This window comes from Micrococcus sp. 63XJN7_6_ISO-PGPR-S23-444, assembly GCF_058072765.1.
The window spans coordinates 1-54,356 of sequence record NZ_JBYRDX010000002.1; the positions used below are offsets into that span (position 1 = coordinate 1).

A 54,356-nucleotide genomic window follows, 5' to 3' on the forward strand; every position below is an offset into this window, starting at 1 on the left:
ATGAACCACACGCCGGACATCACCTCCATCGACGCGGCCACGCGCCCGGCCCTCTCGCCCAGGCGCCTGCGGCTGCTCGAGCTCAGCGAGGAGATCGAGCAGAACCCCGGCGAGGTCGCCTTCTCCACCCGCATCTGGGCCCAGCTGAGCCTGCCCTACCGCGACCCCGGAGCCACGGTCCCCCACTGGAGCCGACGCAACGGAGACACCACCCTGACGCTCTCCCCCGGCCCGGCTGGCTTCCCCTTCGGCGTCCTGGCCCGCTCCCTGCTCACCTGGATGTCCACCGAGGCCGTGCGCACCCGCTCCCGCCACCTGGACCCCGGCCCCTCCCTGCGCGCGTTCCTCTCCAGCGTCGGCACCTACCCCTCCGGGGCGAATCAGCGCCGTGTGATGGACCAGCTCCACCGGCTCAGCACGACCTCGATCATCATCGAGACCAGCCGCGAGACGCCCGGCCGGCGCACCCTCAGCGGCCAGAACATGCACGTGGCCCACCGCTACGAGCTCACGTACCAGCGTGGGGCAGACCATGCGCGCATCGAGCTCAGCGAGCCCTACTTCGAGGAGGTCATGCGCTCCCCCGTCCCGGTTCTCTCCTCCGCCCTGGCAGCTCTGGGCGGCTCGCCCATGCGCATGGACCTCTACGTCTGGCTCTCCTACAGGATGTCCACGCTCCAGCGCACCACCACCGTCTCCTGGCGCCAGCTGGAGACCCAGTTCGGCGCCCAGTACGCTCAGCCGCGCCAGTTCAAGGCCGCCTTCTTGAAGAACCTCGAGCCCGTGAAGCTGATCTACCCCCAGGCGAAGGTGGCCGTGGTGGACTCCGGCCTGCGCCTGCACCCCTCCGCCACCCACGTCCCGCAGGCAGCCCACCAGCGCCCCCGGCACCTGCGCGTGGGCTGATGCACCACGAAGGGGGGCGGCCCTACCGGGCCGCCCCCCTTCTCATGCCGGCTCAGCTCTTCGGCAGCCAGGCGTCGTACACCGAGGCGACCATGGCGCTCCGGGAGGGGGCGCCTAGACGGGCCACCTGCTCATCCAGCCAACCCCGCTGCTCCTGATCCAGGCGCAGCTGCACCTGCACGCCCCCCTGGCCGCGCGCGGCACCGCGACGCCCACGCGGCATCCCCCCGTCCCCACGCGGCTTGTGCCCGCAGGCCGCCAAGAGCTGATCGTCGCTGAGCTCGTCGAACGCGTCGATCAGCAGGTCCGTGTAGGTCCGATGCCGCTTGGCGGCCGCGGTCCGCAACCGATCCAGGACCGGGACGGGGAGGTAGACGGCCGTGTTGCGCACGACCAGCTCTTCCTCTTCGGGGACGTCCACACGGTCCAGCTCGACCACCTGCGCGCCTTCCTGCGGGACCGCGCGCCTCACGTCTGGCATCAGTTCCGGTGCGGTCTCCCGCGTGGCGACAGGCACCGTTTCCGGTGTGGTGTCCTGCGTGGATTCCGGTGTGGCATCTGGCGTGGTTTCTGGCATGGCGTATGGCACAGAGTCGACCTTCTCCGCCGGCTTCTTCTTGCCCCGGCCACGCGCGTTGAACACAGCGCCGAGTCCGTCTGCTCGATTGGGGGTCTCCATCTCAGGCGTCCTCCTCCTCGTCCTGACCCAGGGCGCTCAGGCGTCCCAGAATCTCCTGGGCCAGTGCGGCGTAGTCCCCTGCCAGGCCATCCATGGTCGACGCATGGAAGGTCGAGGCTTCACCGGCCTTGATGCGCGCGAAGCGCTCTCGGTGAGCGCGGGCCACATCGCTCTCGAGCTCGTGCACCAGGCGTCCGCTCTTGCGCAGGTCCTGGGCGGCGCCGGCGGCGTGCCGAATACGGGCGGTGAAGACGGCCTCGTCGAAGGCCAGCCCCTGGAGCATCTGCTCGAGCGCCTGGCGGGCCTCTCGCTCGATCTTCACGGCGCGCGCCTCCACATCGAACAGCGCCAGGCCCAACAGCTGCACGTCGGGGTTCGTGGTCTCGTGAACGGCCTGGAAGCGCTCGGCCGTCACAGCGACGCCGTCGAGGGAGCGGAGATCCGTCTTGGAGACGATGACCACGCCCTCGGCGACGCTGAAGGCGGCCTCGACCAAGGCGCGGTCTCCCGGGGGCGTGTCGATGACGACCAGGTCCCACTCCTCCATGACCTGGCTCAGGCTCCGGTGCAGAAGAGCCCCGAGGGGCGGGGCGTCGTAGCCGCGTGCCACCAGCAGGCTGATGATGTCAGCCAAACGAGGGCCGCCGCGAACGACGCCCAGGCCCGGGCGCATGGGATCCGTGGAGATCGGCAGCGGCGCCCCATCTTCGAGGGCTCGACGCAGCTCGATTCCGTCCGACTTCTCTAGACCGAGGTCGGGGGAGAGGTTGCCCTGGGGATCCAGGTCGATGGTGAGGGTGCGGATGCCGGCGGCCGCGGCCAGACCGGAGAGGTTGGCGACCAGCGACGTCTTGCCGGTACCGCCCTTGCCGTTGGCGACCGCCAGGACGCCTGGGATGGCGTATGAGCGCGCAGGGGTGGACATGAGGACCTCCTAGGTTCCCTGTGATCTGACTCCTTCAGTCTACTGCATCTCTCGGGAAATACCGAGAGGTTTCCCGAAGTGTTATGGCGTGCAACTGGTATAGCGGACGGTTGGGGACTGGCGCGCATACGGCGGTGTTATGGCATGAACGGCACTCCTGATGTGGTGCCGGTATGGCATGAGGTCACCGCTCGACGATCGCGCCCAGGGCCTCGATCATGGCGCTGTAGGCCTCCCGGTTGAGGCAGTAGGTCAGGCGTCGGCCCCGGCGCGCTTCGGAGGTGTCGCTGGAGGTCAGCAGGCCGGCTTCCTCGAGGGTGCGCAGGTTCAGGGAGAGGGTTGCGCGGGGGATGTCCAGGGACCTGGCGAGGTCGTGGGCGCCGAGGCCGGGGGAGCGGGCGATCAACACGAGGATGCGCATGCGCAGCGTGGAGTTGAACGCGACGACGGCCGTGTCGAGGGGGGATGCGGGGGCGCTCATGCAGAAATGTCTACCGTACAGAGGGACATGAGGGGGCGGTCCGGGCTTTATGCCTGGTGAAGGACCAAGCCACCTGCCAGTACGGCTGGCAGGTTTGGTACGCTCCCCGTGCAGTCCCCTCAGCAGCGAGAAAGGCAGGCCAAGGTGGCTCTGAGAAAGCGGTCGCCCAAGGTGACCCCCACCGAGAACCCGCGCGTCAGCGAGGCCGGCTCCAGCGCGGCGGCTCCCGTGGGCCGTCCTGCGCCGACGCCGGTGGCCAAGCGCCGCGTGGGCGGTGTGGCTGTCGCCGTCGCCCTGGCTGCCCTGGGCGGCCTCGGCGCGTTCGTGGGGACCCAGGCCAACGAGGCCAAGCCCTACCTGGTGGTGAACGCTCCCGTGGAGCGAGGGCAGAAGATCGAGTCCTCCATGCTCTCGTCCGTGCGCGTGGCTGGCGACCCCAGCGCGCTGGTCCCCGCGACCGAGGCCCAGCAGATCCAGGGGCAGGTGGCCACGACCGACCTCCAGCCGGGCAGCACCATCACGCGCACGTCCACGGCAACGTCCTTGGGTGTGGAGGCCGGCGAATCGCTGGTGGGCCTGGCTCTGGAGGTCGGGCGCCTGCCTGCCCGGGAGATGGCCGCAGGAGATCACGTCCAGGTCCTCTTCACCCCGGGCAACCAGAACACCAAGGCCGGTGACGAGAACCAGAATCACGACCCCGTCGCGGCCGTGATCGAGGCCAGCCACCATGACCAGAACAGCGGGAAGACCACCGTGGATCTGCGCGTGAAGCAGGCCGACGCCCAGAAGGTCGCCACCTGGGGTGCCGCCGGCACCGCCAGCGTGATCATGCAGGGAGCGCAGAAGTGAGCATCCTGACCCTTGCGGCCTTCGGCGTCAGCCCGGGGGTGAGCACCACGGCCGTGGCCATGACGTTGCAGTGGCCGCGCCCTGTGCTGCTCGTGGAGGCCGACGTCAGCAAGCCCTCATCCGTGCTCGCCGGGTGGTTGCAGGGCAGCATGCCGGCCGACAGCGGCCTGATGGGCATCGCCCACAACTCCATGCGACAGGCCCTGACGGAGCAGGACATCTGGGACTACGCCGTCGACCTGGGAACGGGCCAGGACGCTGGCCAGCCTTCCCGCTGGCTCCTGCCCGCCATGTCCGAGCCGCTGGCCGCGCGATCCATGCGGGGCCTCTGGCCGGAGTTGATGATGGCTCTGCGCGCCGTCTCCGGCCAGGACATCGACGTGATCGTCGACGCTGGCCGCTCCGAGAATGCCCACGGCCGGGAGGCGCTCTGGCGCGACAGCGACCACCTGAGCGTCGTGGTGCGCAGCGACCTGGTCTCCGTGGCCGCGGCGCGTGCCTATCTGCCGGCCGTGCTGGAGGCCCGCGCCACCGCGGGGGCAGTGGACACGTCCTCCCTGCTCGTGGTCGAAGATCGAGCCCAGGAGTTCCCCTCCAAGGACATCTCCAAGGTGCTGGGCCTGCCGGTGCGTGGACGCCTTCCCCAGAGCCCGGAAGCCGGCGCTCACTTCGGCGGGGGCGCCCAGGCGACGTCCTGGAGGCTGCGTTCCTACACGCGGGCCATCGGTGCCGCCAACGCCTCCCTCGCGGACGCGCTGATGGCCCGCCGCCAGCTCATCGAGGCGGATATGCCCACCGAGACCGGAGGAGAGCAGCGATGAAGGATCTGACCCCCGACATGTCCCTGGACCTGCTCAACCTCCCGTTCCTGACCGAGAGCACCCCGGCCAAGCCGGCCCGGCCGTCCCTGATCCCCGCCTCCGCCGGCGCTCACCTGGCTCGCCCGCTGGGCACTACCCCGTCTCCCACCGATTCCGCTGAGCTGCCCGGGCTGTCCCGGCCGCTGACTGCTGTGCCCGAGCCGGCACCGCAGGCCGAGCAGAGCGCCCCGGCCCGGCCGAGCAACACCACGGAGCTGACGGGCTTCTGGTCGATCGTCGACGTGCTGCGCGCCAAGGCCGTGGACTGGCACGCCGAGGAGACCGCCGACCGCATCGACCTGCCCGAGAGCGAGCTGCACGCCATGGGCTGGCGGCACATCGACCGCGCGATCATCGAGCAGATGCGTGAGAACGTGCAGACCGGCGGCCGCGACGCCGCATGGACTGCCGAAGAGCAGGCGGCACTGCGCCAGGCCACCTTCGATGCGATGTTCCGTCTGGGCCGATTCCAGGCACTCGTGGACGAGCCCGGGGTGGAGAACATCCACATGATCGGTTCCGATCACGTCTGGGTGGAGAAGGCCGGCGGCAGCATGGAGCGCCGCCCGCCCGTCTTCGAGACCGATGAGCAGATGATGGCCGAGCTCCAGTTCCTCGCCGCGAACGCGGGGGAGGAGTCCCGCCCCTTCTCTGCGGCCCACCCCGACCTGGACATGGACCTGATGGGCTCGGTCCGTCTGGCCGCCACCGCCCGCCCGGTCTCCACGCGGCCCACCGCCGTATTCCGCATCCATCGGCTGGTGAACATCACCCTGGAGCAGCTGGTCGACAACGGCACCCTGAGCCCCCTGGCCGCCGAGTTCCTCACGGCGCTCGTGCAGGCCGGCAAGACGATCGTCATCAGCGGCTTCGGCGGCGACGGCAAGACGACCCTGATGCGCGCCCTGGCGGAGAAGATCGGCCCGCTGGAGCAGATCGTGACCATCGAGAAGGAGCGCGAGCTGCACCTGGACCGGCTCGACTCTCGCCTGGTCCCGCCGATCGAGCTTCAGGCTCGCCCCGGATCGGGCGAGCGCGCCGCCGACGGCAGCACCATCGGCGAGTACACGTTGACCATGGCCATGGAGAAGGCCCTGCGTCTGAACTCCGCACGCATCCTGGTCGGCGAGGTCCGCGGTTCGGAGATCGGCGCGATGATCTCCGCGATGCAGACCGGCGCGGGAACTTACTGCACCGTCCACGCCTACTCCGGCGAGGAGGCCGTGCGCCGTCTGGTCGGCCTGGGCATGAACGAGTTTTCCGAGACCTACATGGCTCGCCAGCTGGGCTACCACATCGACGTCGTCGTGCAGATGCGCAAGGTGCCTCAGCCCGATGGCTCGGTGAAGCGCAAGATCATCTCGATCTCCGAGGTGCTGCCCGGCGACACCGACAAGGGCATTTCGGTGGCCGACCTGTTCCGCATGGGTCCCGGCGACGAGAACGCCGTGCCCGTGGCCCCTCCCGTGGACAACCGCCTGCGCAACGATCTCGAACGCACCGGCTTCGACCTGCTGCGCCTGGCCGGAGGTGCCCGATGAGCTCGCTCCTGCTCCCTCTGAGCTTTGCCCTGGGCATCCTCGGCCTGGGCATGGCTGCCGTGAACTGGCTCTGGCCCGCCCCTCCCAAGGCCCCTGCACCCGATCCGCGCTGGCTCACCGCCCTCAAGGGACTCGGCCGCCGCATGGACCGCAACACGTGGATCATGGTGGGCATCGCCGCCGCCGTGGGCTTCTTCATTGCGCTGTTCACCGGCCTGCTCGTCTACCTCGTCGCCCTGCCCGGCGCCGTCATCCTCCTGCGCTTGGCCTTCGGCTCCGGCGGGGGATCGGCCCAGATCGAGAAGCTGGCGCAGATGGAGATGTGGACGCGCTCGCTCTCCGGCCTGATCGTCGCAGGAACCTCCCTGGAGACCGCACTGGCCGCTTCCATGCCCAACGCCGGCGACCTGATCCGGGACGAGATCGCCACGATGAATGCCCGCATCAAGGCCGGCTGGCCTACCGCAGACGCCCTCAAGCGCCTGGGCCTGGAATGGGGAGACCAGACCGGCGACCTGGTCGTCATGCAGCTGATCCTGGCCGCCAATCAGCGCGGCCAGGGCCTGGCGAACGCCCTGGACGACCTCTCCACCTCCGTGGAGGAAGAGGTCTCCAAGCGCCGGGCCATCTACGCCGACCGCGCCGGCGCCCGCCGTGAGGCCCGCATCGTGATCACCATCGTGGTGATTTCCCTGTGCCTGGTCCCCGGAATGGGCGGGCCCATGGCCGCCTACCAGACCCCGCTGGGCCAGGCGCTCTACCTCGTCCTGGCTCTGGTCACCGCAGGGCTCATCATCTGGATGACCCGCGTGGTAGCCCCGCCGCCGCAGGTCCGCCTGCTGACCGCTAGGAGCTCGTCATGATGATGATCATCATCGCCGGCATGCTGTTCGGCCTGGCCGCGACCGCGCTGATCTGGCCCCTGCTGCCCCAGCGTCCGCGCCTGCGCGCGGCGGCCTTCGACGGCATCGTGACCAGCACCTCCGGAGGCGGCGCGCTCTCTTGGCAGGAGCGGGCCTCGCAGTGGACGATGCGCACGCTGCCGCCGGCCCTGGTCAACGGCCTCACCGACGCCGACCTGGACATCCTGGGCACCACCCGCAGCCGCCACACCTGGGCCAAGATCTACGGCGCCACACTCGTGTTCGTGGTCTGCCTCGCCCTGAGCGTGGCCGCACAGGTGCTCTACTCCCTGCCGCTGTGGCTGTCCCTGCTGATCAGCCTGCTCGTCGCCGCCGTCGCCTGGCTGGCACCTGACTCGGCCGCCCGCAAGCGAGCGACCAAGGCACGCACTGACTTCGCACGCGCGGTCGCGGTATTCGTCGAGCTGCTGGCCTCTGAGCGCGGCCGCAACGCCCAGCCCACGGTGGCTCTGGAAAACGCAGCCGCCATCGGCGACACCTGGGCTTTCCAGCGGATCCGTCAGGAACTGGTCCGGGCTCGCTTCACCAAGGTCCAGCCCTGGACCGCCCTGGAGACCCTGGCCACGCAGCTCCACGTCCCCGAGCTCACCGATGCCGCCCGCATCATGCGCCTGAGCGGAGACAATGGGGCCAGCGTCTACGAGCCTTTGCGCGCGTTGGGTCGCAACATGCGCGTGCGGATGCTCAACGCCGAGGCAGCCCGTGAGAATGAGGCTTCCGGCCGCATGAAGAACATCATCATGTTCATCGCGTTGATGTTCACGCTAATCGTCCTCACCCCTCTGATGCTGACGCTGATGAGCGCGTGAGACGCGCGAGCTCCTCCCGGAGATCGTGATCTCCCATCCACCCACCCACCCGCATCGGGACCGTCCCGAGGCCATTTCCACCACACGAGGGGACTCACCATGAACAAGCTGATGCAGCAGTACCTGATCCTCCGCGCCTGGATCCAGGACAAGCACGAGGACGAGGCCGGCGCCGAGACCATCGAGATCATCCTCGGCGTGCTCGCCGCCGTCGTGCTGGCCGCCCTGGTCTGGGCCGGCATCAACACCTTCGCTACCAACAAGGTCGGCGAGCTGGGCTGACTAGACCAGCCAGGGACGGAACACCACGAGCAGGGGGGTCACCATGAACATCACGGCACCGCTTCGAGCGCACCTCGAGGCCCATGCACGCAACGAGACGGGTTCCTCGAACATCGCCTCGCTGCTGATCGTGCCGGTGGCCCTCCTGCTCGTGTTCCTCGTCCCCCAGGCCGGCGCCTACTACCAGGCCTCGACCGTGGCCCAGTCCGCGGCCAACGCGGCCTACGCAACTTCCCGAGTCATGGGCGGCTCGAGCGCCGAGGGCCAGGCGGCCGCCCAGCAGGTCATCTCCCAGCACTCGGGCACCCTCCAGGGCGCCTCCGTGAACATCAGCACCACCGGGGAGCGGATGACCGTCACCGTCACCGGCACCGCGCCGGCCTACACCGGGCAGTGGATCAGCCCGTCCGTCTCCCGGTCCGTGACCGGGCCCGTCGAGAGGGTGGTCAAGTGAACCTCCGCGACACGTCCCTGGCCTGGCTGCGTGATGAGCGCGGCGAGTCCGGCGTCGGGCTGCTCATCGTGGCTCCGGCCATCGGACTGCTCATCGCCATCGCCGTCATGGGCGGCCGCATCGGAGCAGCACAGACCTCCATCGAGTCGGCGGCCGGCGTCGCCGCCCGCGAGGCCACCCTGGCCCGCAACCCCGGCCAGGCCGAGTCCAATGCGCGCCAGTCCGCCCGCATGACCCTGGACCAGACCGACTTCACGTGCGGCTCCCAGAACATCACGCTGGACACCTCCGCCCTGCGCAACGCCCCCGGCATCCCCGGGTCCGTCTCCGCCACCATCACCTGCACGGTGCCGCTCTCCGACCTGGCCATCCCCGGCACTCCCGGGTCCTGGACCATCACCGCCGACGCCACGTCCCCCGTGGACACCTATCGAGAGAGGGGCTGAGCATGATCGCCCGCTTCCGCGCCTGGCTCGGCCGCGAGCACGGAGAGTCCTCCCTGCTGGTCCTGATGCTCGTCCCCATCATCGTGCTCGTCGGCTTCGGCATCGGCATCGACTGGAACGGCAAGGTGCGCGCCTCCGAGGAGGCCGTCACCATCGCCCACCAGGCCGCCCGCGCCGGCGCCAACGCTGGCACCACGGCCGGAGCCGCCCGCGGCGAGGACATCACCCTGGACAGAGCGGCCGCCGCGCGCGCCGCCCAGGGGATGATCGCCGAAGCCGGAGCCACCGGCACCGTCAACGTCACCCCCACCAAGGTCACTGTGGACGTCGACGTCCCCTACACCCCACGCTTCATCCCCACCGGCGTCCTGACCGGCCACGGCCAGGGCACCGCCCAGATCCACTCGAACACCCGCTGACCGCAAGGAGACACCATGAGCCGCGTCACCAAGACCACCGCATACACCGGAGCCGTCCTGGCTCTGGCGCTCACGCTCACCGGCTGCAACGGCGGTGGCACGCCGGGTGGCAACTCCACGTCCGCGAGCGCCTCGCAGTCTTCGCTTGCGCCGATCGAGGACGGGTCGTCGTCCGCGAACGTGTCTTCGTCCTCCGCTTCCTCGAGCTCGACGAGCGCGTCGTCGTCTGCGCTGCCGGAGTACAAGCCGGTCACCTCGAAGAAGCCGGGGGGCCAGGAGGAGGCGAAGGCGAGCGCGTTCAAGGCGGTTGAGCTGCTCTACACGGTCTCGTCGGACGTGCTGAACAGCGGTGACGCGAAGAACGCGGATCGCCTGTCCGTGGCGGCACAGCAGGGCGAGCTGACTCAGCAGAAGGCCAACGTGGAGAAGACGCTCGCCACGGGGGCCACCTACCGGGGCGCCTCGAAGGTGGAGCTGATCGACGGCCTGGCGGGCCCGTCCGTCCATGCTGATGGCACCTTGGTCGAGAACGCCTCGGTGAACCTGCGCGTGTGCGAGGACAACTCGGGTGTGAAGATCACCGGCAAGGATGGCAAGCCTGTGGACACCGGCGCCACGCAGCGGTTCATCGTGAAGTACGCGGTGCTCTGGAACGAGGACGACGGCGTCTGGAGCGTCGTCTCCAGCGAGCTGCCTCCGCTGAACGGACCGGAGGAGACCTCGTGCTGACCCGTAACAGGTGGGCCGCCATGGCGGCCGCGGGGGTTCTGACCGCGAGCGCTCTCGTCGGCGCGACGGGGGCAGCGGCCCAGGCCACGGGGACGACCGCTGATGGGCGATGCCGTGCAGGCAGCACGGGTTCTAGCTGCCTGGTGGAGGCCACGGTGCCGGGTAAGGGACAGAACGCGCAGCCCGTGCTGGGCCGGGACGGGAAGGCCCCGAAGCGGGCGAACTTCTGCGAGATCAACGAGCCTCTGCCTGGCGACAGCGTCCCGTACCGCTGTGACGTGAACTACGACCCGGTCAATGACTGCGTGTGGGTGAACATGTCGCCGCAGCCGACTCCGCCGGCGGGCAAGGATCCAGAACGGGGCGCGTGGGAGCAGTGCAACCCGAGCGATGGGCTGACGCTCGGTCAGCCAGTGAAGACGCGCTGGATGGATTCCACGCAGGCCGGGCCGGGGGAGATCCGCCAGGCCGCCCAGACAGTCGTGAAGGAGATGCAGCTCAAGGGCATCGAGATCGGCATGGTGCCGTACCCGGTGGCGGAAAACGGCACGGGTGCTGTGGGTCTGCCGGCGTGGATGTGGGTCGGGAACCCTGACGATCCGCAGGCGTGGGGGCCGTACACGGTCTCCAAGGACGTGAACGGGATCGCCGTGCAGGCCACGGCGCGGCCGGTGCACGTCACCTGGGACATGGGCGATGGGACGCAGGTGGTCTGCGACGGTCCCGGCACCGTCTACGAGGACCGCTTCGGCAAGCAGGAGTCCCCGGACTGCGGGCACACGTACATGAAGATGTCCAACCCCACCTACAAGGTCACGGCGATCACGACATGGTCCGTGGAGTGGACCGCCCAGGGCCAGTCCGGGGTGATCGAGACCCTCACGCGCTCCTCGCAGGACGTGCGGATCGGCGAGTTCCAGGCGCTGAACGTGCGGCCGTAACGTGCGCGCCGGGGCAGGCCTTTGGTCTGCCCCGGCGTGTTGTTTCCAGATGCAGGCTCGGACGAATCGGATTGGGATACTCTGTGACCATGCGCACGCCCCCGTCGAACCCTCGCCCCACCAGGCGCACTGGCGGTCGCCCGTCCAAGGGAGACCGCTTCAGCGTGACCACGAAGCTCCCCAGGTCCTACGAGGAGAAGCTGCACGCCCGCGTGGACTACCGGGGCGAGACCGTCACCGACTACGTCGCATCCCTGATCCTGGCCGACCTCGACGCCAACGAGGTCCCCGAGTCGAACGGACAGGAGGCCTTCGACGTGAAGATCGCCTGAGCATGCAAGAAGGCGGCCCCGCGCCAACGGAACCGCCTTCTTGCGACTAGCACCCCGCCAAGGGTGCCGGTCTGAAGATTTCAGTTGTTCGAGAGCTGCTTCTCACTCGCCAGTGAAGCTCTCGATCTCGGGTGGATCCCCGCCAAGGGATCCGGCTCTGTCCCTCCCTGGAAGGAGGTACGTCGCTCTTGTCGTGCCCAAGTCTACCCAAAATCCCTCTCCGCGACACGTCCCCCCTCCCGTCGGCCGTGTCCTCGGCGCCGTGCCTGGGGGAGTCCACCCTCGCCCGGCTGCTGCGTCATCGCCGGAAGCCGGCCCGGCCCGTGCGGGGTCGGATCACGAATCCGTGCCGTCAGAACTGGCGCCGGCCCTCGCGTGCCCGGGAGGGCGACATCGACGTGATCTTGGCCGCGGTGCCCGCCGGCTCCCGGCGTCTGGAGCACCTGGGCGACGCCGTTCCCGCCCTGCGGGCACTGCCTGCCTGGCAGGGCCTCTCCCGGACCCGTCGGCGGCTGATGGAATCTCTGGTGGGTGCGCTGGCGGCCTGCGCGGACTGGTCGAAGATGATCTCCCGTCCCGGGCACAAGCGCCTGGCGAAGATGATCGGCCGGAGCGCCTCGACGGTGACCGCGGCCATCGCCTGGCTGATGCGACACGGGGTGATCGGACGCGTCGCTGCCGGACGCTCTGCCGCCTACGCGACCCCGGACGAGCGTGGCAAGCGGATCAACGAGGCGGCGGTCTACGTGCTGTGCTGCACCGCCCACCTGGACGTGGAGAAGATCCTCGCCAGGCACCGTGCCGACGCCGCGGCCGAAGCACGGGAGCGTGCAGGTCAGCGTCGGATCCGTGGGGCTGTGGAGAAAAACTGGCACCCTTCCTCGCTAGAGGATTCACTTACTAGAACTCGTAGAGGAACCACGCACGCGCGCGACCGCGGACTCGTCGAGCTCTGGCCCTGCAACCGTGCAGTGGCCACCCGTCGTCAGCAGCTGGCCGCCGCCCGCACCGTCCAGGATCGCGCTCTGGGTCTGCGCGTGCTCTCGGCCCGGGACGTCCGCTCGCTGATCCGTCCCTTCCTCGAGGCCGGCTGGACCCCGGCCGACCTGCTCCACGCCCTGGACCACACCCCCCAGGGCGCGCACCGGCTCCACAGCCTGGACGCCGGCCAGGACGCCGCTCGAGCTCGCGGCTACCTGCGGTGGCGCCTGGAGCACTGGAAGGACCCCGGCGGGCTCGTGCTCGCCTCAGCCTCTGCCCGAGCTCGTGAGCGGGCGGAGGCGGCGCGCGAGGCGATGCACCGGGATCGCCAGGCGGATGCGCGAGCGCGCGCGGCGGCCGCGGGAGTGGAGTCTCCGGATCGAATCGCGGCCCTGGCGGCCATGCGGATGCTGTTCCGGCAAGGTGGCGCGGAGCGTGACAGCCTTGAGGCGGCCCACCTCACCGCCTAAACTGACCTCAGATCAACTTAGAAGGGACATCGGGGGACCGCCCCAGCCTTCTACCCCGTGAAGACCTCTACCCACGCGAGCGGAGACACGCCCCATGCGCACCCTCAAAGGCCTTGCGGCCCTGCTGGCCCTGACCGCCCTGGTGGTCGGCATCCCCGCCGCCCTGATCCTGCTGGTCGGCAACCCCATCCCCAGCACCGCCGAGCTCCAGCAGGCCCTGACCGGCATCGACTTCGGCGGCACGTTCCTGATGGGCACCGTGCTGCCCCTGATCGCGTGGGGCTTCTGGGCCTCCTTCGTCTACTCGCTCGTGGTCGAGGTGATCAGCCTCATCCGCCGCGTCGAGACCCCCAACCTGGGCGGAGCGCTGCGCCCGCAGCAGGCCCTGGCCGGCGCGCTGATCGCCGCCGTGCTCGCTCTCGGCGGTGGCAGCCCCGCCTTCGCCCTGACCCCACAGGACACCGCCTCCGCTCCCGCCGCCGTCGCCATGGCCCAGGAGGGCCAGACCACCCAGGACACGACCCAGGACACCCCGGCCGCCGCGGGGGAGCGGACCTACACCGTGCAGGAGGGAGACACGCTCTGGGGCATCGCCCGGGACGAGTTGGGCCAGGGCAGTCGGTGGGGCGAGCTCGCCGAGCAGATGCGCTCCACGCCCCAGGCCGACGGCCAGACCCTCACCGATCCCGACCTCATCATGACCGGCTGGACCGTGGAGCTGCCCGATGGCCCCACCGGCGCCGGCTCCACCTCCGCGACACCGGCCCCCTCCCAGCAGGCCCCCGCCCCGGCGGCGCCCTCCGCACCGGCGTCGGCCGAACCCTCCGCCCCTGCCGACGACTCGGCCACGCCGGCCCCCGAGGCGGCCGCCGCCCCGAGCGCCGCCTCGGACTCCACGCCGGCCCAGGACGCCCAGCACCCGCTGCCCGGCGAGGCCGTGTCTGCGGCACCCTCCACGGCCCCCGCCGAGCAGGAGGGCCCCTCCGCCGTCCCCGGCGGCGCGTTCACGCAGACCGCGCCGGCCCCCGCCGATCTGTCCTCCCACCAGGAGCAGGCTGCCCCGGAGGAGGTCCCCGCATGGGCCACCATCGGCGGCATCGGCGCCTTCGCCGCGGCCGGACTGCTGGGCATCGTCGGCCTGCGCCGCCAGCTCCAGCGCCGCCGCCGTCAGCCCGGCCAGTCCGTCCCCATGCCCGAGGAGCAGACCGCGCAGCTGGAGACCCAGCTGCGCGTGGTCGCCGAGCCCGAGCAGGCTGAGGAGCTCGACGTCGTCCAGCGCTGGCTGGCCCGCTGGGCCCACGAGAACGGCCAGGACCTGCCTGAGCTGTTCCTCGTGCGCGTCTCGCCCGAGCAGATCGCCCTCTACCTCATGGCCCCCGCGCAGCTGCCCGAGCCCTTCGTGGCCGAGACCGACGACGGCGTCGTCTGGACGCTGGCCTCCGGCTCCATCGACATCGACCCCGACCTGCCCGCTGCCCCCTACCCCTCGCTGGTCACCGTCGGCCAGGACGACACTCGCTCCCAGGTCCTGCTCGACCTCGAGCGCCTGGGCACCCTCGGCATCGACGGCGACCCCCAGCTGACCACCCAGGTCCTCGATGCCATGGCCGTGGAGCTGGCCACCTCCAGCTGGTCCGAGAACGTCACCATCACGCTCGTCGGAGTCGCCGACGGCCTGGCCAAGGTCGTCAGCGACGGCCGCGTCCGCCAGATCGACGACCTGGACCAGCTGATCGGCCAGCTCGACGGCAAGGCCAAGGACATCCGCCGCGCCCTCGACGAGCAGGACGCCGCCACCCTCGACCAGGCCCGCGCCGCCAACCAGGAAGAGGCCTTCGGCCCCGAGATCGTCCTGCTGGGCCTGGAGCCCACCCCCGCCCAGGCTCGTCGCCTCACCGACCTGGCCGGCGCCATCCCGCGGCTGGGCATCGCCGCGGTCACCACCGCCAACCCCCTGGCCTCCGACTGGATCCTGAACCTCGAGGACGAGGACCACGCCGACCTGCTCCCGGTCAATCAGCACCTGCGCCCGCAGAAGATCACCCCCGAGGAGGGCGAGCGGATCAAGGAGCTGCTGGCCACCGCCCTGGAGGACCCCCGCTCCACCGGCCGTGGGACGACCGCCACGATCGACATCAACACCGTCCTGGACGAGCGCCCCCACCTCAGCGCGGTGGCCGATCTCGAGGAGATGCTCCACGAGGAGGAGAACACCCAGGACCTGCCCCTGACCCCCGAGCCTGCGGTCTCCGCCGCTGAGACCGCCGAGGACGAGACCGATCCGGCCGAGGAGAACGAGGAGGACGTGCTCGCCGCCCAGGCCGCCCGCCACACCCCGACCCCTGCGCCCGCCCCGCACGACACCATGGACGAGGACGAGGACGAGGAGAGCCAGGACCAGGCCGCGGCGGCCGCCGTGCCGACCGAGCCCGAGGACATCACCCCCGAGGCCCAGGACCAGACCCCGGCCGTCGTCGCAGTCACCGAGACCGCAGGACCCGCCGAGACTGCCCCCGAGCCCGAGCCCGAGCCCGAGCCCGAGCCCGAGCCCGAGCCCGAGCCCGAGCCCGAGCCCGAGCCCGAGCCGGCCGCGACCGCCGAGCCGGCGCAGCAGGAGGCGGCCACCGATCTCCACGACACGTCCCCCGCGGAGGACGAGGACGAGAAGGACGCCGCCCCCGAGCAGCTGGCCTCGACCGACCCGCAGAAGCAGATCGACCTGGACGCCGCACACCTGCTGGAGCAGGCCACCACCCAGGCCCCGATGATCCTGATGCTCGGCGAGCTCAAGCTCGTCGGCGCCCAGGGCCAGGCCCCCGTCACCGCGGCCACCGGCGAGGTCTCGACGACCCAGACCGCCCGCTGCGTCGCCCTGGCCGCCTACCTGGCCCTGCACCCCGGCGCGAGCGCCGAGGCCGTCCACGCCGCGTTCTGGCCCACCCAGCGCTCCGACGGCAAGTCCGCCTCCAGCAACCGCAACAAGCTCACCGGCCAGACCCGCCGCCTGCTCGGCCAGGCCGCGGACGGCACCCCCTACCTGCCCGCCGTGGGCAGCGAGGGCTACCGCGTCCACGAGGACGTGCTCACCGACTGGCAGGTCGTGCAGTCCCTGATCGGCGATGACCCCGTGAAGGCCTCCACCCCCGCCCTGGTCGCCGCCATGCGTCTGGTGAGGGGAGTGCCCTTCGAGCACGCCAAGGCCTCCAACGTCGCCTGGACCGAGACCCTGGTCCAGGAGATGGTCCAGACCATCTGCGACGCCGCCCACGAGCTCGTGGCCCGCTCCCTGGCCGCCGGCCACCGCGAGCACGCCCAGCTGGCCGCCCGCGTCGGCCGCGCGATCGACCCCGCCAACGAGGCCGCCTGGCGCGACGCTCTGGTCACCGAGGCCGCCGCCGGCAACCACACCGAGGTCACCCGCCTGATCGAGAAGCTCTACTCCTACCTCGAGTCCTTCGAGGAGGACCTCGAGCCCGAGGTGGAGACCACCGCCCTGATCGAGGAGCTGCGGGCCCATGGCTACCGTGTCGCCTGATCTCCACGACACGTCCCCCGCGGCCACCGACCCCGCGCCGGCGCCCTACACGGTGCCGCCGCGGACGGTGCGCACCCTGATCGGCCCCGGCGGGGCCCTGGCTGCCCTGCTGGGCATCGCCGGCGCCGCGGTCGCCGGGCTGCCCGTGCTCATGGTCCACGCCGCGCTCGCCCTGATCGCCCTGGCCTGCCTGGGCATCTACATGGCGCGCGTGGACCGGGCCCACCGGCTCATCCCGAACTGGGCCGTGGCCGCCCTGGGCGCCATCAACCTCGGCGCCGCGGTGGGGCTGCTGGTCACCGGATACGGCGCCTGGGCCCTCCAGGGGCTGGTGGTCACCGTGATCGCCGCCGTCGTGCTGATGGTGATGCACCTGATCGGCGGCACCGGCATGGGCGACGTCAAGCTCGTCACCGTGGCCGCCCTGGCCATCGGTGTCCACGGCCCCGGTGCCTGGGTGCTGGCCATCCTGGCCAGCTACGTGCTCGCCGCCCTGTTCGGCGCGGTCCCGGCCCTGCTGCGCGGCCAGCGCAAGACCCGCGTGCCCATGGCCCCGTACCTCGTCGCCGGGCACGTGCTCGCCTTGCTCGCCGTCCTGGGCTACCTGGCATCCTGACCAGGTGCCCCGCACCTTCTCCGCCCGCGACCGCCGTGCGCTGACCGGCCTGCTCACCGCCGGGCTCAAGCACGCCCAGCTCGACGACCTCACCGCGGCCCACCCTGTTCCCGGCGACCCCGGCCACGACTCCGGCAAGGCCGGTCGCGTGGGCCTGATCGTGGCCACCTGGCTCGCCAGCGGCGACCACACCGGACTCACCAGCGCCCTCGAGCTGCTCGAGACCGCCAAGCTGCCCCCGGCCCGCCACGCCGACCTCGCCCGCCTGCAACGGAAGGCCGGCCTGGACTCCACGCCACAACCCACGCCAGAAGCCGAGCCAGAAGGCACCCTCGCCGCGGATGGTGCGACGGAGTCGCCGCTGCCGGCCGCGCCGGCCGAGGAAGCGGCGCCGCCCGCATCTCCGCGACACGTCCCCCTGGTCCTCCTCCAGGACCTAGCCGAGGACCACCCCGCGGTCCAGGCCCTGCTGGCCGCCGGCCTCGAGGTCGGGCACCTCGAGCACACCTCGACGATCCCCGCCGACGCGTTGCTGCTGCACCCGGCGCATGAAAGCTGACCCCGGAACGGGGAGGGACATCAGCGCCGGATGCCGGCCTTATGGGAAGTGAGGGCCGGCCACGGCCCCGGCCATCTCCGACCGAGGAGCACCCATGTACACGATCTACACCAGCCCCGGCTGCGGCCCCTGCATGACCGTGAAGGCCCACCTGCGCGCCCACAAGATCCCGCACACCCTCGTCGACGTCTCCCAGGACCCCGCGGCCGTCGAGAAGCTGCGCAAGATGGGCTACTCCAGCGCGCCGGTCACCGTGGACGAGGCAACCGGGGAGCACTGGCACGGATACCTCCCCGACCGCTACGCCTCCCCGGCCCCGGAGGCCGCGCCGGCCGCCGACGTGCAGGCCACGATCGACGTGGGCCCCGTCGAGGCCGGCGAGCACGTGCTCTGGGACCCCCGCCAGGGTCACCTGCTGATCATCGGCGACCGCGACAGCGGCAAGAGCGTGATCCAGCGCGGGATCATGGAGACCGCGGTCTCCGTGGGCTGGCAGGCCTGGGGCCTGGGCCTGCCCGGGGAGCTGGACAAGGTCGAGGACCATCGGTATGCGCAGGTGGTCACCGCCGACGTCAGCGACCAGCTCGAGCGAATCCGTGCCGCCAGCGAGCTGATGCGCGAGCGCTACCACCTGGTGGAGGTCGCCTCCCTCGCCAAGGAGCACCCCGAGCCCTTCCAGCCCATCGTGCTCGTCCTGGACGACTACGCCCATCTGCGCCAGCGCTGGGCCGACCTCGCCCCGGCCGGGGAACACGAGGCTGACGTCGCCGAGAACCTCCTGCTGGGCATCCACCGCCTGGGCCGCTCCGTCGGCATCCACCTGTCCGTCTCCTGCCGCGGCATCGCCCACCACCTGGGCCAGATCATGGCCGCCGGCTCCACCGTGGTGCACACCTCGCTCTGGCGCAGCTCCCTGGAGACGGAGATGGCCCATGCCAGGTGACCGTCGCCGCCTGGCCCGCCACCGCAGCCGCCACTGCGGCGCCCACACCCTGGCCGCCGAGCTCGCCCTGCTGGCCCACGCCGGCCAACCGACCCCGGACGGCGACACCGACGATCTCCACGACACGTCCCCGCCTGCGGTGCTGCCCGGCCAGCTCGACGCGCTGGACCTGCTCCCTACCGAGGAGGCTTAGCGCAATGTAGGGTTGCCCTAACTGTCAGATCGACCGGAGGTCCCCATGGCCTACTCCAACCGCGAGCGTCCCGGAGGGCGCGCTGGCCTGCGCGACAACACCCCCACCACGTTCCGCCCCGTGGCCTACCGCAACCTCGCCGCCCGCAAGAACCTGTGGGCGGACTACACCACGGGCCGGGGCGTGTTGGACAACGGGCAGGCGGTGCCGCCGAAGATCGGCCCCCGTCGGAAGAACCCGAACCTCACCGACATGCTCGACACTGCGGCCGCCGTCGGTGTGGACCGGATCTTCTTCACGGGCAAGACCCCGGTGGCCACGCCGGGCAAGCGCCACTGGCTGCTGGTGCAGACTCCCGGCTGGATCGACGGAGGACACAACCTCGGCTCCCCGGCCACCGGCCGTTTCGAGCACCGCCAGACCGGCAAGCGCATGCTGGTGCAGTTCGTCTCCGGGTGGTTCGGCGACGCCCCGCTGAGCCCGGATCAGGCCCGCCTGGCCTGGCAGGCCACCGAAGGCATCATCGGTGCGCACTTCCGCGGAGCCAAGCTCATGGACAGCCCCACCGCCACCGGCGCCAACCTCTGGGCCCTGACCCTGCCGAAGAACCTCGAGCCGTACCCGCTGACCGAGGACATCGCCGAGGAGCTGCACCGCACCTCCGGCCAGCACCACGTCGAGCACCTCGTGGCCGGATCCTCCTCGGACACTCACCCGGACTGCATCCCCCTGCACGACCCGGCGAAGACCCCCAAGATCGACGGCTTCGCCTACGTCGACGGCCGCTTCATGTACGGAGCCATGTGCAGTGAGCTGGGCATCGGCCCCGGGTACCGGCTGCGCCGCGACGACACCGCGGACATGCTCCGGGAGAACCCCTACGCCCGCGCTCGCGTGCACGTGCAGTTCAAGGTCCCCGACACCTGGGACCACATCGGCCTGATCGGCGTCCAGCACGAGAAGGCTTCCGAGGGCTGGTACTGGCCCAACCGCCCCGGCGCCACCGGGAGCGCCTGGATCGACGCCGCCGAGTTCTTCGTCGCCGCCCGCCACGGCTGGCAGCTGGACCCCATCGAGTCCGTCGCGTTCACCACCGATGTCCCCGGCGCCCGCGACCGCGACCGGCGCGTGCGTGCACGCCCGCTGGACACCTGGAAGGACAACCTGGTCAAGGCTCGCGCCGCCGTCGCCGGCGACCCGCTGATGGACGAGATCATCAAGACCGCCGTCTCCGCGGCACTGCGTTCGATCCTGATCAACACGATCGGCAACTTCGCGGCCCGCGGGCGCGTGCAGACCCACATCACCTTCGACCCCAAGGAGGTCCCGGCCAACGCCCCCGACGTCAAGCAGCACGGCAAGGCCTTCATCTGGACCACCAAGCCGCGCTTCGACGGCCAGGCTCAGCGCTACTACCACCCCGAGTTCGCCGTGCAGGTCTGGGGCCGGGCCCGGGCGCGCATGCTCTCCGGACCCATGGCCGGTGGCCTCCAGGGCGGGGCCCTGCACGTGCCGGCCCACACCCTGCTGGGCGTGCGCGGCGACGCGATCTACACCACCGAGGTCCCCGCTTGGTCCCTGACCGAGGAGCGTGGCGGCGGCGATGACGGCCGGGTGGGACGCATGCGCCTCCAGGGCTACGTCCCCGGACCGCTGAAGATTCCCGCCGACGAGACCGCCCGCAACAGGCTGCGTGCCAAGGCCGCGCGCCTGGGCGTGGACGCCGCCTACTCCGAATACGAGATGCAGGCCGCCCCCGTCGACGGGACGGACTACCTGCCCGGCGACGACGAGCAGGAGGCCGACGGTGAGTGACCCGGCACAGCTGAGCCCCGCCGAGCTCGTCACCCGGGTGCGCTCGGCCTACGGACTCACCTGGGCCGAACTCGGCGCGGCCATGAACCGCTCCCCGCGCATGATGCAGAAGATCGCCCGCGGGGAGACCTCGGGCGAGTCCTACCGGGACGCGCTGACCGAGCTACACGAGACCGGCGCCGTCTCCAAGGCACCCCGACGTCGGCGCAACGCCGCCGGCAAGATCGTGCCCGTGCGAGCCAAGCGAGGTGCCAAGAAGCCCACCGTGGTCCCCAAGGACACCCGGCGCGGGCCCTCCCTGACCCGCCACTCCACCACGACCACCCACCTGCCCGACGGCAACCGCATCGTGCGGATCCAGCTGCCCAAGACCGTCGGATCGCCCGAGCGCGGGGCCGGCCTGCACGCGGCCCGCATGTCCATCGTCAACGTCGCCCGCGGCGCCCGCCACCAGGACAAGCGCGTGCACATCCGCGCCACCGTGGACATCGGCGGCGGCCGCACCCGCACCTTCGACGTCGGCTCCAAGGGCGGCTACCTGGCCGCCGACGTCGTCTCCGACGTGCGCGACCGCAACGGCGGGGACATGGGCGGCTGGATCGCCTCCCAGATGGGCGACCGCTACGCCCGCGACGCCGTCACGCAGGGCCAGCTGGTGGGGCTGTCCGTGACCAGCTTCAACGCCGTGCGCTCCAAGGAGGAGCGCGTGGCCCAGGACGAGGCCGGCGCCCGCCGGTGGGGACGACGAGGAGGACGCACCCGATGGGGATGAATCAGCACGAGAAGCCGGCCCCGCCGGCACGCCGGTGGGGCGAGGCCCTGGACCCCCACGCCCACCAGGGCCCCTACCGGCCCCCCGCAGCACTGCTGGACATCCTCGCCCGCGCGGCTGGGGCCAATTCCTACGAGACGGCCACCACCGCCGTGCGCAACCGCGCGGCCAGTGCGGCCACCGAGCTGCACGAGGCGGGCCTGGACCCGCGCGTGATCGGCCTGATCGCCGAGCCGCGGGTCAACGAGCTGCTGGGCGTGGCCGAGCGCTCGGCCCGCTCCCTGCGCCAGCGCGACCACCAGTTCCCCGAGCCGGTCACCCGCGGACGGCTCTGGTGCGAGGCCGACGTCGTCGACTACTTGGCCTTCAAGCACGAGACCTCCCCGCGACCCCGGGCCCTGCGCAGCGCCCGTGTGGCCCAGCGCGAGAAGGGCACGCAGATCCGCTCCTAAACTGCGGCCATGGAGTACCTCTTCGAGAACATGGCCGGCGTCTGCCCGCACTGCCAGGCCTACGCGGCCATGGACCCTGAGTCCCGCATTGAGATCTACCCGAGGTACGCGCATCTCGACGAGGAGCCGTACCGGCCCTCGCCGACGAACGACTCTCCGCCGCCGACCTCGGGGGCGCGAGAGATCGTGGTGATGCAGTGCCACCGCTGCGAGCAGCCTGTCACCGTCATGGACACATGGTCCGAGCACCAGTGGGATGAAGGCACGGAGCCACGCCGGCTCTCCCGCACGCTGGTCTACCCGCTCGCCGCGGTCCGCCACCTGCCCGAGGAGGCGCCGGAGAAGATGCGCTCGCTCTACCGGGAGGCCAGCCTGTGTGAGAGCGCGGGAGCTCTGCGCGCCGCTGGCGTGCTCTACCGCGCGGCCACCGAGGAGATGGTCGAGGACCAGGGCGGCACCGGCCGGGACCTCAAGGCCAAGATCAACAGCCTGACCCCGCGGCTGGACGCGGAGCTGCTGGAGGACCTGCACGAGTCCCGCCTCGTGGGCAACGACAGCATCCATGTCGGCGTGCAGTACGCCGCCGAGGAGATCGCCGACGTCGCCGAGCTGCTCTGGGAGGCCGCCTTCGTCCTCTACGAGCAGCCGGCCCAGAAGGCCAGCATGCGCGCGGCACGCAAGGCCCGCCACGACGCCGCCCGCGGCCCGCGCGCGGCGTCGTGATCCCGGTCTACGAGCCGCCGGCCTTCCGCAGCCCCGAGGAGGTCCACTCCGCGCTCTACCAGGACGCCCCCTACGTGCGGGTCATGCTCCCCGACCGGGGACGGGTCGATGCGATGGCTGCCCGCTGGTCGAGCACCCATGTGCTGATCGCCTGGGAGGAGGCGCCCAGCACCGAACGGTTGCAGGCATGGGTGCCCGCTGGGTGGGTCACCCGCATTCGGGCAGAAGAATCGGCCTGGCGCGCCCCCTACGGGCGCACGCACGGCTAGGGTGTGTCTGAGAAACCGTCCAGTCGGGTATACCCACTAGGCGCATGTGTCAGAGCCAGTTGGGTGCTGCTGGACAGAGGTGCCAGGGTGCGATCTTGCTTGACAGGGTTGCCCATCATCGCGCTCGACGGATTCGTCGATCCGGCCTTCTCCAACCGCGCGCTGGCTCGCTTACCCGTTGGGCTTGGCCTCGGATTCATGGACGTCATTCTGGAGTAGCGCGATGATCTGCTTTGCGGTTTCACTCCGGTGGTCCTGTGAGATGGGCCTGCTTCCGATCAGGTCGTTGACCCAGAGCCCGTCAGCAGCGAGCAGGGCGAGCGAGGTCATCTGGTCGCGCTCAGCTTCGTCTCGTTCGCTACGTCCGGTCCATCGGTCGATGAGGTCTTCCCAGATCGCCTTGTGCTGGGTGTGCTGGCTGTCGAGAATCAGCTGGAACTCGGCGCGGGAGGCGGCTGTCGAACAAGTGAGTATGTAGGCGGTCAGGCGCTCCATCGGCGTTGCCTCAGCGGTCGGCTTTCCACAGGCGATCTCTAACTGCCGCTCCCAGCGATCAGCGAGTCTCTGGTGGATCGCAGCGATCAAGTCGTCTCGTGACGGGAAGTGGTAGATGATCCCGGCCCTGGTGATCCCTGCAGCGGCCGCGACAGAGTCAAACGTGACTGCTGTGATCCCGTCTTCCTCGATCACTTGGATCGCGGCGTCGAGGATCATGGTCTTCTTGCTCTCACGCACCATCATGCGCCCCTCCGATTGGTTCAGTGGTTTTCGGCGTACTCCATTGCCTCGCTGCCGCGCCCGTAAGCGCGGAGCAGCCGATTGGTCAGAGCGGCTCCACTAGCCAGCATGACAGCGAGGACGATCATCGTGACCAAATAGGCCGTGTCGTAGGCGGAGGTGGCGGCTGCGATCACGTCGAGATCTCCGTCGGCGATCCCGAGGGCATCGGCAATGCTCTCCCCCGCTGCGGCGGGAGTGCCATCCGGGAGTCGGACGACTGTGGCGTAGACGAAGGTCAGGAGGCTCCCGAGGAGTGCTACAGCCGAGAGGGAGCCCATCTCATAGGAGACTTCTTCGATCGAGGCCGCCATGCCGGCCTTTCGCGGAGGCGCGTTGCCCATAATGGCGGCGGAAGCGACGGCGAAGGTGCCGCCCAGGCCGAAGCCGGTCACGATGAAGCTGACGACCAGCAGGGGTAGTGATCCGTTCGCAGAGGCCAGCACGGCGAGAGCTAGTCCTAGGGCGGCGATGGCGAGGCTGCCGGAGATAATGATCCGCAGGCCCACGATGTGCAGGATCGCGGCCCCTAGGACACCTGAGGGCAGGGCGCCAAGCGCGATGGCTGCGACTAGCAGGCCTGCTTGCAGGGGGGTGAAGCCCTCGACGAGCTGGAAGCGCTGTGTGGTCGCGAGCTGGGCGCCAGCGATGGTGAACATCGCGAAGAAGGCTGCCAGAGAGCCGCCAGCGAAGGCGCGGTTGCGGAAGATGGAGAACTCGATGAGTGGTTCTTCCAATCGGCCCTGGCGTCGCACGAAGAGGACGAACCCGATGACTGCTGACGCCAGCGCCCCTGCGATCAGAACCCAGTTCTGTGGAATATGGGCCAGTTCCTTGATGACGAGCACGGTGCCCACCAGCCCGACCATCGCATAGAGGGATGAGACGAGATCCCACTTCTTCGACGGATCGGGATGGTTGTGCGGCGCGATGATTGCGGTCGCCACAAGTGCGATGGCAACAACGGGGACATTGATGAGGAAAACAGATCCCCACCAGAACCGTTCGAGAAGGGCGCCGCCGAGAATGGGTCCGAGCGCTGCCCCCGCGATCGACAGGCTCCCCCAGATGGCGATGGCGATGTTGCGCTCACGAGGATCGTCGAACGCGAGGCGGATCAGAGCAAGCGTGGCGGGCATCATCGCTGCGGCCCCCACAGCGAGGAGTGCCCTGGCGCCGATCAGGAAGGCAGGGTTGGGCGAGAATGCCGCTGCCAGTGATGCGGCACCGAAGATCCACAGGCCGACGACGAACATTCGGCGGTGGCCGATGCGATCGCCCAGTGTGCCTGCTCCCAAGAGGAGGCCAGCCATGACCAGGGGGTAGGCGTTGATGATCCACAGTGTCGAGGATCCGGACGCGCCGAGGTCTGCGGTCAACGTAGGCAAGGCGGTGTAGAGGATCGAATTGTCGAGGGTGATGAGTAGCAGGCCGGCCCCCACGGTCATGAGCAGCCACCACCGCCGCGGCGATGATCCAACGTCGTTCACTGTTGTACCCCTGTCCTCTGCCTGTAGTCGCATCAACGAAACTATACTAACAGGTTAGTAAAGTAAACGTCAACGCTCCGACAGAGGGATGCCTCACAATCCAGCTGGGTGTTCATTGCCCCATCCCGGCGTCAAGCCGGGTATACCCCTTTACACACTCCGTCCGCCCACGAGACCATCACGTCGAAGACGGTCTCAAACCGGGTCGTTAGACAGAAGTGTCGGGAGGTCTAAGACGTGGTTGGACAGACCGTGGGGTACGTGCGGGTGAGCTCGGCGGAACAGAACCTGGACCGTCAGCTCGAGGCGGTGGGGGAGTGCGACCGCATCTTTCAGGACAAGATCTCCGGCAGCTCCCGCGCCAAGCGCACCGGGTTGGCCGAGCTGATGAAGTACGTGCGGGAGGGGGACCTGGTGAAGGTCGCCTCGATGGACCGGCTGGGACGGGACACCCGGGATCTGTACGCGATCGTGGATGAGCTCACCGACAAGGGGTGCGCGGTGCAGTTCGTGTCCGAGCGCATCACCGTGGACAAGTCCGGCACCTCCCCGGTGGACGGGCTCATGCTGGGCATCCTGGCGGCGTTCGCTGAGTTCGAGCGCCGGCGGATCAAGGAGCGCCAGGCTGAGGGCATCGCCCTAGCCAAGGCCCGCGGCAAGTACGTGCAGGCCCCGAAGCTCTCTGATGCGGACGTGGAGCAGGCGCGCGTGATGATTCAGATGGGGATCCCGAAGGCCGAAGTGGCGCGCACGTTCGGGGTGAGCCGGCAGACCCTGTACACCTCGTTGCGCCGGCAAGCCTCAGACTGAACCCCATCCTCGGCCGCCGACACCACCTGGGTTTCTGCTTCAGTAAGCGGGCGCGGCCTTGTACAGGGATTCGGCGTCTTGGGCTGCGTGGACGCTGGCCCGGACGACGTCGTTCTTCATGTCCAGCACCCGCAGCTGGCCGTCGATCTCAGCGACGGCCTCGATCCGGCCGAAGGCATCCCCGTGGGCCTGGGCGTACTCGGCCAGGCCCCGCAGCTTGGGCAAGGCGTCGGCCAGGTGCGTGCCGTGGGGGTCCACGATGTCCGCGCGGATCGTGCCGTCCTGGTTGGCGTGGAAGAACACGAAGTCCGGGCGCAGGGCCTGCCACTGGCCGGCGCCGTCCTGGAACGGGATCGCCAAAGACTGCTTGGAGGCCCGGGAGGGGTTGCGGTACCAGCCCCGGAAGGAGGGCTCGGCGGCCTCGGAGTCCAGCACCTGCCGCTCCCAGGCGTTCAGATCCACAGGTACGGTGCCGTCCTCGGCGGCCATCAAATGCAGAGTGCGGGTCGGCAGAGGACGCTCGCTGCCATCAGGGAGGCGCTCCTGCTGGTCGGCCTGGGCCAACTTCGGGCGGGTCAGGTCCACACGTTCAGGCCGACGGGCCATCTCCCGCACCCGGTCATACACTGCCTGGCGCTCATCGGTCAGGCCGTTGATCTGCACGCGGTACTGGCTCAGCCAGTCCTGCACGAGCTTGTCGGCCTTGGCCTCCAGATCGGCGACGACCTCGGAGGTGCGGGCCAGGGAGGCGATGATGGTGTCTCCTTCGCGCAGGTCGAGATCCTCTTCGTCCTCGGGGACGATGTGATCGATGTAGGCCCCAGCGATCCAGCCGGTGAGGGTGCCGGCCGCCGCGGCCGCAGCCTCCTCGATGGCCCGGTCATCGGCCAGCAGCTCCAGGCTGGTGGTGCTCAGGGTTGTGGTTCCCAGCCGGCCGGTCAGCCGCTGGGCCGACAGGGTGAGCACATCCTGGCGGGCCGCGGCGATCTGCTCGGAGTACTGCACCCTGCATCCGTCCAGGAGCTTGCACATTGTGTGCGCGGCGGTCTTGACCGCCCCGGGCAGCAGCTCGTCGTGGGAGAGGGCGTTGGCCAGGATGTCCAGGCGCTTGAGCGGTTTGGTGGCGCCCTGGGGGATGTTCATCGAGGGCAGGGCGTCGAACACCGCCCACACCTCTTCTCCCACCGCCGGGTTCGGTGTCAGGGTGACCGGGTCAAACAGCACCCGCCGGGCGGATGCGCGGGCGGGGTCGGAAGTGGTGTCGTCCATGTCGGACTGTCCGCGCATCAAGGTCTGGGCGATGGCGGTGGAGGTGGTCTTGTCGAAGTGGGGTAGGAAGCAGTCGATGGAGTTGAGCACCTCGTTGCCCGGGATGCGTCGGGCCAGGGGGGTGCGGACCATCCGGCCCAGCAGCTGGTGGACGTAGGTGGCGTCCTTGTAGGTACGGAAGGACATCAGCACCTCCGCCCTGGGACAGTCCCAACCGGTGGAGATCGCCTCCATAGCCAGCAGCACCCGGATGTGCGTGGCTTCCTGCACGCGCTGCGGGGCGATGTAGTTGACGATCTGGCCGGGCAGGTGCCGGTCGGTGTGGGTGCCGAAGACGTGGGCTATGTCCTGGGGCCGCAGATCGGGCCACTCCTGGTGGATGACATCCAGGATCCGCGAGAGGTGCTCGTCACTGGGTTTGTCTGCGACCTGCACGACCAGCAGCGGCACCACCGGGTCCGCCTCGCCCTGCTCGGCGGCATAGGCGGCCCAGGCCCGGGTGGAAGCCTTCGTGCGGGCCACGGCCTCGCGCAACAGCGTGGTGTCGAAGGCGCCGGCTTCCTCGGGGATGGTGAGGACAACATCGTCCTTGAGCAGTCCGGAGGCTTGCACGAGCGCGGGGTCGACCTGCACGGGGGAGAGCGCATCCCGGTCGGTGGCATGGGCCATGGCCTGGGTGAAGCGTTCCACGGTGGCGGAGATCCCGAGCACGATCGGCATGGCCGGGGCCAGGGCGGTGCCGTTGATCAGGCGCTGGACGATGGTGGCCCGCTCCTGGTCGTTCTTCTTGGTGGTCTTCATGCCCCGGTGGGCCTCGTCCAGGATGAAGTACAGGGTCCGTCCGGGGGTGGCCACGGTGTTGGCGATGACGTCGTAGATGGTCCGCTGGGCCATGTCGGGGGCGGCCATCACCGGGGTGGCGGCGTTGGCGGGGTCCGCGGCTCCGCGCACCAGGCGGGCTCCTTCACGCAGCTTCTGGGCGTTGAGGAAGTACACCTGGCCGGGGGCGAAGGTGGTCTCGGCGAAAGAGTTCTCCACGGTGCGCAGCCGACCGTCGAGCTCGGAGGATGCGGCATGGATCCGGGCGCGGGACTGATCGTTCAGGTCCGGGTCGTCGGAGAACCAGAGAACGGTGGCCCCGGGGTCGGGGGCGATGTCCTCGGTGTACTGGTCAGAACCGAAGAACAGGGCCTCGATGATGGCCGCGGCCATCACCGTCTTGCCAGCCCCGGTCGCCGCGGCCAGGGAAAACTGGGACAGGACCCCGTCGTCCTGGTAGTTCTTCCTGGCCCGATGCAGCCGGTTCAGGACCTGCTCGACAGCCTGCACCTGGTAGTCCTTGAGGGTGTAACGCATGGGGGTCAGGCCCTCCGGTTGATCTGGAAGTTGTGCAGGTAGGACTCGTACAGGCGCACCGCGGTGGCGTGTTCGGGCAGCTGTCGGGCCACGGACTGGAAGGCCACCTCGGAGTCGGTCACGATGAACGCCATCCCTACCTGGGGGTCAGCCTCCAGGGCGGCCAAGAACTCGGGGGCGTGGTCCATGTCCTCGAGCACCCCGTAGGTCTGAGCCACATCCCAGCCCCGTTCTGGAAGGCTGGAGATGATGCGACCGCGAGAGCCGGCCTTGAGCCAGAGCATCGGCGCGACCCGGGCGAAGGCACGGTTGCGGCGCACCTGCCGGGGCGCCTCATAGGTCAGGGTGAAGAACGCCGCGTTCTCCTCGAAGCCATCGGCCATGGGGAACTCGTCAGTGAACTTGTAGTCACCCTTGATCGGGTCCCCGTCAGGGGTTTTCCCCGTGATGGCCGCGGTCACGCGGGGCTTGGTCACGTAGTCGCAGATGCCCCATTGCTCCCACTCCGGGTCACCCGGGCGGAGCCCCTTCTTCCGCAGGCCCTTCTGCTCTTCCGCGGACACCTCGTTGTTCGTCACGGAGATGCACTGGCGACGGCCCCCGTCCTGCTTGTTCAAGCGCATGACCGCATGAGCGGTCGTGCCGGAGCCGGAGAAGAAGTCGAGGACGACCCCGTTCGGCTTGTTTGCCAGGAAGAATCGCAGGGCGTCCTCGACGGCGTAGAGTGACTTGGGAAAGGGAAACTTCCTACCTGGCATCAGGTTCCCGATCAGACGAGTGCCACTATTACCGGCATCGTGGCCCGTGAGGCGCCAAACATCTGTTGGGATGAAACGGACTTCATAATCCGAAGCATCAGTGATGACGGACCCATCCGGACGAGTGCCGCACACCTTGAAGATGCCCTCGGTAACCTTTTTGCTCTCTCCTTGCTTGAGGTAGTAGATCGTAGTGTCAGCGCCCCGCCAGCCACCAACCCGGGCATGGCCCTGGGAGATGAGTCCCCGAAGCATCTGGGCGCTAATGCGCCAACGCCCCTGTGACCCATCCTTCCGAATCGGCCACACCGCGACAGACCCGTTGGGAGGTCGAACGGCATCGAGGTCATCTCCGTAATAGGCGTCTCCCACTCCAGAGAAGACCGTCCCCTCGGGGGTTTCAGAAATGAATACGGGATAGAACTGGTTAGGGCTGTCGCTTCGCAAGGAGTCCGCGCCGCTCCGAATGAGACGACTCCAGTAGAGATCCGTTTTGTTCTTCGTCTGAACTGCGTTCCATTCCGGCCCGAGGACCAGAGCCGAGGGGCGACTGGTACCGAACTGGACGAAGTAGATGTACTCGGCTGAGCGAGCAAACGTGCCCCGCCTAGTAGCCCCGGCGGCGTTGATCGAAGAAGTCACCATGGTGATACGCCCTTCGGGGAAAGTCTGCTCGAGGAGCATTCCCAGTCGCAGGTACTCCTTCTCGTCGATGGTGACGATCAGGACGGAGTCCTCGGGGTTGAGGAGTTCCTTGGCGACGAGGAGACGCCGCTCCATGAAGGACAGCCACTTCGAGTGGCGGTAGTCGTCGTCTTCCTCGACGTAGTCGTTGTTGTACTTCCAGTCCTTCGCTCCGGTGTTGTAGGGCGGGTCGATGTAGATGGCATCCACGCTGTGTCGGTGCGTGTAGGTGAGCATCTCCAGGGCGTGGAAGTTCTCGGCGTTGATGACCGTGTGGAACGGCTTGTCCGGCCCGCCGTTCTCGACGCGGCCTGTCTCGACCAGGCCCGGGTAGATCGGGTCCTCGAAGCGGGCGACGACCACCAGGTCCTCGATTGCTGCTGTTGAGGTGGCCGGCTCGCGGACCTCGGCGTCGATGTCTGCTTCGGCCAGGTGGGCTTGCTTGCCGTCTGGGGTGCGTTCGATGTCGGTGACGACCCAGTGTCGGGTGTCCCCGATGGTGAGGCTCCCGCGTGGGGGGAGTACGCGGACGGTGTCCCCGCGGCGCACGGGGCGGCCGGGCAGCTCCACAGCTTCTGGTTGATGGCGCTCGAACACGAGACCGAACTGGCTGCGCTGGGTGAGCTGGCGGAACTCAGCTTCCAGGTCTGCGGCCAGCTGTGGGTCGGTCTTGCGGGCCTGGGCGAGCAGGTCAGTCAGTCGAGACACGGGTGTTCTTTCTCTGGGCCGAGTGGCATGGGGCGCTGTCCGCGCTAATCCTGCCCATCCTAGGGACCGGGGATCTCGTGCCGAGCAGGGGCTTCACGCGAGCTTAGGATCAGCTGCGATGCGAATTCGCATCGCGTCATCCACTCGAGCAAGGAACTCGCCCATGTCACGACGCTCTCTGGCTTCTCTGGCCACTGCTGCTGTTTTCGTCACCACCGCTGTCCTCGGGGGTGCGGGCCCGGCGGCGGCCGGCACTACGTATTCGGCCCCGTTGCGCACGGCTGTGGCGTCGTTGCCGGTGGCGGCGGAGAACAATGCCGGCTATGACCGGGCCGCCCAGTTCGGGGACTGGAAGGATGCGAACAGGGACTGCCAGAACACGCGGGCAGAGGTGTTGATCGCAGAGTCCAAGACCACCCCGAAGTTCACGACGGCCCGTAAGTGCACGGTGGCCACGGGCAAGTGGGTGAGCAGCTGGGATCTGCGCACGCACACGTCTGCATCGACGGTGCAGATCGATCACATGGTGCCCGTGCATGAGGCGTGGGGCTCGGGAGCTCGGTACTGGACCAAGGCCAAGCGGGTGGCGTTCTACAACGACTTGGGGGATGCCCGGTCGCTGAACGCGCAGACCTCGGCGTTGAACTCGGCCAAGCAGGCCCGCGGTCCGGAGCAGTGGCTGCCGCCGAAGAACCAGTGCCAGTACATCGCGGACTGGACCGCGGTGAAGATCCGCTGGGGGTTGAAGGCTGACGCCACGGAGAAGGCGTTCTTGGTGAAGAAGGCCGCCTCCTGCGCGAACACCACCCTTAAGGTGACCCGGTACTGAGGCTGCATGGCCGCAATGGTGCCCATCCCCTGGCCGTTGACGGCTGAGAGTGTGGGCATTGGTCTGTCCGGGGGGCTGGTTCGAGGGTCAGGGCCCGTGAGCGAGTGGATGTTGATCGCGCCGGTTCTGGTCTTCTGCCTGTGGCTGGCGCACGCCGTGGACAGCTGGCGGAGGCCGTACGGCATCGGCAAGATCGGCTGGGTCCTTCTGATCGGAACACCCATCGCGAGCCTGGTCGTCTTCTTGGCCACAGCACTGGTGCACGACCCCACACCATCAGCGAATGAGGCGCTGCCGCGTGGCGAGATCCACGACTTGCAGGTGCGGTTGATGGTTGTGTCGTTGGAGCTGTTCCTCGCTTGGGTTGTCTGCCTCATTCTTGAGATCTTCCTGTACGTCGTCAGATCAGTGCGGCGGAAAGAAAGCTAGAACGGGCCGTCCTCGCAGGATGTTCCGGGTCCGGTGCAACGGGTCATTGCTCGGCACGCCGTCACGGAAGGCCCCGCCACGCTGGTCCAACCAGTCGGTGTACGCCTCACCGGATGTCCCGGGACCAGGTGCAGGCGAATGTGGTGGTGGGGTGACGTCGACCATCACCCGGCGTCCCGGTGAGTTCCTTCGAGTTCCGCCCGCTCTGTTCGGTGGGCCTGGTACTGACGTGGTGCCACACGTGCTCGTCGACGCCCAGGATCGAGGGTCAAGGCCCTCCCGATGTCGCGTTCCAGGCCGCTGCGGGTGGAGGTCGCATATCCCTTACTGTGCCGGTATGGGAATCATCCTCTGGCCGATCGCAGGTGGCGCTTGACCCCTGATCTTGGACACGCTGATTCCAGCACGATGCTGGGGAAGCGAGAATCCAAGGGATGGCTAGGAAGAACTACACGGACGAGTTCCGGCAGCGCGCGGTGGACTTGTATGAGTCCACGCCGGGTTCGACGCTCAAGGGCATCGCCGGGGATCTCGGGATCTCTCGGGGTGCGCTGAAAGAGTGGGTCGACAAGTTCGGCTCCGGGGTCACGGTTGCCGCTGCGTCGCCGCCGGGGGCGACGGGGCGACCGGAGTCGCAGGCGGCGAAGGTCCTCCGGTTGGAGGCCGACCTCGCAGCCTTGCAGGCCGAGGCCCGCAAGCTCGAGACGGAGCGGGACATCCTCCGTCAGGCGGCGAAGTATTTCGCCGGGGAGACGAACTGGTGAACCGCTTCCAGTTTGTTGAGGATCACAAGGACGCCTACGGCGTGAAGCGGTTGTGTGAGGTCGTCGAGGTCGCCCGCTCGTCGTTCTACGCCTGGCTGGACTCCGCCGGGCGGCGAGCCGCGAAGGCGACAGACGACGCGGTGTTGGCGGCGCGGATCCGGGTGCTGCAAGACCCCGCTCAGGGTGGCGACCGCGCCTACGGGGCGCCCAGGATCACCGCCGACCTCAACGACGGTGTGCCCGTTGCGGAGCGGGTGAATCACAAGCGCGTCGCGCGGGTAATGCGTGAGCACCGTCTCGCGGGGATCCGGTTGCGACGACGGGTGAAGACCACGATCCCGGACCAGTCCGCCAGGCGCTTCCCCGACCTGATCGGACGGGACTTCTCCGTCGGCGACCCCGGCCGCCGCTACGTGGGCGACATCACCTACCTGCCTATCGCCGACGGCACGAACCTCTACCTCGCGTCCTGCATCGATCTCGGCTCCCGGAAGCTCGCGGGCTGGCAAGTCGCCGACCACATGCGCACCGAACTCGTCGAAGACGCCCTCCGTGCCGCGCACCACGACCGCGGGTCGCTGGTCGGCGCGATCTTCCACTCCGACCACGGCAGCGTCGGTGGATTCAATCGGTCGTCGCAACACCCTCTCGGAATCACTGGAGGTATGGGCGATGGCAAGCAAGGACTGGGCGAGGAAGATCAGTGACGTGCCCGAGGGGACACGTCGGCAGTGGAGAGCGGATCGGGCTTTGCGGGCCCCGATGCGCTCTCCTGGCAGGCCGCAGCCCTCACGGGAGGTCCAACGCCAGTTCTGGCGTGTGATCGCCACCGGTGTCACCACGGTCGAGGCATCCCTGACTGTGGGCGTGTCCTGGCCCGTCGGGGCGCGCTGGTTCCGTCACGCTGGCGGGATGACCCCGCTGTCCTTAGCCGAGCCCACCGGCCGGTATCTGTCCTTCGCTGAGCGTGAGGAGCTCGCGATCCTCCATGCCCAGGGCCAGGGGGTCCGTCAGATCGCACGCACGCTGGAACGTGATCCCGGCACGATCAGCCGTGAGCTGCGCCGTAACTGCGCCACTCGTTCCGGGAAGCAGGAGTACCGGGCCACGGTGGCGCAGTGGAAGGCCCAGGAAGCTGCCAGGCGGCCCAAGCCGGCGAAGCTGGCCACGAACCAGCGACTGCACGACTACGTCCAGGCACGCCTGAACGGGGTGGTCCTGGGCCCCGATGGCGTGGCCGTGCCGGGACCGGTCGGGCCCGGTTTCAAGGGGCGGAAGATGAAACCGCGCCGGGCGGACCGGCGGTGGTCCACGGCGTGGAGCCCTGAGCAGATCAGCCACCGGCTGCGCCTGGAGTTCCCGGATGATGTGTCCATGCGGATCTCTCACGAGGCGATCTATCAGTCCCTGTTCGTCGAGGGACGGGGCGCACTCAAACGCGAACTCGTCGGGTGCCTACGTACCGGGCGGGCTCTGCGCGAGCCGCGGGCACGTACCCGGAACAAGCCCCAGGGCCACGTCACCGAGGACGTGGTGTTCAGCAAGCGCCCACCCGAGGCCGCTGATCGTGCTGTGCCCGGGCACTGGGAAGGGGACCTGATCATCGGGACCGAGCGTTCAGCGATCGGGACTCTGGCCGAGCGCAAGAGCCGGGCCACGATCCTGGTCCACTTGCCCCGCCTGGAGGGATGGGGTGAGCGGCCGCCGGTGAAGAACGGGCCGTCGCTGGGTGGGTACGGGGCCGAGGCGATGACCGCGGCCCTGATCAAGGCGATGGCGACGGTGCCGGAGCAGCTGCGTCAGAGCTTGACGTGGGATCGGGGCAAGGAGCTGGCCGGGCATGTCCAGTTCACGATGGCCACGGGCACGAAGGTGTTCTTCGCTGACCCCCACTCGCCGTGGCAGCGGCCGACGAACGAGAACACGAACGGGGTGCTGCGGCAGTACTTCCCCAAGGGCACGGACCTGTCGAGATGGTCGGCCGAGGACCTCGCAGCAGTCGCGTACACGCTGAACAACAGGCCCAGGAAGGTCCTGGACTGGAAGACTCCCGCGGAGGTCTTCGCCGAGCAGCTACGCTCGCTCTCAACGCACGGTGTTGCAACGACCGGTTGAACCCGCCGTCTACACCTCGAAGGCCTACGCCGCGCTCTGCGAGCAGCTGGGCGTGACCCAGTCCACGGGCGCGGTCGGCACGAGTGCCGACAACTCACTCGCGGAAAGCTTCAACGCCACGCTCAAGCGCGAACTCCTCGCCGGCCGGTCAGCGTTCCCGGACCAGGCCACCGCCTACCGGGCCGTGTTCCGGTGGGCGAACCGCTACAACACTCGCCGGCGCCACTCCGCGATCGGCAACATCAGCCCGAACGCCTACGAAGCCGCACGCTCCGCTACGCTTGCGGAAGCGGCATAACCGAACCGACACCGTGTCCACGATCAAGGGCCAAGGCCCGGTCTCCTCCTTCTCTGCATCGTCCAATTCGTTGCGGCTGTCATTGCGCCACGATTCTCGCGCTGGTACCTGGGGGCGTGGTCGGCGGTCCTGGGGATCGTCGTGCTTTACAACGTGGTCACGTTCTTGGAGCTGGGCGGCTCTGAGACGCCTGGCGGACAGGGAGCCGCCTGGAGCGGACCCGGCCTCAACGAGATGATGTGGGGTTCCATGGCCGGGGTCGGGGTGATCATGCTGTGGTTTGCCGACTTGGCTGGCGCCACGATCGCGTGGGAGAGGCGGCGTCGTCGGTCCGTTGATTGAACGGCGCAGTGAATCGCCCCGGGGGGCCTTGACCCTCGATCGTGTAGTTCTTCCTAGCCATCCCTTGGATTCTCGCTTCCCCAGCAACGTGCTGGAATCAGCGTGTCCAAGATCTGGGGTCAAGCGCCCTCACGGCAGACCCGACGACTGAATAGGCGATGTTCGAGACACTCGTCTTTGACTTGTTAGCACCGTTGGGGGCCGTGGGTGCGGAGAGGCGCACCCTGCGCCCTGCACCCGCGGCGATGGGGTGATTTCGAAAGGGTGGATTGATGACCGGTCTCACACCAGGCGAGGCGCGTGGCTGGGCTGCGCGGTTGCTTCTGGCCGAGGATGCCCGCTGGGTGGGGGACATTGTTCTCTCTGCCGCAGCAGACGAGCAATCGCAGGCCTACCCTGCCTTATTGCTCGGGCACCATTTCGTCCGAATCGTTTATGAGGGAAGTCAAGCCCTCCAGTCAGCGAAACCCGAGGTCGGGTGGCCGCAACTCGCGAGCATGTTGCAGCACGAGTACGGGGCGGTCACGTCACGGGTGCGGCATATGTCGAAGCTGCTGGACGACACGAACAGGTCCTACGACCAGGTTCTTGCAGAAATGCAAGAAGCGAAAGCAGTCTCGCACAGGGCGCTCACGGGGAAAGCGCACCCCTGGGTTCGGTGGGCGGAGACCGACCTCGGCCTTTACATGATCGAGCGCAGTGTCGTCGGTGCATCGACCCCGATGGCCTACCGGCTTGCCCTTGACCCAGGGGAGCTGGAACGCGTGGCAGGAGAGGATCTCCACGCGGTTACGCCCGAATGGGGCTCCACACTCGCGGTGCTTGCCGCGGCCGCCCCGGATGCTTGGGAAATGCGGCCCACACTTGCGCTGGACGCACACATCAAGTACAAGGACAGGCTCGCGAGTCGCTATCTGAAGAACCGATATGAGCCTGACTTCGACGATGCCGAGAAACTACTTCTCTTAATGATTGAAGCAGATTTCAACACCAACCGCCTCTACCTTCCTCGCACTCAGCCCGGCCATGAGGGGCCCTGTTTGCGTGCGCGCATCGTCACGACCTATCACTCTCTCAAGGCACTGCGCCGCATTCTCGACAGGCATCCTGGCCTCGATACGGCCGGTACCCGAAGTATTCGCGGGATCCTCGCAGATCCGGCCGCGAAGCGGCTCTGCTCGCGTGACGGCAAGATGGTCAGAAACCGGAGTGTCCATTATCAGATGGACGATCCGTCCATTATCCCCGACTTCAACAAGCCCATGTTCGGGATCATTGAAGCCGTGGCACCGAGCTTCACGTGGGAAACTCTCGATACCGACCTTCGATCGGTCGAAGACCAGCTGGCGGATGCGCTCGGGTCATGGGGAAAGTAGTCCTAGGGCGTGTCAGCACGGCGCCTGCGTGCGCGGGCACCAGCCCGTGGGCGGCGGCGTACTGGAAGCGCAGCATCTGGGCCAGGTGGGCCTGGGCTTGCATGAACGCGAGGACCTGAGCGGCGTCGGGCCGGTAGGCGGTGCCGTCGGCGGTCTGGGCGCGCACCATCTCGGGGCGGTCGTGGGCGACCCAGCGGGCCACCTCGGAATCTGTGGTCGGCAGGGACGTGGTCATCCGCCCTTGCCAGGACACCTGGATCATCAGGGACACCTCCACCCTTACGTTGATCTGACGTCAACATACTAGGTGGGCTGGCAAGTGGAGGGCAACAAGCTCTGGACGCGCGAAAGCGCCCCGCGAGGTTCCTGCGACTGTCAGATCAACGGGAAAGCGGGGCGCTTCTGGGGTCCAGTCTAGGCGACCAGCGCCGCCGGCGGGAAGGCGTCCGGGACGTCGATGAAACGACGCAGCACCTGGCAGCAGCGCCACCAATGACAGGCTGCGGTGCTCGCATGCGCGCGCTCGCTGTCGGTCACCACCTCGACGGCCTCGGCCAGGGCGGCCTCCAGGTGCTCGACCTCGATGCTCATGGCTCCTCCGATCCGCGGGTGTCCTTCACCGTGGATAAGGCGGTCGCGCGGCCGTGATGTCCCTTCTGGGTGCCAGGCAGAGCGAAGCCCTCCCGGCGCGGAGGGGGGATGGCCAGGAGGGCTTCTAAGTCGCAGGCCCTACGGGATGGGCTCACGTTCGACCTGTGCAAACCGTAGCAGGGGCAGTGGTGACGGGGGGGGGGTTGTGGATAAGGGTTGCGGGTGTATGGCGTGACGCGTATGGTTTGACGTGTATCGCTAGACCTACGTGAGGTGATTCTGTCGCCTCCAGATTGAGAGAGCACCCCCATGACCACCTTCTACTACTCCGTCAACGAGATGGCTCGGCAAGCCGGCTTCACCTCGCCCTCCACCTGGACCCGCATCAAGAACGACCTGCGCGCCCCCGACGCCGTCATGGTCAGCAAGATCCAGGGCGCCGGCTGGACCCTGGACAGCTGGGAGGACGCCGCCAACAACGAGCTGCACACCCGTCGCGAGCCCCTGATGAAGGCCATCACCCGCCTGCGCCTCGAGGAGGAGGCCCTGCGTCAGGAGTACGGCGTGACCGACCAGGACGAGCCGGCCGACCAGAAGGCGGAGGGCTGAGCCATGAACGCTATCGAGCTGAAGTGCCGCCGAGAGGCCCTCGGTCTGTCCCGCGACGCCCTCGCCGACACCCTGGGTGTCGCGGAGAAGAGCATCACCCGCTGGGAGTTCGGCAAGAACCCGCCGCGGGACTGGTCCTGGATCGACTCGGCCATGACCCGCCTGGAGGACTACCGCGAGCGCCTCGTGGAGGAGCTGATCGCCGAGACCTTGCGCGTGCATGAGCAGGCCGGTGCCGCGCTGATGTTGACCTACGCTTCCCGCGGTTCCTTCTACAGGTGGTTGCCGGAGATGGAGGAGCCGGACATGGGTGATGGCATCGCGGTGATTCCCGTGGAGCTGCACCGGGCGGCCACCGCCGAGGCCGCGCGCCGGCTGCGGGTGAGCCATGGGCTGCACGCCGTGATCGAGGCTGTGCCCACTCCGCAGGAGCGTGAGGGGGCGGGCTCGTGAGCGTGCGTCGATGGGTCTCGAGCGTCGTCGCCGTGGTGGCCGCTCTGGGTGTGGCTGGCGCCGTCGGGGGTGGACATGTGCAGGGGGTCCAGGTGCCAGAGGTGAAGCTTCCCAAGGTGGCGCTGCCCAGCGGAGTGGAGCTGCCCTCACTCGGCGACACGTCCCCGACGCCGGCGGCCGGCCCGGTCGGGGGCCAGCTCGAGCAGCTGGCCCTGACCTCCGCGGCACCGGCCAGCGCCTACACGCGAGACGCGTTCGGCCAGCGCTGGGCGGACGTGGACCGCAACGGCTGTGACACCCGCAACGACGTGCTGCGGCGCGACCTGACACAGGTGCAGATCAAGCCCGGCACGCAGGGGTGCAAGGTGCTCTCCGGCCAGCTCGTGGACCCCTACAGCGGCGCTACGATCCCCTTCTCCTCCCAGGACTCCCAGGCCGTGCAGATCGACCACACGGTCTCCCTTGCCGATGCCTGGGCCTCCGGGGCGTGGGCGTGGGACGAGTCCCAGCGCACGGCGTTCGCCAACGACCCGGCGAATCTGCTGGCCGTGGATGGGCCGGCGAACAACTCGAAGTCGGATGCGACCGCGGCGGACTGGCTGCCGGACACCGTTGCGGGCCGATGTGAGCTCGTGGAGCACCAGGTGGTGGTGAAGGCCAAGTGGGGGCTGAGCGTCACCGAGCGCGAGCGCGCGGCGATGCGCAGGGTGTTGGCCTCCTGCCCGGCTGGGTGAGCGAGGCCGTAACGTGTCCGGGGGGTGGGTGACCATGCCCCTGAACGGATGGACGATGCTGGCGCAGGAGGAGGTGTGAGCGATGACGACTACCACGGGTACCGACCTGGCCCCGAGGCTGCGCGCGTTCAAGCACCGCCTGGACCCCAACCCCGCCCAGGCCACCCTGCTGGCCCAGTACGCCGGCGCCGCGCGCGTCGCCTACAACATGCTCACCGCCCACAACCGGGCCGCCCTGGCCGCCGGTGCCGCCCGTCGCACCGAGCTGGCCGAGACCGGGCTGGCCGGCCCCGAGCTGGCCGCGCGCATGAAGGCCGAGCGCGCCGCCGACCCCACCCTCCGCGTGGCCAGCTACCAGTCGTACTCCACGGCCCACCTGACCCCGCTGATCCGCCGCCACCGCGAGGCTGCCGCCGCGATCGCCGCCGGCGCCGACCCGGCCGAAGCATGGACCGACGAGCGATACGCCGAGCCCTGGATGCACACCGTGCCCCGCCGCGTCCTGGTCTCCGGCCTCCAGAACGCCGCGAAGGCCACCGAGAACTGGATGGCCTCCGCCTCCGGCACGCGCGCCGGCGCGCGCGTCGGCCTGCCGCGGTTCAAGAAGAAGGGCCGGTCCCGGGACAGCTTCACCATCCCCGCCCCCGAGGTCATCGGCGCCGCGGGCACCCCCTACAAGCGCGGCGAGCCCCGCCGCGGGGTGATCACCGACCACCGGCACCTGCGCCTGGCCTCCCTGGGGACCATCCGCACCTACGACAAGACCAGCCGCCTGGTCCGCGCCTGCCGCCGCGGCGCCCAGATCCGGTCCATGACCATCTCCCAGGCCGGCGGACGGTGGTACGCCTCGATCCTCGTTGCCGACCCCACCCCCATCCGGACCGGGCCCAGCCGTCGCCAGCGCGCCAACGGCGCCGTCGGCGTGGACCTGGGCGTCAAGCACCTGGCCGCCCTCTCCACCGGCGAGGTCATCGACAACGGCCGCCCCGGTGCCCGCCAGGCCGCCCGCCTAACCCGCCTCCAGCGTGCCCACGCCCGCACCCAGCCCGGCTCGAACCGCCGCGAGCGCGTGCGCCGGCAGATCGCGGCACTCCAGCACGGGATCGCCCTACGTCGGGCGGGGCTGCTGCATCAGGTGTCCACGAGACTGGCGACGGACTTCGCGGTGGTCGCCCTGGAGGACCTGAACGTGGCGGGGATGACCCGTTCGGCCCGCGGGACGCTCGAGGCGCCGGGTAGGAACGTGGCCGCCAAGTCCGGGTTGAACCGGGCGATCCTGGATGCCGGGCTGGGGATGCTGCGCCGGCAGCTGGACTACAAGACCTCCTGGGCAGGGTCCCAGGTGAAGATGATCGACCGATTCGCGCCCTCCTCGAAGGCGTGCTCGCGCTGCGGGACAGTCAAATCCACGCTGTCCCTGGCCGAGCGGACCTTCGAGTGCGAGGCCTGCCACCTGGTGATCGACCGCGACGTGAACGCCGCGATCAACATCCGGGCGTGGGCTGTGCAGGAGGAGCGTGGAGCAGGGGTCGAGCTCGCCCGAGGCCGTCGGGAGAGTCGAAACGGACGTGGAGCTGCTGTCTCGGGCCCGCCATCTGGCGGGGCCGCGAGGCAGGGGCGTGGAAGCGTCAAGCCCGCACCCCAGGGTGTGGGCATGTCCAGCCGGGCAACTGGCTGGTCATCCCAACCCCCCTCAACCGAAGGGGAAAGCGCAGAGCGCGGAGCATCCGCCCTGGCCAGGTAGTGGAAGCCCCGCGCACGCAGGGATGAGCCCGCGGACTCCCAGTCCATCGCCAGCTTGCCCGTGGAAGCTCCGCGCACGCAGGGATGAGCCCCTGACTGACGGACTGACTGACTGACTGAGGGTGGAAGCCCCGCGCACGCAGGGATGAGCCCTTGGTCTTGCCGTCAGCAAGCATGCGAGCCATGGAAGCCCCGCGCACGCAGGGATGAGCCCGTCCTGACGCTGTTCGAGGACGGCAGGGTAGAGGAAGCCCCGCGCACGCAGGGATGAGCCCGACGCTGCTGCTGTGGACGAGCTGCTTGCCGAGGAAGCCCCGCGCACGCAGGGATGAGCCACCCATCTTCTCCACGAAACGCTCCGCGATCGTGGAAGCCCCGCGCACGCAGGGATGAGCCCACGGGCACGTCGTCAAAGTCGGTGAGCCCGTCGGAAGCTCCGCCCGCGCAGGGATGAGCCAGACTCCCAGGGGCATTCACGGCTCCTGGGTTGAGCTGTCGTAGGGATCTGGGCTGGTCCCGGTCCTTCCTAGACACCATCCAGTGCTCGTGACAGCTGCGGGTGTCGTGGAGGTGCTGCGGGGACGTGTCGCGGTGTCCGCGGGATGCTCAGCTGGTGGGCTCGGGGACGGTGGCCTCGCACTGGACCATGGGCATGCCCTTGGGGTCGCCGGTCTGGGCGTCCAGGGGGGCGGTGGTGCCGTCGGCGATGATCTCGCAGTGCAGGTCGCCGGCGGCGGGCAGCTGCGGGACGTTGGCGATCACCTGGATCTTTTCACCGGGCTTGGCCTGGGTGCGCAGGGTCAGGGGGGTGGTGCCGGCGGGCTCGGCGGGGATGGTCTCTTTGGTGTGGGTGTCCGCGCCGGTGCCGCCCACGAAGAGGTTCACGCCGCCGCGGGCTGCCGTGGTGGTGGTGCCGTCGCGGGGGATCCACTGGATGCGGATCTGCACGTCCACGGGCTTGGCGGGGGCCGAGCTGGAGGGACGTGTCGTGGGGGTGGCCGAGCTGGCGGCCGCAGTGGGTGCCGTGGTGCTGCTCGCGGCTGCCGTGGGGGCCGCGCTCGCGCTCGTCGACGGGGCAGGAGCAGGTGTGGCGGTGCACCCCTGGAGGGCGAGGCCGGCCAGGGCCAGGGGGAGCAGGATCAGGGGGCGGGTGCGCATCAGGGGGGTCTCCTTCGGTGCGGGGCGGATCAGGCGTCCAGGATGGTGATGGTGGCCCCGGGCTCCAAGCGCTCGAGGTCGGCCGCGGTGAGGACCGCGAGGTTGTGCTCCAGGCTCGCCTCGCGGACGTCGCCGGTGTCGGGGAGGCGGCAGGCGCGGTGCAGGGACTGCTCCAGCGCGGTGATCGCGGACGGGTCGGCGTGGCGGACGTGGCGGATCAGGCCGCCGACGGTGCCCTCGAAGGACTCCTCGGAGCCGTGGGGGGTGATCAGGATGCGGGAGAGGGCGTTCAGGGGCATGGGGTCTCCTGGGGGCGTGGAGGTCGTGATGGTCATCCTGCCCGCCCTCCCGCCGGTGTGGCGGGAGGGCGGGGGAGGCTCAGCGGATCACCAGGACGGGGCCGGTGATGATCTCGCGGGCGTCGAAGCCGGCGTCGTGGATCATCTCGGTGGCCGTGGAGTTGAACGGGCGGGAGGAACTGTGGCGGGCGTCGGCCCAGAGCGACCAGTCGCCGTCCATGCCGTCGTAGTCGCCGGGGTTGTAGACCTCAGCGGTGGCGCCCAGCAGGCGGTCGATGTCAGCGGGGATGGTGTGGAGCTCGACGTCGGCGGTGGTGCCGTCGGGGTGGATCATCGTGGCCTTGGTCATCGGAGTCCCTTTCGTCAGGGGTGCGGGGGTCCGGATAACCCCTGCTGATGTGTATAACCATACACGCGTAAGAGGGATCGCGCAACAGGGGCGTGGGATTCGTGGGTGGCCCCGGCGCGGCCGGGGCGGGCGGGCCGCGGGGCCCGCCCGCCCGCGGGGCTCAGTCGTCGAGGCCGAGCCGCTCGCGCAGAGCCTTGGTGGGGGGCAGGTAGGTCTCCCCGTCGTCGGCCAGGTCGCCGGTGATCAGCACCGGGCCGACGATGACGTCGTCCGGGGCGAGGATGGTCAGCTCGTGGACGATCCGGTGACCCTTGGAGTTGACCGGCAGGCCGGCGATCTTGCCCTCCTCGTTGAGCCAGATGGTGTGGTCGCCATCGTCGGAGGACAGGGCCTCCACGTAGCCGCCGACGTGCTGCTGGAAGTCCTCCAGGCCGTTGACCTGCTCCTCGGTGACGTCGCCGGTGGGGGTGATCAGGATTGCATTGGCCATGATGGCTGTCCCTTCTATGGGGTGCGGGGATCCGGGTGATCCCTGCTGATGTGTCTAACCATACACATACGCGGTCGGATGTGCAACACCCTGCATCGCATCAGCCGCCGGCTGTGCCACGGATGCAGCCGGCCCCGCATCTCCGCGACACGTCCCCGGCGTGCCGCGAGCGCGGGGCCAGGGTGGGCCCCGCGCTCGCGGGCGGGCAGGGGTCAGCGGGCGGGGTTCAGGATGGACTCGGGCAGATGGAAGGGGGGCTGGTGGGTGCTGACGGCCTCGGCGGGGTCCTGGCGCATCATGCCGTGGGCCCAGCCGCTGAGGTCCCATCCGAGGTAGCCGGGGCGGCCGCCGGCGAGCAGGCGCAGGGGACCGAGGCGGCGGTGACGGTGGGCGGTGCGGGTCAGCTCGGCGAGGACTCCGGCGGGGACGTGGGTGTCCAGGCATCGGCAGGTGATCAGCACGTCCGGGTCGATCAGCGCGGGGTCCACCACGGGCGGGCGGACGGTGGCGGCGATGTTGGGTAGGCGCAGGGTCGAGTCGGCCAGGTGGAGGTAGACCAGATCGTCGTCGGCCTCCACGGCCACCGGGTGCAGGGTGCGCTCGGGCAGGGCGCGCAGGGTCTTGATGAGGTGGTGGGCCTGGTCGGCGCGCAGCATGGCCCCAGACTCGAGGGGGCCGGTGCTGACGTCGAGGGCGCGGGCGCCGGCGCGGGAGGTGTGGGTGCCATCGGAGCCGGTCAGCTCCAGGCACTGCTGGCGGGCGCGCAGGATCACCGCGGGCGTCGGGGTGCCGGGGGTGTGGGTGGCGGGCAGGCGGGTGGGCCAGGCGGCCAGGTCCAGGGCTCGGTACAGGTGGTCGGCGGTGGTGATGATGCCCATGGGGCTCCTCCTTGGAAGGGGTGCTGGGGGCCTCATGCCCCCTGCGACGTGTCCAACCATACACATGCAACGGCGCCTGCACAACATCATCCGCGAGCGCGGATCGGCGCGCCCCTGGTGGTGACGCGGAGCGGGCGGGGACGTGTCGCGGTCCCCGGCGGCCGGCGGCAGCTCCATGGAGCCGGCAGCTCGTCTCCGCGACACGTCCCCCCCGTCCCCGCCGGCGCGAGGCCGGCGGGGACGGGTGCCGGTCAGCCGCGCGGGCTCACGTGGGCGGCGTGCGTGCGGCCCAGCGCCCAGTCGCCCAGGTGCCAGGCCAGCAGATCGTCGCGCTCGCGGACGGCCCAGGCGTCGAGGCTGTCCTCGGGGCCCATGGCCGGCCCGCCCGTGAGCAGGTCCAGGCACAGGCCGGCGTGGAGCCCCCACAAGGGGCCGGGGACGGCGCCGTCCGGGGTGCTCGGGGGCACCGGGCCGGCCATGTCGCGCGGACGAACGGCGAGCGTGTCCACCGGGGAGAGCGTGTCGGCCTTGTTGCTGGCGGAAGCGAAGATCACCCAGAGGTCGCGCACCAGGTAGATGCCGACGGCGTCGGTGCGCAGCTCCACGGTCTCGTAGGTGTCGTCGAGTTCGGCCAGGCGGGCCAGCAGGGTCTGGGTGCCGTGGAGCGAGAGCACTGCGAGCAGGGCCTCGTCGCCGGTGTCCGTGCGCGGGGCCGGGTCGGCGTAGGCGCGGGAGAAGCTCTCCCCTGCCGCGGAGTAGATCCGCAGGGAGCCGTCAGGCTGGAGGACCAGGCCCACGCCGCCGGCGTCGGGGTCCGTGTCCGTGGCGGCCGCGCGGGCGGCCTGGGAACCGACGTAGAGCGCGCGGGCGAGGGTGGCGGGGCGGTAGAGCAGCTGGGACATCAGGGGGCCTCCTTGGCCTCGGGGTGCGGGGGGCCTCGTGCCCCCTGCGACGTGTCCAACCATACACATATAACGGCCGGCGCACAACACTATCCGCGAGCGCGGCGCGTGTGCGGTCAGTGGGAGCGGGTGGCGGCGTCGCGGGCGTCGTGGAGAGCCTGCGCGCGAGCCGTCTGCTGCCCCTGCTCGCGGGCCGCGCGGGCGGCCGCGGACTGCTGGGCCCGCTCGGTCTCTAGGGCCGCGCGCCGCTCCAGCAGAGCATGGGCGACGTCCTCGGCGGTGCCCTGCTGGCCGGCGTGCCACAGCACGCTCAGGGCCGGGACGCCGTCGACGTCGGGCAGGCTCGCCAGAGCGGAGTCGATCCGCTCGGGGGAGAACGGGTCCTCCCTCCCGACGCGGGCGGTGGGGGGCAGGGGGCCCGGGACGCGGTCAGGGCGGGGACGTGTCGCGGTCCACGGCAGCCGCCGGCAGCTCGATGCAGCCGGCAGCTCATCTCCGCGACACGTCCCCGCCCCGCCCTGGCCCGACCGCGAGCGCGGGGCGCACGGCCGGGCCGGGGGTGCGGTGGGGATCAGGGCAGGTAGAGGACGGCGGCGTCGTGTCGGGCGGCGAGTCCGGCGTGCTCGTCGGCCAGGTCGCGCGGGCGGGTGCGGTGGCGCGGGGGCGTGTAGAGCCGCCCGTGGGCCCAGTCGCCGATGCTCCAGTCCGTCAGGGTCGGCCGGCCGGGGACGGTGTAGAGGCGGGGGCTGGAGTTCAGGCGGGCGCGCGCGCCCAGCAGGGACGCGAGGGTGCCCGCGTGCGTGGGGACCGGAGAGGGGATCAGCTGGTCCGCCTGCGGCAGGGGGAACGGGCCCTCGGGGGCGCTGGCCCCGGCGGGGCTGGCGGTGCGATAGACGCGGGTGTGGGGGGAGCGGTAGAAGGGGCCGGTGCTGTCCGGGGCCTGCACCTCCATGAACAGGCATCCGGCGCGCGTGTCCAGGTGCACCGGGTAGGTGCCGGGCAGGCGGTTCGAGTGCAGCTCCTCGCTCAGGTTCAGGGCGTCCGGGAAGGACAGGGCCACCGGAGCCATGCCCTGCCCGTGGGTGACCGGCTCGCAGGGAGCGTAGGCGCGCGCCCACTCCCGGGGCCGAGAGACGGTGAGGCGGTAGCCGGCCTCGGTCAGCTCGAACCAGACGCGCCCGTTCACGCGGGCGTGGTCGCTGGCCCAGCCCAGCGGGGCCAGGGCCGCGTGGAGGGCCTGGCGCAGGGATCGGATCGTGGTGGTGGGGTTCTTGACGATGCTCACGGGAGCCTCCTTGGAAGGGGTGCCGGGGGCCTCATGCCCCCCGCGACGTGTCCAACCATACACATACACCGGCGCGCGCACAACACCATCCGCGAGCGCGGGCCGGCGCGCCCGTGGTGGTGTCGAGGGAAGGGCGGTGACGTGCCGCGATCCTCGGCTGCCGGCAGCAGCTCGATGCAGCCGGCTGCTCATCTCCACGACACGTCCCCCGGCGGCCGCGAGCGCGGGGGTCTCTCGCGCTCGCGGCCGCCGGGGGCTGGCGAGGTGGTCAGCGGCTCAGGCGCAGGCGGTCCACGTCGTGGCAGGCCTCCACGGCGGCGCGGTCGTCGGCGGCCCTCCTGGCCAGGGTGGCGTGCCCGGGGTGGGCGGTGTTCGCGCGGGCCAGGGCCTCGGAGTCGGTGGCGATGCGCTCCAGCAGGTCCCGCCGCTGGCAGCTCAGCCGGATGGCCTCCTCCAGGGCCGGGACCAGGTCGGGGTGCGGCTCGTCGCGGCGGGCCAGGCGCTTGTAGCGGGCGCGCGCGGCGGCGGCGGGGGCCGCGAGGGCGTGGGCCTGGCGGCGCTGGTCCTCCAGAGTGGCCACGGCCTGGCGGCGCCGGGCGCGGTCGTCGCAGTCCTCGCCCCACGGGTCGGGCTGGCACATCACGTCGCCGCACTCCGGGCAGGGCTCGAAGGCGGAGGGCAGGGAGTCGAGGTCGAGAAGGTGGTGCTCAGGCATCGGAGGTGCCTCCTTGGTCGGGGTGCCGGGGGCCTCATGCCCCCCGCTACGTGTCCAACCATACACACACAATGGCAAAAATACAACACCACCCGCGAGCGCAGGTCCACGCGCCCGTGGTCGTGACGCGGAGGGGGCGGGGACGTGGCGCGGTCCCCGGGAGCCGGCAGCAGCTCGATGCAGCCGGCAGCTCATCTCCACGACACGTCCCCGGGATGCCGCGAGCGCGGGAGCCCCCCGCGCTCGCGGCCTGCCGGTCAGGCGGCGGGCAGGGCGGCCAGGCTGTCGCGGTCGGCCAGGGCGGCGGCCTCGCGGGCGGCCGGAGCGTAGCCGTCCATCGGGGCGACGTAGGCGCGTCCGTGCGCCCAGGCGCCGATGCTCCAGCCGATCAGGTCCAGTGCGCTGGGCACGCCGTGGATCCGCTGGCGCAGGTAGCGGGTGCCGTGGAGGCGGCCGCCGCCGCTCAGCACGTCCATCAGCAGCCCGGGCAGGCCCAGGGTCGCGGGCAGGGCGGGCAGCTCGACGCCGGGGCCGGGGGCCTGGGGGATGGCGGGAGTGGGCACGCCGGGGGCGGCGAGGTTGGCGAACGTCCAGCGCTCGCGGCCGCCGACGACGTCGACGTGGACGCGGTCGGCGGTGGCGGTGACGTTGACCGGGGTCTCGGGCAGGGGGAGCGCGTCCAGGTGGCGCATCAGCTGGGAGACGTCCAGGACGCACAGCACCACCGGCGGCAGGCCCGCGAGCGCGGCGGGGGCCGGGCGGTCGGAGTCGGCGTAGGCGCAGGCGTAGGCGTCCTCGTGGGTGCTGATCACGCGCAGGGCGTTCTCCGGGAGCACCTCCAGGTGGACGGGGCCGCGGTTGGGGGAGACGCGGGCGGCGAGGGAGCCGGCGCGCAGGGCTGCGCGCAGGGAGCCGGCGGAATAGATGTGCTTGGACATGGGGGCCTCCTTGGCCGTCGGGGTGCCGGGGGCCTCATGCCCCCTGCGACGTGTTCAACCATACACATACACCGGCGCGTGCACAACACCGTCCGCGAGCGCGGGCCGGCGCGCCCGTGGTGGTGTCGAGGGAAGGGCGGGGACGTGTCGCGGTCCTCGGGAGCCGGCAGCAGCTCGATGCAGCCGGCAGCTCATCTCCGCGACACGTCCCCACGCGGCAGCGGGCGCGGGACCCGCCCGCGCTTGCGGCCAGGGGCGACGACGGGGCGGCGCGTGCGCGCCGCCCCCGTCGTGCTCAGTCGCCGTACACCTCGGCGGCGGGCATGCAGTAGGGGCCGCCGTCTCCGTGCCACTGGTCGGAGAGGGTGTAGACGGTGCGCCCGCGCATGCCGTTGTGGGCCACCGAGTAGGTCCCACGGCTGGGGTCGATCGCGGTCACGGTCCCGTCGGCGTAGCTGATGCAGTGGCCCAGCTGGATGCGGTCGACGATGACCACCTCCTGGCCGATGTGCACGTTCTGGGAGGTGCAGATGGTGGTCTGGTCGGTGTCCATGTCGGGCCTCCTGGCCGCTCGGGGTGCCGGGGGCCTCATGCCCCCCGCTACGTGTATAACCATACACGCGCGGGGCCGAGCGGTCAACAGCGATTTATACAGCGCCCGCCCACGCGTGGGCCGGGCTACGCTGGCGGGCGTGCACCGTCGGGGCACCGTCTCCACGGGCGCCGGGGGGCCAGCGTTACGCGCTGGCCCCCGGTCACGCTCAGCGGCCCTCAGCGGCCCGCGTGTGCTTGCCCCAGGCCCACGCCGGGTCGGTGGCCACGACGGCCACGGGCGTGGCCCGCGTCATCCGGCGCACGGCGCGCACGTGAGGGTGGTGCGGGGCGCATCGCTCGGCGAGGTTCAGGCGGCCATCGGCCACCGCTCCTGCGCCTCGGATCCAGGCCACGTAGGCCAGCACCGCCAGCGCCCCGGCGCAGGCGTGGCCCGGACCGAGGGCCACGGCGGCGTTGAGCACCGTCTCGGCCTCCACGCTCGCCTTCCAGCGCAGACCGTGCGGGAACTCGCCCCGGGCGAAGTCCACCGCCTCCAGCCGGATCGGGGCCGTGCAGGCCACCAGCGCCGCGATCAGATACTCCGGGTCACGGTGGTTCAGGGTGGCCAGCACGACGGCGGCGGCCCCGGCGTCGTTCTGATCCTTCAGCAGGCGGTTGATGCCCTCGATCAGCGCCGGAGCGTCCGCGTGCATGTCCGTCAGCGTGGCCGCGTGAGCCGCCACGGCCTCCGTCAGGGCGTCCGACTCGCTCGGGGTGGCGGTGGGGTACTCGGACCGCGCACCGTCGAGCAGGGCCAGGTGCAGGCCCAGCGTGGAGGTGCCCGGGGCGTAGGCCACGGCCTCGCCCGTGCCCAGGTTGGTGCACATGCGCCCGTCCACGTGGATCAGCCCCTCCACGCTCAGACCGTGGCCGGTCAGGATGGACTCCAGCTCGAGCCAGCGCAGGGCGCGGTCCTCCGGGCCGTAGCCGATCAGGAAGACGCGCGTGCAGTTGGCGCGGCGCATGCTGGCGGCGATCACTCCGGCCATGGTGGCGGGGGCGGCGACATCGTCAAGGCGCATCACCGGCCCCAGCCGCGAGCCCTTCAGGCCGATGGCCACCACGGAATCCGCGGGGGTGGACGGCAGGGCGGCGGCGGCGTAGTCGGTCAGATCAAGCGGGGTGCGGGCGGTCAGAGCATCCATCGTGTCCTCCTAGAGGGGTGCGGGGGGCCTGGTGCCTCCTGCTGAGTCAAACCATACACAATAAAAGCCGGGACTGCAACGTTGAGTATGACGGCGATATGGCGAACGTATGGCATGGCCCTGCCCCGCCGCGAGGCGGGGCAGGGAGTCGGAATCAGCGAGGATCGGAGGCCGGAGCGCGCCAGGCCGAGCGCGCGGCACGTGTTGTGCCGAGCACCAGGCGCGCGGTGACACGCGCGGCGGTGGTGAGCATCAGGGCGAGCACCAGCGCACACCACAGGGCGAAGGCGATCAGGGCCGGCGTGGACAGCGCGGGCACGTACACCGGTGCCAGCCCCCCGAACGCGGCGACGAAGATCAGGACGGAGCCGACGCACAAGGCGTGCCGGGCGATGAGCGCGCAGCGGTCGAGTCGGGCCGTCAGGGTGGCACGGGTGGTGGGGCGACGGGTGCCAGCACGTTTCACGGTGTCCTCCTTGAGGGGTGCAGGGGGCCGGGTGCCTCCCGCTGAGTCAAACCATACACGCTTTGTGGTGTGGACGCAATCGGTTGTGTGGTGTTGCTTGTGGTGGGGGTGTGGTGGTGTGCTGGCGGTGTTATGGCATGGGCGGGGGTGGGGGCTGCGCCGCCCGCTCGGCCCGCCCGGCCCCTCCGCCGCCCCGCCGGCCCCGGCCCGCCCGGTCCCCGGCCCCCTGGCCCGGTGTGTGGGCGTCTGAGGGCCGTTCGGGGTGCGGGTGGGCTTGTGGGGGTGCAGGGGTGAGAACGGGGCGCAGGCGGGCGCACAGCGGCCCGTGGTGCGCCCAGCTGACCCCCTCCCGTCCTCGGCCCACCGTTCGGGAACCCTCCCGGCGGCGCGTCAGCGCCCGCCGTGCCCCACCTACCGGGGGGCACCCAACGCGCGGGGCACCCAACCGGCGCGCGGAGCGCGCCAGGCGAGCGGAGCGAGCCGGCCCCGCGCCAGCGGGGCGAGGGCCCGGCAGGGCCCGCCGGAGGCGGCCGCGTGAGCGGCCCGCCGGCGGGCCGCTCACGCGGCCGCCTCCGGCGGGCCCTGCCGGGCCCTCGCCCCGCTGGCGCGGGGCCGGCTCGCTCCGCTCGCCTGGCGCGCTCCGCGCGCCGGTTGGGTGCCCCGCGCGTTGGGTGCCCAACGGTAGGTGAGGCACGGCGGGCGCTGACGCGCCGCCGGGAGGGTTCCCGAACGGTGGCCGAGGACGGGAGGGGGTCAGCTGGGCGCACCACGGGCCGCTGTGCGCCCGCCTGCGCCCCGTTCCCACCCCTACACCCCCACAAGCCCACCCGCACCCCGAACGGCCCTCAGACGCCCCCACACCGAGCCAGGGGGCCCGAGGGGCGGCGGGCCAGGGGGCCGGCGGGCCGGGCCGGGGGCCGGCACCCCGCGCAGCCCCCCACCCCCGCCCATGCCATAACACCACCAGCACGCCACCACACAACCGATTGCGTCCACACCACAATGGGTGTATGGTTTGACTCAGCGGGAGGCAACCGGCCCCCTGCACCCCTAGCCTTGGAGGCTCTCATGCTCACGTTCAACGCCCGCCAGCTGCTCCGCGGTCTCGATGTCGCTTCCTACCCCGCCCGCCTCGCCGACGAGCCGGTCGGGGCTCGCCTGACCACGGTCCCTCTGGAGGTGACCGACCAGGGCCTGATCGCCTACAGCACGGACCGCTACCAGCTCGCCCGCACGCTGACCGAGTACGCCCTGGAGGCGCCCGCGCACGGCGCGGGCCTGCCGCCGGTGCGCCTGCACCGCTCGGGCCTGAAGGTTCTGCTCCCGGTGCTCCGCGCCGCGAAGAAGGACGGCACGGTGGAGCTGACGGCCGACAAGGACACCGTCACGTTCACCGTCCACGCGGCGAACGGGCAGGTGCAGACGGTGCCGCTGAAGAACTACGCGGACGCGGACGAGTATCCGAAGATCGCTTCCCTGTTCCGCCTGCACACCCAGCCGCGGGGCGCGCTCGAGGAGGGCACGTTCACGGTCAATCCGAAGTACGTCAAGGCGCTGGCCGACGTGACGGCGCGGTACACCAGCGACGGTGAGGTGCTCACGTTCGACCCGGACACCAACCACTCGGGCAAGCCCGTCGCGTGGGTCCACGGCCAGTGGGCGCACGGCATTCTGATGCCGATCCGTCGGGATCAGCTCCCCACGATCGACGCCGAGTACGAGGGCGTGGGACGTCTGTTCCGCGCCGTGCCGCTGATGCAGTCCCCGGAGTCCGCCAGCGTGCGGGAGGGCTCCGCCGTGGAGCGGGCCAGCACCCGCGGAACCGCCGAGGCTCCGGCCACGGCCTGATTCCCTCTCCCTCTCGGCGGGGTCGTCGAACTGCTGCGGCCCCGCCGCTGACCGCCCGGGCCGCGAGCGCCCACACCCCCCGGTGGCCCCGCCCGCACGATGCGGGCGGGGCCGTCCGCCCGCGGCGGCTGCCGCTGTCTCTGCGGCACCGCGAGCTCGCAGCGCGGCGCCGGCAGCTGGCTGCCCCTCCACGACACGTCCCCCGCCGGTCGCCGGCCCAGACATCGCCCCCACGGCGGGGCCCTGTCGTGCCGCCGTCTCCGCGCCCTCCCCCCTTGCTGAGCTTCCAGCCGTCGGCGGCCCCACGCGCTCTCGGCTGCTGGCCGTGAGGGCCCCGCTGCGGACCGTGTCGGGGAGATGGCCCGGGCCCGCGGCTCCAGCTGCCGCGGCGGCCGGCAGCTCGAGCTGGCGCGGCCGGCAGCGTCCTTCCGCGACACGTCCCCGCCCGGCCCGCCACCCCGAGCACGCCCGCCGCGGCCGCGCACCGGCCGCACCCCGTGCCACCAGCCCCCACGCATCGCTTCCAGACCCCGCGGCGTGCCGGGGACATGCCCCGGATGCCCAGCTCCAGCAGCCGCGGCGGCCGGCAGCTCGAGCTCGCGGAGCCGGCAGCGTCCCTCCGCGACACGTCCCCGCCCTCCACACTCGCTCGCCACTGATGGCCGTGGGCACTGGGTCGCTCTCCCAGGTGCCAGTGGTGGTGTTCAGTAGACGCTAACCAACTGCCCTTCTTGGCCTACTCTTCCCGGATTCGTGCGGGTTCTCAGAGGTGCATTCACTAAACACCTTCTGATTTGCTTTTCTGTCCCTCCTTTGCTATACTTGAAAGGCTGGGGAACTCCCGGTGCGCCCCGCGGAACTCGCCGCGCGGGTGCCTCACAAAGAGAGGAAACGAAGCATGACCCATGGCAGAGTACGAAGCCGCTGCAGCGGCCTGACACGTGCACATCACACCCGCTACGAGACAGGGAGAGGCTCCTGTAAGGATCCGTTAGGCACGCACCGTCCGTCCACCTTGAGCAGGTGGATCAGACGCATCACGCAAAACCCAATGCTCATATTCATTTTCTTTCTTGCCAACCGCATGGTCGCAGTCACCGACACTGTCGAGGCCGCCGAGAAGGTCGCCGAGTGGCTTCATGCAGTCCCCTGGGAGGCGATAGCCTCCCTCGCATCCGATCTCTTACCCCACATCGTGGAACTACTGATTTGGATATTTCTACTCCTTTGATTAGGAGAAAATGCAAAGTTGAGCCCCTCTGGAGGATCTTCCTTCAGGGGGGCTCTTGCATGCCCGCCCGCCATGGCGACCCTGGATCGCCAGGATCCCGAGTACCTCTACGTGGCCATGGGTCCGCGTGAGACCGCCGCCGGCGCGCTGGCCGTGCTGGCCTACGTGTCCTGGCTCCGGGGCCAGGGGACCCAGTCCGACGAGCGCCTGGCGCTCGCCAAGGCGTGCGTCCCGTGCCACGCACACGTGCGCGCCGTGTCCGCCATGATCCGCGCCACTTCGGTGGCCGTGGTCGCCGCCGACCTCGACCTGTCCTGGAAGCCCGTCAAGGGATGACCGAACCGGCCCGGGGGCCGCTCACCGGCAGCCCCCCTGTCGCGGACTCGACCGCGCAGCCGGCAGCTCCAGGTGCAGCTGCCGGCTGCGGATCTCCGCGGCACGTCCCCGCCCTGACCGCGACCCCTGGAAGGCACCCCATGCCCGAGATGATCCACTTCCCCACCGATCCGTCTGACCCCGTCGAGGTGCTCGACATCCAGAGCCCCGAGGACCTCTCGGCGTTCTTCTGCGACCGCTTCGAGGCCGTCCACGGCCAGGGATGGACCGCGTACACCTGCGACGACCAGGCCTCTGCCCCCAACCCCCGCGCGGCGGCGTTCCTCGTCGCCCACGCCGCGAACGGGCGGACGGACTGGAGCACGTCCCTGCGGGGGCCGGTGCTGGCGGCCTTCCGCCCTGCGCTCACCGCCGCCCCCCTGCCCAGCACGTCCGCCCCCTGGACGGGGGCTGCGCCAGCTCCACGGCACCCCCACCGGCGCCGGCAGCCGCAGCTGCAGCCGGCCCTCGGCGACACGTCCCCGCCCTGCCCGCAGCTCTACGGCCTCCCCATCGGCCTACCAAGGGATGATGACCGCATGCGCACCTTCCTCACGGCGGCCAGCACATCCGAGCCAGTTGCCAGCACCCCCGCAGCAGATCCAGCCAACTTCTGGCTGGGCCTCATCGCCGCGGCGGGAATC

At 70.1% G+C, this 54,356-nt stretch carries 59 protein-coding genes, 1 pseudogene and 1 CRISPR repeat array (1 of these 61 running past the window's edge); of the genes and pseudogenes, 39 read left to right on the forward strand and 21 right to left on the reverse strand.

Translation table 11 applies throughout. From position 1 onward, the window contains the following. Positions 1 to 906, forward strand: a 906-nt coding sequence (locus AC3RJ9_RS11195) for a replication protein RepA (RefSeq protein ID WP_101966132.1), incomplete at its 5' end; no start/stop codon positions are given. A 52-nt stretch (positions 907 to 958) separates the two neighbouring features. Here the strand turns inward: AC3RJ9_RS11195 and AC3RJ9_RS11200 are convergent. The 3 genes from AC3RJ9_RS11200 to AC3RJ9_RS11210 all read right to left on the reverse strand — a co-directional run bounded on the left by AC3RJ9_RS11200 (position 959) and on the right by AC3RJ9_RS11210 (position 2,991). After that, positions 959 to 1,585, reverse strand: coding sequence for a hypothetical protein (locus AC3RJ9_RS11200; protein ID WP_101966133.1), 627 nt, complete (start codon positions 1,583 to 1,585; stop codon positions 959 to 961). A gap of 1 nt (position 1,586) precedes the next feature. After that, complete coding sequence (locus AC3RJ9_RS11205; RefSeq protein WP_061873039.1) at positions 1,587 to 2,510, reverse strand: ParA family protein; 924 nt, start codon at positions 2,508 to 2,510, stop codon at positions 1,587 to 1,589. A 184-nt stretch (positions 2,511 to 2,694) separates the two neighbouring features. Further along, complete coding sequence (locus AC3RJ9_RS11210; protein WP_101966134.1) at positions 2,695 to 2,991, reverse strand: helix-turn-helix domain-containing protein; 297 nt, start codon at positions 2,989 to 2,991, stop codon at positions 2,695 to 2,697. Positions 2,992 to 3,135: 144 nt separating this feature from the next. Here AC3RJ9_RS11210 and AC3RJ9_RS11215 point away from each other — a divergent pair, with 144 nt between their 5' ends. The 23 genes from AC3RJ9_RS11215 (at position 3,136) to AC3RJ9_RS11325 (ending at position 22,904) form a co-directional block, all read left to right on the forward strand. Then, entirely contained in the window at positions 3,136 to 3,840 is a 705-nt protein-coding gene (locus AC3RJ9_RS11215) for an SAF domain-containing protein (RefSeq protein ID WP_180951258.1), read from the forward strand. Further along, positions 3,837 to 4,661: a P-loop NTPase family protein gene (locus tag AC3RJ9_RS11220; RefSeq protein WP_031943866.1), complete on the forward strand. Its 825-nt coding sequence runs from the start codon at positions 3,837 to 3,839 to the stop codon at positions 4,659 to 4,661. Before AC3RJ9_RS11215 ends, AC3RJ9_RS11220 begins: the two co-directional genes overlap by 4 nt. Further along, the gene (locus AC3RJ9_RS11225; RefSeq protein ID WP_101966136.1) at positions 4,658 to 6,241 is read left to right on the forward strand and encodes a TadA family conjugal transfer-associated ATPase; all 1,584 of its coding nucleotides are present in this window, start codon (positions 4,658 to 4,660) and stop codon (positions 6,239 to 6,241) included. The genes AC3RJ9_RS11220 and AC3RJ9_RS11225 overlap by 4 nt, the downstream gene beginning before the upstream one ends. Continuing rightward, a complete protein-coding gene (locus tag AC3RJ9_RS11230) occupies positions 6,238 to 7,104 on the forward strand; it encodes a type II secretion system F family protein (protein ID WP_061867357.1) in 867 nt (288 codons plus the stop codon). Before AC3RJ9_RS11225 ends, AC3RJ9_RS11230 begins: the two co-directional genes overlap by 4 nt. Then, positions 7,101 to 7,973, forward strand: coding sequence for a hypothetical protein (locus AC3RJ9_RS11235; protein WP_061867358.1), 873 nt, complete (start codon positions 7,101 to 7,103; stop codon positions 7,971 to 7,973). The genes AC3RJ9_RS11230 and AC3RJ9_RS11235 overlap by 4 nt, the downstream gene beginning before the upstream one ends. 99 nt (positions 7,974 to 8,072) lie before the next feature. Next, positions 8,073 to 8,255, forward strand: a complete 183-nt coding sequence (locus AC3RJ9_RS11240) for a hypothetical protein (RefSeq protein ID WP_061867359.1) — start codon at positions 8,073 to 8,075, stop codon at positions 8,253 to 8,255. A gap of 43 nt (positions 8,256 to 8,298) precedes the next feature. Further along, positions 8,299 to 8,709, forward strand: a complete 411-nt coding sequence (locus AC3RJ9_RS11245) for a hypothetical protein (RefSeq protein ID WP_031943861.1) — start codon at positions 8,299 to 8,301, stop codon at positions 8,707 to 8,709. After that, positions 8,706 to 9,155, forward strand: a complete 450-nt coding sequence (locus tag AC3RJ9_RS11250) for a TadE/TadG family type IV pilus assembly protein (protein WP_031943860.1) — start codon at positions 8,706 to 8,708, stop codon at positions 9,153 to 9,155. Before AC3RJ9_RS11245 ends, AC3RJ9_RS11250 begins: the two co-directional genes overlap by 4 nt. 2 nt (positions 9,156 to 9,157) lie before the next feature. Continuing rightward, on the forward strand, positions 9,158 to 9,574 hold the full coding sequence (locus AC3RJ9_RS11255) for a pilus assembly protein TadG-related protein (protein WP_049159529.1): 417 nt from the start codon (positions 9,158 to 9,160) through the stop codon (positions 9,572 to 9,574). Positions 9,575 to 9,589: 15 nt separating this feature from the next. Next, on the forward strand, positions 9,590 to 10,303 hold the full coding sequence (locus AC3RJ9_RS11260) for a hypothetical protein (protein ID WP_061867360.1): 714 nt from the start codon (positions 9,590 to 9,592) through the stop codon (positions 10,301 to 10,303). Further along, entirely contained in the window at positions 10,297 to 11,244 is a 948-nt protein-coding gene (locus tag AC3RJ9_RS11265; protein ID WP_489727724.1) for a hypothetical protein, read from the forward strand. Before AC3RJ9_RS11260 ends, AC3RJ9_RS11265 begins: the two co-directional genes overlap by 7 nt. 164 nt (positions 11,245 to 11,408) lie before the next feature. Continuing rightward, positions 11,409 to 11,576 (forward strand): hypothetical protein, encoded by a 168-nt coding sequence (locus AC3RJ9_RS11270; RefSeq protein ID WP_157571201.1) that lies wholly within the window; start codon positions 11,409 to 11,411, stop codon positions 11,574 to 11,576. Between the two features lie 248 nt (positions 11,577 to 11,824). After that, a complete protein-coding gene (locus tag AC3RJ9_RS11275; RefSeq protein ID WP_163721744.1) occupies positions 11,825 to 13,027 on the forward strand; it encodes a hypothetical protein in 1,203 nt (400 codons plus the stop codon). Between the two features lie 94 nt (positions 13,028 to 13,121). Further along, a complete protein-coding gene (locus AC3RJ9_RS11280; RefSeq protein WP_489727725.1) occupies positions 13,122 to 16,562 on the forward strand; it encodes a hypothetical protein in 3,441 nt (1,146 codons plus the stop codon). Beyond that, positions 16,543 to 17,178: a prepilin peptidase gene (locus AC3RJ9_RS11285; RefSeq protein ID WP_141724186.1), complete on the forward strand. Its 636-nt coding sequence runs from the start codon at positions 16,543 to 16,545 to the stop codon at positions 17,176 to 17,178. The genes AC3RJ9_RS11280 and AC3RJ9_RS11285 overlap by 20 nt, the downstream gene beginning before the upstream one ends. A 4-nt stretch (positions 17,179 to 17,182) precedes the next feature. Then, positions 17,183 to 17,737, forward strand: coding sequence for a hypothetical protein (locus AC3RJ9_RS11290; RefSeq protein WP_069941616.1), 555 nt, complete (start codon positions 17,183 to 17,185; stop codon positions 17,735 to 17,737). Between the two features lie 94 nt (positions 17,738 to 17,831). Continuing rightward, positions 17,832 to 18,680, forward strand: coding sequence for a glutaredoxin family protein (locus tag AC3RJ9_RS11295; RefSeq protein WP_069941615.1), 849 nt, complete (start codon positions 17,832 to 17,834; stop codon positions 18,678 to 18,680). Further along, the gene (locus tag AC3RJ9_RS11300; RefSeq protein ID WP_061867632.1) at positions 18,670 to 18,873 is read left to right on the forward strand and encodes a hypothetical protein; all 204 of its coding nucleotides are present in this window, start codon (positions 18,670 to 18,672) and stop codon (positions 18,871 to 18,873) included. The genes AC3RJ9_RS11295 and AC3RJ9_RS11300 overlap by 11 nt, the downstream gene beginning before the upstream one ends. A gap of 45 nt (positions 18,874 to 18,918) precedes the next feature. Beyond that, the gene (locus AC3RJ9_RS11305; RefSeq protein ID WP_069941614.1) at positions 18,919 to 20,688 is read left to right on the forward strand and encodes a hypothetical protein; all 1,770 of its coding nucleotides are present in this window, start codon (positions 18,919 to 18,921) and stop codon (positions 20,686 to 20,688) included. After that, on the forward strand, positions 20,681 to 21,460 hold the full coding sequence (locus AC3RJ9_RS11310) for a hypothetical protein (protein WP_031943847.1): 780 nt from the start codon (positions 20,681 to 20,683) through the stop codon (positions 21,458 to 21,460). The genes AC3RJ9_RS11305 and AC3RJ9_RS11310 overlap by 8 nt, the downstream gene beginning before the upstream one ends. Next, positions 21,451 to 21,912 carry a hypothetical protein gene (locus AC3RJ9_RS11315; RefSeq protein WP_069941613.1) on the forward strand — a complete coding sequence of 154 codons (462 nt, stop codon included), beginning with the start codon at positions 21,451 to 21,453 and terminating at the stop codon, positions 21,910 to 21,912. Before AC3RJ9_RS11310 ends, AC3RJ9_RS11315 begins: the two co-directional genes overlap by 10 nt. A 9-nt stretch (positions 21,913 to 21,921) precedes the next feature. Then, entirely contained in the window at positions 21,922 to 22,635 is a 714-nt protein-coding gene (locus AC3RJ9_RS11320) for a DUF4145 domain-containing protein (RefSeq protein ID WP_069941612.1), read from the forward strand. Then, the gene (locus tag AC3RJ9_RS11325; protein ID WP_069941611.1) at positions 22,632 to 22,904 is read left to right on the forward strand and encodes a hypothetical protein; all 273 of its coding nucleotides are present in this window, start codon (positions 22,632 to 22,634) and stop codon (positions 22,902 to 22,904) included. Before AC3RJ9_RS11320 ends, AC3RJ9_RS11325 begins: the two co-directional genes overlap by 4 nt. A gap of 171 nt (positions 22,905 to 23,075) precedes the next feature. On the opposite strand, the gene AC3RJ9_RS11330 is transcribed toward AC3RJ9_RS11325, so the two are convergent. Both AC3RJ9_RS11330 and AC3RJ9_RS11335 read right to left on the reverse strand, forming a co-directional pair. After that, a complete protein-coding gene (locus AC3RJ9_RS11330) occupies positions 23,076 to 23,645 on the reverse strand; it encodes a TetR/AcrR family transcriptional regulator (RefSeq protein ID WP_081339297.1) in 570 nt (189 codons plus the stop codon). A 17-nt stretch (positions 23,646 to 23,662) separates the two neighbouring features. After that, on the reverse strand, positions 23,663 to 25,129 hold the full coding sequence (locus tag AC3RJ9_RS11335) for an MFS transporter (RefSeq protein ID WP_036316244.1): 1,467 nt from the start codon (positions 25,127 to 25,129) through the stop codon (positions 23,663 to 23,665). A 279-nt stretch (positions 25,130 to 25,408) separates the two neighbouring features. Here AC3RJ9_RS11335 and AC3RJ9_RS11340 point away from each other — a divergent pair, with 279 nt between their 5' ends. Further along, positions 25,409 to 25,981, forward strand: a complete 573-nt coding sequence (locus tag AC3RJ9_RS11340) for a recombinase family protein (RefSeq protein WP_101966148.1) — start codon at positions 25,409 to 25,411, stop codon at positions 25,979 to 25,981. Between the two features lie 39 nt (positions 25,982 to 26,020). Here the strand turns inward: AC3RJ9_RS11340 and AC3RJ9_RS11345 are convergent, their stop codons facing one another. Together AC3RJ9_RS11345 and AC3RJ9_RS11350 are read right to left on the reverse strand one after the other, a co-directional pair. Beyond that, positions 26,021 to 28,606 (reverse strand): DEAD/DEAH box helicase, encoded by a 2,586-nt coding sequence (locus AC3RJ9_RS11345; RefSeq protein WP_206496000.1) that lies wholly within the window; start codon positions 28,604 to 28,606, stop codon positions 26,021 to 26,023. A 5-nt stretch (positions 28,607 to 28,611) separates the two neighbouring features. After that, a complete protein-coding gene (locus tag AC3RJ9_RS11350) occupies positions 28,612 to 30,756 on the reverse strand; it encodes a DNA methyltransferase (RefSeq protein ID WP_206495999.1) in 2,145 nt (714 codons plus the stop codon). Between the two features lie 163 nt (positions 30,757 to 30,919). On the opposite strand from AC3RJ9_RS11350, the gene AC3RJ9_RS11355 reads away from it, so the two are divergent. The 7 genes and pseudogenes from AC3RJ9_RS11355 (at position 30,920) to AC3RJ9_RS11385 (ending at position 36,909) form a co-directional block, all read left to right on the forward strand. Beyond that, positions 30,920 to 31,585 carry an HNH endonuclease family protein gene (locus tag AC3RJ9_RS11355; RefSeq protein ID WP_061867719.1) on the forward strand — a complete coding sequence of 222 codons (666 nt, stop codon included), beginning with the start codon at positions 30,920 to 30,922 and terminating at the stop codon, positions 31,583 to 31,585. Between the two features lie 96 nt (positions 31,586 to 31,681). After that, entirely contained in the window at positions 31,682 to 32,014 is a 333-nt protein-coding gene (locus AC3RJ9_RS11360) for a hypothetical protein (RefSeq protein ID WP_031943833.1), read from the forward strand. Between the two features lie 434 nt (positions 32,015 to 32,448). Beyond that, the gene (locus AC3RJ9_RS11365) at positions 32,449 to 32,778 is read left to right on the forward strand and encodes an IS3 family transposase (protein ID WP_031943831.1); all 330 of its coding nucleotides are present in this window, start codon (positions 32,449 to 32,451) and stop codon (positions 32,776 to 32,778) included. Continuing rightward, entirely contained in the window at positions 32,775 to 33,485 is a 711-nt protein-coding gene (locus AC3RJ9_RS11370; protein ID WP_031943830.1) for an IS3 family transposase, read from the forward strand. Before AC3RJ9_RS11365 ends, AC3RJ9_RS11370 begins: the two co-directional genes overlap by 4 nt. Beyond that, the gene (locus AC3RJ9_RS11375; protein ID WP_420709528.1) at positions 33,451 to 34,893 is read left to right on the forward strand and encodes an IS30 family transposase; all 1,443 of its coding nucleotides are present in this window, start codon (positions 33,451 to 33,453) and stop codon (positions 34,891 to 34,893) included. Before AC3RJ9_RS11370 ends, AC3RJ9_RS11375 begins: the two co-directional genes overlap by 35 nt. A gap of 4 nt (positions 34,894 to 34,897) precedes the next feature. Further along, positions 34,898 to 35,191, forward strand: a pseudogene (locus AC3RJ9_RS11380) (transposase); the annotation flags it as partial. Between the two features lie 614 nt (positions 35,192 to 35,805). Next, the gene (locus AC3RJ9_RS11385; protein ID WP_126860896.1) at positions 35,806 to 36,909 is read left to right on the forward strand and encodes a hypothetical protein; all 1,104 of its coding nucleotides are present in this window, start codon (positions 35,806 to 35,808) and stop codon (positions 36,907 to 36,909) included. Positions 36,910 to 37,323: 414 nt separating this feature from the next. Here the strand turns inward: AC3RJ9_RS11385 and AC3RJ9_RS11390 are convergent, their stop codons facing one another. Further along, positions 37,324 to 37,500 carry a hypothetical protein gene (locus AC3RJ9_RS11390; RefSeq protein ID WP_031943824.1) on the reverse strand — a complete coding sequence of 59 codons (177 nt, stop codon included), beginning with the start codon at positions 37,498 to 37,500 and terminating at the stop codon, positions 37,324 to 37,326. A 309-nt stretch (positions 37,501 to 37,809) separates the two neighbouring features. On the opposite strand from AC3RJ9_RS11390, the gene AC3RJ9_RS11395 reads away from it, so the two are divergent. The 4 genes from AC3RJ9_RS11395 to AC3RJ9_RS11410 all read left to right on the forward strand — a co-directional run bounded on the left by AC3RJ9_RS11395 (position 37,810) and on the right by AC3RJ9_RS11410 (position 41,040). Next, the gene (locus AC3RJ9_RS11395) at positions 37,810 to 38,109 is read left to right on the forward strand and encodes a hypothetical protein (RefSeq protein ID WP_031943823.1); all 300 of its coding nucleotides are present in this window, start codon (positions 37,810 to 37,812) and stop codon (positions 38,107 to 38,109) included. Between the two features lie 3 nt (positions 38,110 to 38,112). Then, positions 38,113 to 38,562 carry a helix-turn-helix domain-containing protein gene (locus AC3RJ9_RS11400; RefSeq protein ID WP_069941827.1) on the forward strand — a complete coding sequence of 150 codons (450 nt, stop codon included), beginning with the start codon at positions 38,113 to 38,115 and terminating at the stop codon, positions 38,560 to 38,562. 101 nt (positions 38,563 to 38,663) lie between these two features. Further along, on the forward strand, positions 38,664 to 39,296 hold the full coding sequence (locus tag AC3RJ9_RS11405) for an HNH endonuclease family protein (RefSeq protein ID WP_240335751.1): 633 nt from the start codon (positions 38,664 to 38,666) through the stop codon (positions 39,294 to 39,296). 82 nt (positions 39,297 to 39,378) lie between these two features. Next, positions 39,379 to 41,040, forward strand: coding sequence for an RNA-guided endonuclease InsQ/TnpB family protein (locus AC3RJ9_RS11410; RefSeq protein WP_069941829.1), 1,662 nt, complete (start codon positions 39,379 to 39,381; stop codon positions 41,038 to 41,040). Between the two features lies 1 nt (position 41,041). Then, a CRISPR array of direct repeats spans positions 41,042 to 41,496; the repeat unit is 28 nt; unit sequence GGAAGCCCCGCGCACGCAGGGATGAGCC. A 149-nt stretch (positions 41,497 to 41,645) separates the two neighbouring features. On the opposite strand, the gene AC3RJ9_RS11415 is transcribed toward AC3RJ9_RS11410, so the two are convergent. The 13 genes from AC3RJ9_RS11415 to AC3RJ9_RS11475 form a co-directional block, all read right to left on the reverse strand. Continuing rightward, positions 41,646 to 42,197, reverse strand: a complete 552-nt coding sequence (locus tag AC3RJ9_RS11415) for a hypothetical protein (RefSeq protein ID WP_069941830.1) — start codon at positions 42,195 to 42,197, stop codon at positions 41,646 to 41,648. A 29-nt stretch (positions 42,198 to 42,226) separates the two neighbouring features. Then, positions 42,227 to 42,496, reverse strand: coding sequence for a hypothetical protein (locus AC3RJ9_RS11420; protein WP_069941831.1), 270 nt, complete (start codon positions 42,494 to 42,496; stop codon positions 42,227 to 42,229). A 79-nt stretch (positions 42,497 to 42,575) separates the two neighbouring features. Continuing rightward, positions 42,576 to 42,845 (reverse strand): hypothetical protein, encoded by a 270-nt coding sequence (locus AC3RJ9_RS11425; RefSeq protein WP_069941832.1) that lies wholly within the window; start codon positions 42,843 to 42,845, stop codon positions 42,576 to 42,578. A gap of 160 nt (positions 42,846 to 43,005) precedes the next feature. Further along, complete coding sequence (locus AC3RJ9_RS11430; protein ID WP_031943816.1) at positions 43,006 to 43,335, reverse strand: DUF3846 domain-containing protein; 330 nt, start codon at positions 43,333 to 43,335, stop codon at positions 43,006 to 43,008. A gap of 212 nt (positions 43,336 to 43,547) precedes the next feature. Beyond that, complete coding sequence (locus AC3RJ9_RS11435; RefSeq protein WP_069941833.1) at positions 43,548 to 44,213, reverse strand: hypothetical protein; 666 nt, start codon at positions 44,211 to 44,213, stop codon at positions 43,548 to 43,550. Positions 44,214 to 44,464: 251 nt separating this feature from the next. Beyond that, complete coding sequence (locus tag AC3RJ9_RS11440; RefSeq protein WP_069941834.1) at positions 44,465 to 45,115, reverse strand: hypothetical protein; 651 nt, start codon at positions 45,113 to 45,115, stop codon at positions 44,465 to 44,467. Between the two features lie 116 nt (positions 45,116 to 45,231). Then, a complete protein-coding gene (locus tag AC3RJ9_RS11445; protein WP_049161172.1) occupies positions 45,232 to 45,423 on the reverse strand; it encodes a hypothetical protein in 192 nt (63 codons plus the stop codon). Between the two features lie 263 nt (positions 45,424 to 45,686). After that, entirely contained in the window at positions 45,687 to 46,400 is a 714-nt protein-coding gene (locus AC3RJ9_RS11450) for a hypothetical protein (protein ID WP_069941835.1), read from the reverse strand. Between the two features lie 268 nt (positions 46,401 to 46,668). Continuing rightward, positions 46,669 to 47,115 carry a hypothetical protein gene (locus AC3RJ9_RS11455; protein ID WP_069941836.1) on the reverse strand — a complete coding sequence of 149 codons (447 nt, stop codon included), beginning with the start codon at positions 47,113 to 47,115 and terminating at the stop codon, positions 46,669 to 46,671. A gap of 257 nt (positions 47,116 to 47,372) precedes the next feature. After that, the gene (locus tag AC3RJ9_RS11460; RefSeq protein WP_069941837.1) at positions 47,373 to 48,053 is read right to left on the reverse strand and encodes a hypothetical protein; all 681 of its coding nucleotides are present in this window, start codon (positions 48,051 to 48,053) and stop codon (positions 47,373 to 47,375) included. Between the two features lie 295 nt (positions 48,054 to 48,348). After that, a complete protein-coding gene (locus AC3RJ9_RS11465) occupies positions 48,349 to 48,606 on the reverse strand; it encodes a hypothetical protein (protein ID WP_069941838.1) in 258 nt (85 codons plus the stop codon). Between the two features lie 208 nt (positions 48,607 to 48,814). Further along, positions 48,815 to 49,792, reverse strand: coding sequence for a DUF4192 family protein (locus AC3RJ9_RS11470; RefSeq protein WP_069941839.1), 978 nt, complete (start codon positions 49,790 to 49,792; stop codon positions 48,815 to 48,817). A 154-nt stretch (positions 49,793 to 49,946) separates the two neighbouring features. Then, positions 49,947 to 50,258 (reverse strand): hypothetical protein, encoded by a 312-nt coding sequence (locus tag AC3RJ9_RS11475; protein ID WP_069941840.1) that lies wholly within the window; start codon positions 50,256 to 50,258, stop codon positions 49,947 to 49,949. Between the two features lie 1,068 nt (positions 50,259 to 51,326). Here AC3RJ9_RS11475 and AC3RJ9_RS11480 point away from each other — a divergent pair. From AC3RJ9_RS11480 to AC3RJ9_RS11490, 3 genes are all read left to right on the forward strand, one after another. After that, positions 51,327 to 52,106, forward strand: coding sequence for a hypothetical protein (locus tag AC3RJ9_RS11480; RefSeq protein ID WP_061873154.1), 780 nt, complete (start codon positions 51,327 to 51,329; stop codon positions 52,104 to 52,106). A 1,303-nt stretch (positions 52,107 to 53,409) separates the two neighbouring features. Beyond that, positions 53,410 to 53,673: a hypothetical protein gene (locus AC3RJ9_RS11485; protein WP_101966204.1), complete on the forward strand. Its 264-nt coding sequence runs from the start codon at positions 53,410 to 53,412 to the stop codon at positions 53,671 to 53,673. Between the two features lie 140 nt (positions 53,674 to 53,813). Then, positions 53,814 to 54,356: the 5' portion of a hypothetical protein gene (locus AC3RJ9_RS11490; protein WP_101966203.1), read on the forward strand. 396 nt of this gene lie beyond the right edge of the window; the window shows 543 of its 939 coding nt (coding positions 1–543); the start codon lies at positions 53,814 to 53,816; its stop codon lies off the right edge, out of view.

Excerpts from the sequence above, each read along its gene's own strand:
- AC3RJ9_RS11435 (WP_069941833.1), bottom strand. The coding sequence starts at position 44,213 with ATGGGCATCATCACCACCGCCGACCACCTGTACCGAGCCCTGGACCTG.
- AC3RJ9_RS11315 (WP_069941613.1), top strand. The coding sequence starts at position 21,451 with ATGGGGATGAATCAGCACGAGAAGCCGGCCCCGCCGGCACGCCGGTGG.
- AC3RJ9_RS11400 (WP_069941827.1), top strand. The coding sequence starts at position 38,113 with ATGAACGCTATCGAGCTGAAGTGCCGCCGAGAGGCCCTCGGTCTGTCC.
- AC3RJ9_RS11395 (WP_031943823.1), top strand. The coding sequence starts at position 37,810 with ATGACCACCTTCTACTACTCCGTCAACGAGATGGCTCGGCAAGCCGGC.
- AC3RJ9_RS11300 (WP_061867632.1), top strand. The coding sequence starts at position 18,670 with ATGCCAGGTGACCGTCGCCGCCTGGCCCGCCACCGCAGCCGCCACTGC.
- AC3RJ9_RS11420 (WP_069941831.1), bottom strand. The coding sequence starts at position 42,496 with ATGCCCCTGAACGCCCTCTCCCGCATCCTGATCACCCCCCACGGCTCC.
- AC3RJ9_RS11375 (WP_420709528.1), top strand. The coding sequence starts at position 33,451 with ATGGCAAGCAAGGACTGGGCGAGGAAGATCAGTGACGTGCCCGAGGGG.
- AC3RJ9_RS11365 (WP_031943831.1), top strand. The coding sequence starts at position 32,449 with ATGGCTAGGAAGAACTACACGGACGAGTTCCGGCAGCGCGCGGTGGAC.
- AC3RJ9_RS11425 (WP_069941832.1), bottom strand. The coding sequence starts at position 42,845 with ATGACCAAGGCCACGATGATCCACCCCGACGGCACCACCGCCGACGTC.
- AC3RJ9_RS11200 (WP_101966133.1), bottom strand. The coding sequence starts at position 1,585 with ATGGAGACCCCCAATCGAGCAGACGGACTCGGCGCTGTGTTCAACGCG.
- AC3RJ9_RS11465 (WP_069941838.1), bottom strand. The coding sequence starts at position 48,606 with ATGGACACCGACCAGACCACCATCTGCACCTCCCAGAACGTGCACATC.
- AC3RJ9_RS11245 (WP_031943861.1), top strand. The coding sequence starts at position 8,299 with ATGAACATCACGGCACCGCTTCGAGCGCACCTCGAGGCCCATGCACGC.
- AC3RJ9_RS11320 (WP_069941612.1), top strand. The coding sequence starts at position 21,922 with ATGGAGTACCTCTTCGAGAACATGGCCGGCGTCTGCCCGCACTGCCAG.
- AC3RJ9_RS11330 (WP_081339297.1), bottom strand. The coding sequence starts at position 23,645 with ATGATGGTGCGTGAGAGCAAGAAGACCATGATCCTCGACGCCGCGATC.
- AC3RJ9_RS11385 (WP_126860896.1), top strand. The coding sequence starts at position 35,806 with ATGACCGGTCTCACACCAGGCGAGGCGCGTGGCTGGGCTGCGCGGTTG.
- AC3RJ9_RS11345 (WP_206496000.1), bottom strand. The coding sequence starts at position 28,606 with ATGCGTTACACCCTCAAGGACTACCAGGTGCAGGCTGTCGAGCAGGTC.
- AC3RJ9_RS11295 (WP_069941615.1), top strand. The coding sequence starts at position 17,832 with ATGTACACGATCTACACCAGCCCCGGCTGCGGCCCCTGCATGACCGTG.
- AC3RJ9_RS11285 (WP_141724186.1), top strand. The coding sequence starts at position 16,543 with ATGGCTACCGTGTCGCCTGATCTCCACGACACGTCCCCCGCGGCCACC.
- AC3RJ9_RS11205 (WP_061873039.1), bottom strand. The coding sequence starts at position 2,510 with ATGTCCACCCCTGCGCGCTCATACGCCATCCCAGGCGTCCTGGCGGTC.
- AC3RJ9_RS11230 (WP_061867357.1), top strand. The coding sequence starts at position 6,238 with ATGAGCTCGCTCCTGCTCCCTCTGAGCTTTGCCCTGGGCATCCTCGGC.
- AC3RJ9_RS11280 (WP_489727725.1), top strand. The coding sequence starts at position 13,122 with ATGCGCACCCTCAAAGGCCTTGCGGCCCTGCTGGCCCTGACCGCCCTG.
- AC3RJ9_RS11410 (WP_069941829.1), top strand. The coding sequence starts at position 39,379 with ATGACGACTACCACGGGTACCGACCTGGCCCCGAGGCTGCGCGCGTTC.
- AC3RJ9_RS11235 (WP_061867358.1), top strand. The coding sequence starts at position 7,101 with ATGATGATGATCATCATCGCCGGCATGCTGTTCGGCCTGGCCGCGACC.
- AC3RJ9_RS11470 (WP_069941839.1), bottom strand. The coding sequence starts at position 49,792 with ATGGATGCTCTGACCGCCCGCACCCCGCTTGATCTGACCGACTACGCC.
- AC3RJ9_RS11210 (WP_101966134.1), bottom strand. The coding sequence starts at position 2,991 with ATGAGCGCCCCCGCATCCCCCCTCGACACGGCCGTCGTCGCGTTCAAC.
- AC3RJ9_RS11335 (WP_036316244.1), bottom strand. The coding sequence starts at position 25,129 with ATGACCGTGGGGGCCGGCCTGCTACTCATCACCCTCGACAATTCGATC.
- AC3RJ9_RS11355 (WP_061867719.1), top strand. The coding sequence starts at position 30,920 with ATGTCACGACGCTCTCTGGCTTCTCTGGCCACTGCTGCTGTTTTCGTC.
- AC3RJ9_RS11390 (WP_031943824.1), bottom strand. The coding sequence starts at position 37,500 with ATGAGCATCGAGGTCGAGCACCTGGAGGCCGCCCTGGCCGAGGCCGTC.
- AC3RJ9_RS11455 (WP_069941836.1), bottom strand. The coding sequence starts at position 47,115 with ATGCCTGAGCACCACCTTCTCGACCTCGACTCCCTGCCCTCCGCCTTC.
- AC3RJ9_RS11415 (WP_069941830.1), bottom strand. The coding sequence starts at position 42,197 with ATGCGCACCCGCCCCCTGATCCTGCTCCCCCTGGCCCTGGCCGGCCTC.
- AC3RJ9_RS11480 (WP_061873154.1), top strand. The coding sequence starts at position 51,327 with ATGCTCACGTTCAACGCCCGCCAGCTGCTCCGCGGTCTCGATGTCGCT.
- AC3RJ9_RS11240 (WP_061867359.1), top strand. The coding sequence starts at position 8,073 with ATGAACAAGCTGATGCAGCAGTACCTGATCCTCCGCGCCTGGATCCAG.
- AC3RJ9_RS11255 (WP_049159529.1), top strand. The coding sequence starts at position 9,158 with ATGATCGCCCGCTTCCGCGCCTGGCTCGGCCGCGAGCACGGAGAGTCC.
- AC3RJ9_RS11430 (WP_031943816.1), bottom strand. The coding sequence starts at position 43,335 with ATGGCCAATGCAATCCTGATCACCCCCACCGGCGACGTCACCGAGGAG.
- AC3RJ9_RS11260 (WP_061867360.1), top strand. The coding sequence starts at position 9,590 with ATGAGCCGCGTCACCAAGACCACCGCATACACCGGAGCCGTCCTGGCT.
- AC3RJ9_RS11305 (WP_069941614.1), top strand. The coding sequence starts at position 18,919 with ATGGCCTACTCCAACCGCGAGCGTCCCGGAGGGCGCGCTGGCCTGCGC.
- AC3RJ9_RS11225 (WP_101966136.1), top strand. The coding sequence starts at position 4,658 with ATGAAGGATCTGACCCCCGACATGTCCCTGGACCTGCTCAACCTCCCG.
- AC3RJ9_RS11485 (WP_101966204.1), top strand. The coding sequence starts at position 53,410 with ATGGCGACCCTGGATCGCCAGGATCCCGAGTACCTCTACGTGGCCATG.
- AC3RJ9_RS11460 (WP_069941837.1), bottom strand. The coding sequence starts at position 48,053 with ATGTCCAAGCACATCTATTCCGCCGGCTCCCTGCGCGCAGCCCTGCGC.
- AC3RJ9_RS11440 (WP_069941834.1), bottom strand. The coding sequence starts at position 45,115 with ATGTCCCAGCTGCTCTACCGCCCCGCCACCCTCGCCCGCGCGCTCTAC.